This is a genomic window from Desulfosalsimonas propionicica (assembly GCF_013761005.1).
GTDB classification, from domain to species: domain Bacteria; phylum Desulfobacterota; class Desulfobacteria; order Desulfobacterales; family Desulfosalsimonadaceae; genus Desulfosalsimonas; species Desulfosalsimonas propionicica.
Window position 1 is genome coordinate 460,121 of sequence record NZ_JACDUS010000003.1, and the last position, 42,083, is coordinate 502,203.

Here is a 42,083-nt window from a genome sequence, read left to right on the forward strand (position 1 = left end):
TGCCAACACGGACACCAACAAGGCCGCTACCCCGGGTCAGGCGGCCATCGGCATTACGGGTGGACAGGCCGGGAGTGTGGACGGGGTTGATATCATTATAAACGGCACCGGGCTTGTTGATGGAGACTTTGATTTTTCCTCAGTCGGAGCCGGTTGGGGAGACGTAACAGACGCGGATGAGCTTGCCACTGTGTTAAATACCGCGTCCAATCTTTCAGCTTCCTATGATAATGTTACAGAGACGCTCACCCTGACCACCGAAGCCGGTGACACCCTGGATACCGGATCCGGTTTCCTGGAAGACGGGGGCACGGCAGTTGGAAATCTGATAAGCCACTATGACGGCGACGGGTGGGATATCAACAACCCCGTGGCCTCATCGGACTTTGCCACCACATCGGAGGTATATGATACTCTGGGCAATACCCATCTGATTACCACCTATTTCAGCAAAACCGATCTCAATCAATGGGAGTATAATCAGGTGGTGGCCGGGTCAGAACTGGACATGGCCGCGGGCATTTTCACCGCTGAGGACATCTCCCTGGATTCAGAAGGCGAAATTGATCAGGTCCGGGTTGGCACCGGCAATGTTGGTTTTGATGATTCCGGTCTTCTCAATACCATTAACGGCCAGACGCAGCAGGATATGGGAAGCGCGTGGCCGGAAGTCAGCATAGCAGAAGACAAGCTGGTGTGGGACAACGGTTCCAGCCAGGGAGATCCCCTGGGCTACAGCATGAACTTAACCCAGTTTGCCACTGAATCCCGGGTGGTCACCCAGCAGTCAGACGGCTACAGCTCCGGGTATCTCAATGATATCAGCGTGGACAACGAAGGGATTATCACGGGCACTTACTCCAATGGCGAATCCCGCTCCCTGGCCCGGCTGGCCCTGGGCAAGTTTGCCAATGAAAACGGCCTGGAAAAGCTGGGCAACAACCTCTACTCCCCCACACGGGATTCCGGGCCTGCGGATATCGGAACCCCGGGAGCGGGTTTCGGCCGGATTTTTTCCAACTCTCTGGAGCAGTCCACCGTGGACATTGCCGAGGAATTTACCCGGATGATCACCACCCAGCGCTCGTTTCAGGCCAACTCAAAGACCATTACCACAACGGATGAGATGTTAAGTGAAGTGATCAATATCAAGCGGTAGAGGTCAAGTCAAAAATTTGTCTTTTTCGCAGGGCCGGTCTGTCAGGACCGGCCCTTTTTATTTTATTGTCCGGCGCGCCGACACCTTTTGGAAAAACAAAAAAATTCCGTAAAATCACTCAAAGCCTGAAGACATCCCTCTTGTTTGCCATTGGTGCCTTTCTGTCCGTCCTGTTTTTCTTGGTTTGGTATGAAGCTTGCAAGCCAAAGAGGCGAAAAGGAGATCTTGTTTATGGATTTTTCAACGCTTCTGGGTATTGTGGCTGCTTTCGGACTGATGCTTATGGCGATCATGAGCGGCAGCGGCATTATGGTTTTTGTCGAACCCCAGTCCATCATGATCGTTGCCGGGGGCACCCTTGGCGCCCTTCTGGTGCACTATCCTTTTGGCGAGGTGCGCCGGGCTTTTTCCGTGGCGCAGAAGACCTTTTTTTACAAGGAAGTCCCGCCTCTGCAGCTCATTGAGCAGTTAACCGAGTTTGCCGGCAAGGCCAGAAAAGAAGGGCTTCTTTCGCTGCAGGCCATGGCCAAGCAGGTGGAGGACCCGTTTCTGGTCAAGGGCCTGCAGATGGCTGCTGACGGCCATGAGCCCGAAGCCCTGGAGCATATGATGGTCCGGGAAATCGACTATATCCGTGAACGTCATGAAAGCGGGGCCGAGATTTTCGCTGCTCTGGGCACTTATGCTCCGGCTATCGGTATGGTGGGCACCCTGATCGGACTGGTGCAGATGCTCCAGAGCATGGATGATCCCTCCACCATTGGCCCGGCCATGGCCATAGCGCTGCTGACCACATTTTACGGCTCTGTTGCGGCCAATGTGATTTTTCTGCCCATGTCCGGGAAACTCAAGACCCGGTCCCAGCACGAGCTGCTCAAAAAGGAGCTGATCGTGGAAGGCATGAACTCGATTCTGGCCGGGGAAAACCCCCGGGTCATGGAACAGAAGCTTCACGCCTACCTCCAGCCCAAGGACCGGCAGAGCGTGTTTCAGAAAAAAAAGAAAAAATAGCCATTTTGCGGGGACATTGTCATGGCCGTCCAAAGAAAGAAAAAAAACAAAGAAAGCAACGGGCCGTCAGCCCCGGCCTGGATGGTGACTTACAGCGACATGGTCACTTTGCTGCTGACCTTTTTTGTGCTCATGCTTTCCATGGCGGAAATGGACAAGGTCAAGTTCCAGCGCGCTGTGGTCTCCCTGCAGGGGGCATTCGGCATCATGGAAAACAAGCCCCCGGAAGAAACCCAGACCGATGTCATTGTCCCGGAAATCGAGCCCATTCCCCTGGAAATGCTCCAGAGCGTATACCGGAAAATGCTGCTGGACCTGCAAAAGCTTGAACTGGATGAAGACATTGAGCTGGTCAAGGATCGCGGTGCCATTGTGCTCAGGATCAAGGAAAAGGTGCTCTTTGACCTGGGCTCCACCCGGCTGAAAAAAGAAGCCGAGCCTGTGCTGGGAAAAGTGGCCCGCCTGGTCAAGCCCCTGCCGTTTCAGGTCCGCATCGAAGGCCATGCCGACAGCCAGCCCTTTGGTGCACGGGATCAGACCAATTGGGATTTGTCCGCCCAGCGGGCAATCGGGGTGGTGAAATTCATTGCCCAAAATGAACTGCTCTCCCTGGATCGTTTGTCTGCGGTGGGATACGGGGACCAAAAACCCCTGGTGCCCAATGATACTCCGGAAAACCGGGCTCTGAACCGGCGGGTGGAGTTCATTTTGGAAACCGGCGGTGATTACCGGCAGGAGCTGCCTTTTCTGGTGGATTCCAGCGATCAGCTGCCCTTTTAAACAAATTCCCGGATGCCGGGTGTTGCGATTCATCATTGTTGAAAGATTGCCTTAATCATTGAACCAAGGAGTGGCCGTCATGGCAAAGGAAAAGGAAAAACAAGCACCGGAGAAAACCGCCAGTCCAGTCAAGCGGCTGCTTTTCATCGGGGTGCCGGTTTTGTTGATTTTACTTGTTGCAGCGGGTACGGGATTTTATCTGCTGGGCGCATTGAACACAACAGGTTCAGCCGAAGCCCGGCAGTCTGATACCGGCAGGGATAAAACCGAGCTGGGCCCCCTGGTGGAGATGGATGATTTTGTGGTCAATATCGTTCATCGGGACAGCACCCGTTTTCTGAAAGTGGGCATCACCCTGGAGGTCCGGGACAAGACCAGCAGCGAATCCGTTAAAAAACGCATACCCCAGATCACCGATTCCGTGCTGCTGCTTTTGGGCAACAGGAAATACGATGATGTCAAGGACCTTCAGGGCAAAATGCAGCTCAAGGCTGATCTTCTGGCCAAGATCCGGTCTCTTGCCGGCAAGGGTGAGGTTACCAATCTTTATTTTACTGATTTTGTCGTTCAATAACAAAAAAAGAGGCGTCCAGTGGAACGGATTTTAACACAGGAAGAAATTGACGAGCTGCTTTTGGCTTTTGATGACGGGCAAATCGAGCCCGCTTCCGGAGGCCCTGCCGACGGCATGTCTTCGGCTGCCGCATCCAGGGCGGAGAAGCGGGTTTCCAGCATTGACCTGATCCGGGGCCAGAATTACAGCAAGTGGCGGATCGCCAACCTGGACATCGTGTTTAATTCCTTTGCCCGTTATTATTCCATTGCTCTTTCCAACAGCCTTCAGCAGGGCGTGACCGTATCCAGGGCGGAAATTTTGTCCCGGTTTTTTGAAGATTTTCTTGTCAGCCAGGAAAAAGCCGGGCTGCTTGGGGTGATGTCTTTGGAACCGCTGAAGGGCAACGCGCTGATTGTCTATGACAAGGCACTTTGCTTCGGCATGGTGGAAGTGATGTTCGGCATGCCCGGCGGTGTCGAGTTTATGACATTTGACCGGGATGTCAGCGCCATTGAGGCCAATATCATCAAGGGCCTGATGGCCGAAGGCTGCCGGGTTTTCAACCGGGCGTTCGAGCCCCTTGAACAGCTTGCTACCCGGATCACCCGGGTGGAGACCAACTGGAAGATGTTAAACATCCTGGCCCCGGAAACCGAGGTCATCCAGGTCAGCTTTTTCGTAAAGGTGGGAGACCTGGAGGGAAAAATCCAGCTCGTGATTCCTTATTTCTCCCTGGAGCCATTCAAGGAGCGGCTGCGCAACGAAGGCCTGCAGCTTGCCGAGGACAAAAAGGAAGCCTCATGGAGTCGGTTTTTGACAAAGGAGGCAGAGAAAATGGAAATTTCGGTTTCCGCCGTGTGGGGGGATTTGATTCTCACAATCGGGGAAATTTTAAGCCTGGATAAGGGAGATATTATCGGCCTGGATTATGATGAACAGTGTCCGGTCACTGTTATGGCCGGCGCGCAGCCCAAATTTGGCGCCCAACCCGGGGTAAAGGACGGCAAAAAGGTCGTCCGCCTCGTCAAACAGGAAGTCGCAGGAGAGTAAATCATGGCGGATAGCAAGAAACAAGATGCAGCAGACCCTGCACAGGACTCGCAGGATTCCCGGACAGATGCATCCCGGCGGCGGCTGGAATCAGCGGCAGGAAATGGGGGAAACGGTGACAATCAGGCCAAAGGGATTGATTTTCTACTCGATGTTCCCTTGCAGGTTTCCGTGGAAGTGGGACGGGCACGGATGCTGATCAAGGATTTTCTGCAGATGAAAGAAGGCGGAGTCATTGAGCTGGACAAACTGGCGGACGAACCCCTGGACCTGTATGTCAATTCCCGGCTTATTGCCAGGGGCGAGGCTGTGGTGGTCAATGAGAAATTCGGCCTGCGTTTAATTGACGTGGTCAGTCCGTCTGAACGCATCGAGAAGCTGAGGTAGCGTCCATGGCCAGGCTGTTGTTTTTCTTTTTATTGATTGTGCCCGCAGATCTTTGCGCGGCAGAGACCGAGCCGTTAAGCCTGTTTCGATCCGGGATAAAGCTGGCCGTGGCCATGGCCATTGTCATCGGGATCATGCTGCTTTTCCATGCATTGAGCCGAAAAGGTTTCCGGCTGCTGGAAAAACGTCAGGGCGGGCGTATCCGGGTTATGGAATCGCGTCCCATGGGCGGGAGAAAAGCGCTGTGCCTGGTGGAGGTTGACGGCCAGCGCCTGCTTCTGGGATTGGGCAACGACCGGATGGAACTGCTGCACCATTTTGATGCAGCGGCCAATACGACCGGGCAGTTTGAAAAACACCTCCGCAGCCATGATGAGGTCCAATCATGAAGGGTGCGCACTGGGTCCGTATCGGCCTGGCCGTTGCGGCCATATGGCTCTGTGCCGCAGGCAATGCCGCAGCACAGGAACCTGCGGCCCTGACGCTTCAGATGGACGGCGGCGGGGGAACGGGACAGATTTCAACAGTGATTCAGATCATGGTGCTGCTCACAGTGCTGAGCATGGCCCCGGCCATTTTGCTGATGACCACCTCGTTTATCCGCATTGTCGTTGTGCTCTCCTTTCTGCGTCAGGCAATGGGCACCCAGCAGATGCCGCCCAACCAGATTATCATCGGTCTGGCCATGTTTTTGACGCTTTTCATTATGGCCCCGGTTTTTACCCAGATCAATGAAGAGGCGCTCCAGCCTTATCTCCAGGAGGAGATTGAAGGCCGCCGGGCCCTGGAGACAGCCGCCATTCCCATGCGCGAGTTCATGTTCGGTCAGGTCCGGGAGGCGGATCTGGTGCTGATGAGACAGATTTCCGGAAACGAGCAGGTCCCGGAAACCAGGGAGGATATTTCAATTATTACTCTGATTCCGGCGTTTATGCTTTCCGAGCTCAAGCGTGCCTTTCAGATCGGATTCATGATTTTTGTGCCCTTTCTGGTTATCGATATGATCACCGCCTCGGTGCTCATGACCATGGGCATGCTCATGCTGCCGCCCATTATCATCTCCCTGCCTTTTAAAGTGCTGTTGTTTGTGCTCGTTGACGGATGGAATCTGGTGGTGGGTTCTTTGGTGCAGGGATTCTATTGAGGGTAAGGTTAAACGCCCAATATCTGCGTTGCGCTGCATCCTTCGTCATTTCACGTACAAAAGTATGCTGCATGCCTCAGAATTTGCGCGCCTTGATCTTGGACGTTTGACCTTACCCTCTGAGATTTTTTACGGAAATGAAAAATGCAATCCGGAGCAATTCGGGGAAAAGGGATTTTCATATGACTGAAGAAATGGTTGTGGAACTCATACGGCGGGCGGTGACCGCCGTGCTGCTGGCGGCCTCGCCCATGATGATCGCCGGGCTTGTGGTGGGGCTGGTGGTGAGCATATTTCAGGCCGCCACCCAGATCAACGAGCAGACCATGACCTTTGCCCCCAAGATCGTGGCGGTCCTGGTGGCCCTGGTCATTGCCGTGCCCTGGATTTTGAATATCGTGCTGGGCCTGGCCCATGAAATTTTCGGAAACATGATCATTGGCAGTTGAACTTTTTGAAATCGAGACCTGGTATGTGTTTCTGGTGATTTTATCCCGCATGGCGGCGATTATGGGATCGCTTCCCATTTTTACCGCCTCTCAGGCGGCCATGCGCCTTCGGCTCGGGGTGGCCGCAGGCCTGGCGGTGCTGCTGTTTCCTGTGCTGGATATCTCCCTTGCGGTCATTGACCAAACCCCGGCCGGATTGATCTTCCTGATGGCCCAGGAAGCCATGCTTGGGTTTCTGCTGGGTTTTGTAATCCAGCTGATTTTTTTTGCCGTCCAGTTCGGGGGAACCATCGTGGGCTACCAGATGGGCTTTGCAGCCGCCAATATCCTCGACCCCCAGCATCAGCAGCAGATTCCGCTGCTTTCCCAGTTCCAGAACGTCTTTGCCATTCTTCTTTTTCTGGCCTTGGATATTCACCACCTGGTCATCCGTGTCATGGCCCGTTCCTATGAGGTGATGCCCCCGGGAAATCTGGACATGGAGGGCGGAGCGGTTCTGTTTTTAATGGATTTGACCGGCCAGATGTTTGTTTTGGGACTGCAGCTGGTGGCGCCGGTGATGGCGGTGCTTATGGTTTCCATGTTTATCCTGGGCATCATGTCCCGGGTTTTTTCCCAGCTTCAGGTGTTTCTTTTGTCTTTTCCCATCAACATTTCCCTGGCCCTGATTTTCTTGGGTCTGGGCGCGGAACTGGCCTTTGTGCTCCTGGAGCGGGAGTTTTCCCAACTGCCGGACAAGCTCATGCGCATTTTGCAAATGGGTTAAAGGGGATTTGAAATGGCCGAGGAACAGCAGCAGGAAAAAACCGAGGACCCGACTGAAAAGCGGCGCCGGGAGTTTCGGGAGAAAGGGCAGGTGGCCCAGAGCCGCGAGGTCAACACCGCCATGCTCTTAACCGGCCTGCTGGTGCTCTGGTCTTTTTATGCTCCGGTTTTCTGGTCGGATTTGCAGGCCTTTCTGGCCTTTTTCTGGCGCACCTGCAGCGAGCTGCCGGTATCGGTGGGTTCCATGCGTCCCATGATGGTTTTTATCATTTCCGGATGTGCGGCCATTGTCTGGCCCCTGCTGCTCACGGGCCTGGTGCTGGGGGTGCTTGCCGGATATCTGCAGGTGGGGGTGTTGTTTACGGCAAAGCCCCTTCAGCCGGATCTGAGCAAGCTCGATCCCATCAAGGGCCTGGGCCGGATGATATCCAAGCGCTCTGCCTTTGAGGCCCTGAAATCCTTCGGTAAAATTATTCTTGTGGGTGTGCTGGCATACTGGACCCTGATTGGCCGGTTTGATGAATTCATGGGCCTTGCCGGTGTTGCGCTTCCCGGGGTTGTTTCCTTTATGGCGGACGTGGTGTTTGTGATTCTGGTCAAGTGCTGTCTGCTGCTGGCCTTTATTGGCCTGGTCGACTACATCTTTTCCAAATGGGAGATGGAAAAAAAGATGAAAATGACCAAACAGGAGGTCAAGGAGGAAAACAAGGAAACCGAGGGGGACCCACAGCTTAAGCAGAAGGTTCGCGCCATTCAGCGGGATATGGCCAGGCGGCGGATGATGGAGGATGTGCCCAAAGCGGATGTGATCATCACCAATCCCACCCATTACGCGGTGGCCCTTTCCTACAGGCGTCAGGAAATGGATGCCCCCGAGGTACTGGCAAAGGGTTCGGACCACATGGCCCGGCGCATCCGGGAAATCGCGTCTGAACACAATGTGCCGGTTGTGGAAAATCCGCCTGTGGCACGGTCTTTGTATGAAGTGGAAATCGGGGCCCGGATTCCGGAGCACATGTTTAAGGCAGTGGCTGAAATTCTGGCTTACGTATACAGCCTGAAAAACGGGGAAAAGAAATGATTCGTGAAATAATGGCGCAGCGGTGGGACCGGATTTTTTTCCGAAGCGATGTATTTGTGTCCCTGGGACTGGTGATGATTCTGCTGGTAATGATCATTCCCATGCCCCCGATGCTGCTGGACTTGTTTCTGGCCCTGAATATCACCGTGGCCCTGATGATTCTCATCATCACCCTGTATGTGCAACGATCCCTGGAATTTTCCATTTTTCCCACGGTGCTGCTGGTCACCACCCTGTTTCGCCTTTCCCTGAACGTGGCCTCCACCCGTCTGATCCTGCTTCAGGGCCATACCGGCGAATTTGCCGCGGGCAAGGTCATCCAGTCATTCGGACAGTTTGTTGTTGGCGGCAATTACGTGGTGGGCATTGTGGTGTTTCTGATCCTGGTGGTGATTAATTTTATCGTGATCACCAAGGGCGCGGGCCGGGTGGCTGAAGTGTCGGCGCGGTTTACCCTTGATGCCATGCCCGGCAAGCAGATGGCCATTGACGCGGATTTAAACGCTGGTCTTATCAATGAAGAACAGGCCCGCACCCGGCGCGAGAATATCACCAATGAAGCCGACTTTTTCGGGGCCATGGACGGGGCCAGCAAGTTTGTGCGCGGCGATGCCATTGCCGGCATTGTTATTACCATGATCAATGTTTGCGCCGGGTTTATTATCGGCGTGCTTCAGCAGAACATGCCGCTTGGCGAGGCCGCCCAGAACTATACCACCCTCACCATCGGAGACGGTCTGGTCAGCCAGATTCCTGCGTTGGTGATCTCCACCGGGGCGGGCATTCTGGTTTCCCGAAGCGGCGGGCTGGGCGATTTCGGAAGCCAGTTGAAAAATCAGTTCAGCGTTCATGTCCGGGCCATCTGGGTTGTGGGCGGGATTTTGCTCGGTTTTGCCCTGATTCCCGGACTGCCTTTCCTGCCGTTTCTTGTGCTTTCCCTGCTTTTGTTAACCATGGCCCATTTTGTTGGCAAGCAGCAGAAAGCTGATCAGGCCGAAGCCGAAGTCCAGCCGGAAAAACCCGAAACCGAGGCGGAAGAGGATTACGAACAATTGCTGAGCGTGGATCTGCTGGAACTGGAGGTGGGCTACGGCCTGATCCGGTTTGTGGACGCCTCCCAGGACGGCGAGCTGCTCGGCCGCATTCGGTCGATCCGCAAGCAGTTTGCGCTTTCCATGGGTTTTATTATGCCGCCGGTGCATATCAAGGACAATCTGCAGTTAAAGCCCAATGAATACCGGCTGCTGCTAAAGGGGGTTTCCATTGCATCCGCAGAGATGACCCCGGGTCATTTCCTGGCCATGGACTCGGGCGGGGCAACCGAGAAAATCAAGGGCGTTTCTGCAGTGGAACCCGCTTTCGGCCTGCCTGCGGTGTGGATTTCCGAAGACAAGAAGGAAAGGGCCCAGATGGCCGGTTATACAGTGGTGGACTGCAACACGGTGATGGCCACGCATATCAGTGAAGTGGTCAAACGGCACGCCCACGAGTTGCTCGGCAGACAAGAGGCACAGAACTTGCTTGATAATATTTCCAAGAGTTACCCCAAGCTGATCGATGAACTGATACCCAATCTCATGAGCCTTGGAGGCGTGTTGAAAGTGCTGCAGAATCTGTTACGGGAAAATGTATCCATCCGGGATCTGAGAACCATTCTTGAGACCCTGGCCGACTGGGCGCCTGCTGTCCAGGACCCGGATCAACTCACCGAATACGTCCGACAGGCCCTGGCGCGTCAGATTACGGCATCAGTGGCGGGTGAAGGCGATACCCTTGCGCTAATCACCCTGGATCACGACGTGGAAGAAACCGTTGCCGGTTCGGTTCAAAGAGGCGGACAGGGGGGCGCGCTGGCCCTTGAGCCCAAAAAGGTCCGATCCCTTCTGGAAGGCATCGGCCGGCAAATGGAGAAATTCACCGGCGGCGCCAGCCCGGTATTGCTCTGTCCGCCGGCAATCCGACTCCATGTCAAAAAATTGACCGAACGATATTTTCCCAACCTGACGGTTATTTCCCATAACGAGGTGGCCCCGCAGGTCAAAATTCAATCCCTGGGCACGGTGAGGTTCAATGCAGGTTAAAGTCTTTGAAGCAGCGGATATGCGTTCGGCCATCGAAAAAGTCAAAAAAGCCCTGGGGCCGGATGCGCTGATTTTATCCACCCGAAGCCTGGCAGACAGCAAGCAGGGGCGGGTCAACCGCTCCGGCATTGAAGTGACTGCAGCTGTGGATGCGGATTTGTCCCCGGCCTCTTCGGATACGGCCGGAACCGGTTTCCAGCAGGTTCTGGAAAAAACCCGGAAACCGGCCGCATCCTCGCCGGATCCGGACAGCGGAAATCCGCCGGAAGATAGCGGGCTGATGGCGGAATTTCGGCAAATGAAGCGCTCTTTTGAAAATCTATCCAAAAAGGTGGCCAGATGGGAAGGCCGGATGGAAAGGGGGTTGCCGGCCGGACCAGCGCAGGGCGGAAGGCTGCCGGGCCTGTCCGGGCTGGGCATCAGCGATTCAGTGCTGGAGTTGCTTGCAGAGTCGGCATGTCGACATGAAGACGAATTTTTGGCCGGTCAGGATCCGGACCCCAGGGATTTACTCATTCGCGGCATCCGTGATCATATCCGGATTGAAAATCCCTTGTCCGCGGGTCTGCACGGTCAGCGGCGCCTTGTTTTCATGGGGCCCACGGGCGTCGGCAAAACCACAACCATTGCCAAGGTGGCGGCCTGCGCCATGCTTCATTACGGAAAGAAAATCGTCCTTGCCACAATTGACAATTACCGGATTGCCGCAGCCGAACAATTAAAGATTTACGGGCAGATCATGGATGTTTCCGTTGAACTGGCCCGCTCGCCGGATCAGCTGGCCGATATCTTTCAAAGGCACGCAGACAAGGACCTGATTTTGGTGGACACAGCCGGCAGAAGCCCGAGAGATGACATGCGCCGCAATGAACTGGCCGCATATCTGGATCCGGCCCTGAAAACGGAAAATCACCTGGTGTTGTCGGCCACCACCGGCCAGCAGGACCTGGAAATGGCCATTGACCGGTTTTCCTCCCTGGATCCGGCCGGCCTGGTGCTCACCAAGCTCGATGAATGCGAGATGATGGGACAAATCCTTAATGCAGCTGTCTGCGCCGGACGGCCGCTTTCTTTTTTCACCAATGGTCAGCAGGTCCCGGAGGACTTGTTGTTTCCCGAGCCGGACAACATGGCGGAAATGATTCTTAACCCTGAAGAGGTGGTGGCACAATGGAATACCCCGGATACCCGGATCAGGCCGGAACACTGCGTCAACTGAGCCGGGATTTTGAAATGGAGACGTTTATGGACAAAACAAGTCCCAGGACCGCCCGGGTGATGTCTGTGACCAGCGGCAAGGGCGGAGTGGGCAAGACGGTCTGCGTGGCCAACCTGGCGGTGAGCATGGCCCGGCAGGGATATCGGGTGCTGATTATTGATGCGGATTTGGGGTTGGCCAATATTGATTTGTATTTCGGTGTGAGCCCCAGGTTTAATCTGAATCATTTCTTCTCCGGCCAGAAAACCCTTGAGCAAATCCTGGTTCCGGCAGCAGAGCAGATCACCATCCTGCCCGCCGGCTCAGGGGTACAGCGATACACCCGCCTGGAACCCGATCAGAAGCTTTCTTTGATGGAGGGCCTTGATTCCCTGCACGGAAAGTTTGATGTGGTGCTCATTGACACCGAAGCGGGTATTTCCGAAAACGTCACCTATTTTAATGTGGCCGCCCAGGAGATCCTGGTGGTCACCACCCCGGAGCCCACGGCCATATCCGATGTATACGCCCTGATGAAGCTGCTTTCCACCCGGTACTATGAAAAAACATTCAAGCTGATTGTCAATTGCGTGACATCGGAGAACGAGGCGCTGGATGTTTATCACAAGCTCACCCTGGTCAGCAGCCGTTTTATTGACATCTCGATTGATTTTTTGGGCGCTATACCACTGGACTCCCGCTTCACAGATTCGGTGCGCCGGCAAAAAACCCTTGCAGAGCTGTATCCCGATTCCCGGCCGAGTCTGGCTTTTGCCGAACTGGTGGACACAATGGAATTGGAGTCTGAAACCCTGGCACCCAAGGGCACGCAGCAGTTTTTCTGGAAACAGCTGCTGGCCTGCAGCGAAGCCCGGTAGAAAAGAGGAAGGCACAATGATGTATCAGGCAAATGTATATGATCAAAGAGATGAGCTGATCCGGTCCCACCTGGATTTTGTGGATTTTGTCGTATGCCGGATGCGGCCCCAGATTCCGGTATTCGTTTCCATGGACGAGCTGCGTAGCGCTGCAATGCACGGTCTCATGGAAGCTGCTGCCCGGTTTGATCCGTGTCGGGGTGTGATGTTTAAAACCTATGCGGAAACCCGTATCCGGGGAGCGATTCGCGATGAACTCAGGAAAATGGACTGGTTTTCACGGTCCATGCGCGAAAAGCACAACCGGGTCCTCCGGGAGATCAAACAACTGGAGCAGGATCTGGGCCGGACGCCCACGGAAGAAGAGATCGCCGGGGCCATGGACATGGAATTGGGCCAGTATCACAAGATGTTAAACGAAATCGGCCACCTGGGAATTGTCAGCCTCCATGAGGTGCTAGACGGCGATTCCGGCGGCGATACGTTTATGGATCAGCTCGAGGATCCCCGCACCCGGAGCCCGGAGGACTCCCTGGGCAAAAAGGAGTTGGTGGGTATGCTGGCCGGCGCCATTGACAGCCTGACGGAAAAAGAGCGCCTTGTGGTGACGCTGTTTTATTACGAGGAATTTACCCAGAAGGAAATTGCCGGCATCCTGGAACTTTCCGAGGGCCGGATTTCACAGCTTCACAGCCAGGCGCTGGTCAAGCTAAAGGCAACGCTGCCCCAATAGCCTGAAGCGGTTTTCAAGGATTGTGCAAATGGACTCCCTAACGACTCTAGTGATCTTTATGTTTTGTCTGGCGGGCATTGCCTGCGCCGTTGTCCTGGCCGCTGCCATCTGGTGCCGCCGGGTGATTTTGTCCATAAACAGCCGGATCAATGAACTCAACGGCCGGCTTCGGGAAATGGAAGACCGGGCCGGAAGCGTTTGCGAGAACACGGACACCCAGGCCCGGAGCCTGACTTCAGATCAGCTAAGCGCCCGGTTTGAGCAAGCTGATAAAATGCCGGCACATGATGTTTCCGCCAAATACCGGCATGTGGCCCGTCTGGCACGTTCCGGGCTGGGCGCAGCCGAGCTTTCGGAAATTATGGATGTTTCGCTTATGGAAGCAGATCAGATGCTTTTGCTGGCCAGGATGACAGGCAAAACCGCATAACCCCGGTCAGGGATGTTTTTTCGGGCGGTTTGTCCCTAAACCATATCCGCAAGCCGCCGATAAGCATTCTGTAAAGGATTTAAAATCACGGCCGGTTTTTCGGGTTTTAACCAAACAAGGGTGAAAATGCATGGGATCAGGAATTTACAGCGCCCTTTCGGGCGGTATTGCCAGGATGCAGAAAATGGAAACATCGATCAACAATCTGGCCAACGCGGGCAATATCGGCTACAAGGCCAGCCAGTTGTCCTTTGAATCCCTGATCAATGATCAGCTCCAGAACGGTTCGGGCAAGGGCATGAATTATTGCCGCACCGCATCCCGGTATATTGATTTTTCCCAGGGCCCGCTGGTGGAAACCAGCCGCAGTCTGGACCTGGCCATTGAGGGAGAAGGATTTTTCAAAGTGGCCGGGGAAGACGGATTTTTTTATACGCGTCAGGGCAACTTTCGTTTAGACGGAGAGGGCAATCTGGTAACCGCCACGGGCGGGTTGCAGCTGGTTGGCGGCAACGGCCCGGTGAACCTGCCGCACAATGACGTAAACATTGACGAAAAGGGGCAGATCACCGCAGACGGCGTGCAGATCGGGCAGGTGGACATCTATGGGATATCCGATATTCAGTCCCTGAATCAGCGGCCGGACGGTCTTTTTGCCCTTGACGGGGACGCACAGGAGCAGCCGGCAGCAGACGGCGCCCGGCTCCACCAGGGCAGCCTTGAGCACTCCAATGTCAGCGTCATGCGCATGACCACGCAGCTCATTGAAACCCAGCGGGCCTACAGCGCCTATCTCAATACCATGAAACTTTACAGCGATCTTGGCGAAAAGGCCCGCGAAATCGGGCGGATCGGATAGCGTCAACCAACCAAAGAATGACAAGGATAACCTCATGATTACAGCTCTATATTCTGCAGCAACCGGTATGGAGGCCCAGGAGACCAATATCAATGTGGTTGCCAATAACCTGGCCAATGTCAATACCACCGGGTTTAAAAGAAGCCGGGCCAATTTTCAGGACCTGCTTTATCAAAACGCACGGGCCGTGGGCAGCGCGGCCACGGCCGACACCCAGGTGCCCACCGGCATTCAGGTGGGGCTGGGCACCCGCACAGCCTCTGTGGAAAAGGTGCATACGGTCGGGGATCTGCAGAGAACCGGAAATGACCTGGACATGGCCATTGAAGGAAACGGGTTTTTCCAGGTGGAGCAGCCCGATGGTGAAACCGCCTATACCCGGGACGGAAGCTTTAAAAAAGACAGTGAGGGCCGACTGGTGACAGCCGACGGAAATCCCGTGATTCCGGAGATCGTGATTCCGGAAAACGCCACCAAGATCGCTGTTGGCCAGGACGGGACGGTCACGGCATTTCTTGACTCCGAGGCCGCCGGCAATGAGATCGGAACCATAGAACTGGCCCGTTTCGGCAACCCGGCCGGACTCATCAGCCTGGGCAACAACCTGCTTCAGCAATCCGACGCATCCGGGGACCCGATACTCGGAGAGGCGGCCAATGATGGTTTCGGCGGCATTGCCCAGGGGTTTCTGGAAGGGTCCAACGTCAGCATCATGCAGGAAATGATCGACCTGATTTCTGGCCAGCGCGCCTATGAAGTCAATTCCAAGGCCGTGAAGGCCGCGGATGAAATCCTGCAGCAAACCACCCAGCTTTTGGCGTAATCTTATGCGTGCTTTCCTTTGTTGCCTGTTGTTGATTATTGCGGCGCCCTTTTCGGCTTCCGGCCTGGAAGTCGCATTTAAAGCCGATGTGGTGGCCCGCTCGGATATGCTTACCATCGGGGATGTGGCGGAGTTGACTGCTGACTTCGAAACCCGGGAGTTGGCGGATACAGCGCTTTTTGCCGCCCCGGATCCGGGAGAAACCCGGTGTTATAAAAGCCGAACGCTTGTGGCCTATGTGCGGCAGGCTGTTTCCGGAGACCGGAAAATCAAGCGGGGCGGGGCGGAACAGGTATGCGTGCGCCATGACGGGGCCAGGCTTTCTCAGGGAAAGATCCAGACCGTGGTCAACGAGCACCTGCAGTCAGCCCTTTCGCATCTCGGGGCCAAAAAGGTGGCCTTTGAAATGCGCAACCCCCCGGAAAGCCTTAGTCTTCCAAAAGGTCAGGCTGAATATGAAATTCTGTTTGCCGGAAACCGAATACTGGATGCCCGAAAAGTTACGGTGATTGTCCGGGTGGAGGGAAACGTGGTGGAAAACCTCAGTATTGCCGGCCGGATCCGGGCCTATCTGCCCGTGGTGACAGCCGCCCGGAAACTGGGGCGCAACAATGTGGTCACTGAAAATGATTTGGTCATGCGGGAAAAAAATATTGCCGACCTGCGCCGACCCTGCCTTGATCCGGAATCAGCTGTGGGAAAGCGCGTCAGGCGGGCTGTGTCCATGGGGCAGGTGCTGGAGAAAAACGATCTGGATGCGCCGGTTCTGGTCAAACGCCGGGAGGTGGTGACAATGATTCTGGATCAGGGACCCATGCGCATCCGGGCCCGGGGCATGGCAACGGTAAACGGCAAAAAGGGCGAAGTGATCCCTGTGCAGAACATGAGTTCCAAAAGAGAAGTCATCTGCGAGGTGACCGGAAGAAAACAGGTGCGGGTGGAGTTTTAAAATGAAATCAAAATTATTCATCCTGTTGATGGCCGCCCTGGTACTGGGGGCATGCGCGGGCCAGCAAAAACCCGGGCCCGGAGAGCAATCCAGGCTTATTGAAAAACCAGCGCAGCAGGACCGGCAAACCGGGCAGCAGCAGAAAACCCCGGTTCGGGCCCAAACCGGATCGCTTTGGCAAAACAGCAGCAGTTCATTGTTTGCTGCCAATATCGCCACCGGGGTGGGCGATATCGTCACTGTCACCATATCCGAGCAGGCCAGCGCGGCAAAGGAGGCAGAAACCTCCACCGGACGATCATCTTCGGCCTCTGTGGGTATTCCCAAATTATTTGGGTACGAAACTGCCCTGGCCAACAAGAACCCCAACCTCGATCCGTCGAGTCTGATTTCTGCAAGCACGGACAATTCCTTTGAAGGCTCGGGCAGCACTTCCCGGGAGGAGCGGCTGTCGGCCACCCTGACCACACGGGTCGTGGAAGAAGTGGAGGGCGGAAATCTGAGAATTAAGGGTTCCAAGACTGTGCGGGTTAACAATGAGGACCAGATTATACGGCTGACAGGGATTGTCCGTCCCTATGACATCACAGCTTATAATACCATTGATTCCAAATACATCCTCGATGCCCGCATCGAGTATACCGGCGATGGGATTATATCCGAAAAACAGCGTCCGGGCTGGCTGGCCCGGCTCATTGACATTGCCTGGCCTTTCTGATGAAAGGAAGAGGGATATGAAAAAATTGACAATTTCCATGGTCCTGTGTCTGATGCTGGCCTGGTCTGCTTCCGGTTTCAGTGCGCGGATCAAGGATCTGACCGAACTGCAGGGCGTGCGCGACAATCAGCTTTTGGGATACGGCCTGGTGGTGGGGTTAAACGATACCGGAGACAGCGATAAGAACGGGATCACAATGCAGACCGTGGCCAACATGATGGAGCACATGGGCATGACCCTGGACCGCAGTGAAATCGATGTGGAAAACGTGGCTGCTGTCATGGTCACCGCCAATTTGCCGCCCTTTGCCCGGGCCGGCACCAAAATCGACATCGTGGTTTCGTCTTTGGGCGATGCCGAAAGCCTGTCCGGGGGAATGCTTCTGCGCACGCCGCTTATGGGAGCAGACAATGAGGTCTATGCCGTAGCCCAGGGATCGGTGGTCGTTGGCGGAATTTCCCTTTCCGGGCAGGCGGCCTCTGTTGAAAAAAATCATCCCACGGTGGGCCGGATCCCCGACGGGGCCCTGGTGGAACGGGAAGTGGGGTTTTCTTTGCCGGGCAACGGCCCGTATGTGTTTCATCTCAAGGAAGCTGATTTTACCACCATTTCCCGGATGGTGACAGCGGTGAATTCCGGATTTGAGGAAAATATCGCCCGGGCGGTGGACAGCAAGAGCATGGCCGTGGACTTGCCCGCTGATTTTTCCGCCAGCCCGGTGCAGTTTCTCTCCCGCCTGGAGAATCTGGAGGTCCAGCCGGATGCAAAGGCCAGAATCGTGGTCAATGAAAGAACCGGCACCATCGTCATGGGCGCAAATGTCCGCCTTTCCACCGTGGCGGTCGCCCATGGCAACATCAAGCTGACCATACGGGAAAGACCCGGTGTTTCCCAGCCCGCCCCGTTTAGCCGGGGAGGGCAGACCGTTGTGGTGCCTGATACCGAACTGGAAGTGGAAGAAGAGAAGGCCCGTTTCATGGTCATGGAGCGCGGTGTCAATGTGGGTGATGTGGCAGCGGCTTTAAATGCCATCGGTGTTACGCCCCGGGACGTGATCGCCATTTTTCAGGCCGTAAAAGCGGCAGGCGCCCTTCAGGCCGAGCTGGTTGTGATGTAATGCATGCAAAGGAAATAAAATCCCATGAAACTGGCACTTGATCCCGCCGTCAGCCTGCCGCAGGCCGGCGCGGGCAAAACCGATGATCCGGCAAACCGCAATGATCCCGAAGCGCTCCGGGCGATTTGCCAGGACTTTGAGTCCATTTTGATCCAATCCATGTTTAAGGAAATGCGAAAAACCATTCCGGAATCAGAGCTTTTGGATACGGGCATGGCCTCTGATCTTTTCGACGAGATGATGGATATGGAAGTGGCCCGGGACATGGCCCGAAAGGGGGGTTTTGGTTTGGCAGACCAGCTTTACAGGCAGCTGCAGGGCACCGGGGAAGGATCGGACTGAAAAATATTTTAAAGTTTTTTTGCAGTCTTGCCGATAAGTAATATCAGAAACAGGTAAAACGTATCAAAAACGGGCCTGAAAATGAAAATCCGGTGCATTTCGCCCGGATTCGGATTTCAGGCCGGCAGGGATGCAATCAAGGGACATAAGGCCATGAAGATAGATCCGGCGCATGTGGTAAAGCAGTTTGAGGCCATACACAAGAAGCAGTCTGTGAATGCTGCCGAAAAGACAGCCAAAGCCAGGGAAGGCGACAAGGTGGTTTTTTCAGAAGAACTCCGTGAAATGCAGGGTGTTAACAACGATATGTCCGCGGACGCACAGCGGCAGGCAAGGCTTGATTCGGTCAAGGAGCAGATTGCAAACGGCTCCTACTCCCCGGATTCGGTCAAGGTGGCCGAGAGCCTGCTGCAGTATATCGCGGGAACCCAAAGCCATGAATAGAGCCGAACTGCCGGCATATCTGCGGGAGCTTCAGGACCTGATCGCCCGGGAGCGCAAGGCCGCAAGCGGATTGCAAGTCGATGAAATGATGGCTTTGACCGGCCGCAAGGAGTCGCTGCTGCAGGAATTGCTTCCGGTGGTGGATTCCCTTGGAGAATTGACCGAGCAGGAACGGCAGATGGCCGATGCCGTGTACTCGGAAAACCTTAGAAATGCTTATTTTTTCTGGTCCGCCCTGAAATGGGTCCGTCAGTCTGTTTGTTTTATCAACGACCAGATATCTCCGGCATCCTACAAGGGCAACGGATGCGTGGCCCGGGCCCGTCACAGTGGGGCGCTGCTTTCCGGGAGGGCTTAGGCCATGAGTTTAAATATCGCATTGCACGCCGGGTTAAGCGGGGTTTTGACCCACCAGAAGCAGGTGGAAGTCACGGGCAACAATATCGCCAATGTCAATACTCCGGGCTATTCCCGGCAGACCCTGAGTGTTTCGCCCGGCAAGGCGATAGACATGAACGGCCTGCTTCTGGGTCAGGGCGTGGATGCGGAAACCGTTAACCGGGAATATGACAAGTTTGTTTCCGGCCAGCTCGTGGAGCAGGGCGATGTGCTGGGCCGCGAGGAGGCCAAAAGCAGTCCTTTAGCTGAAATCGAGCGGATCATGGGCATTGGCGAAGATTCCCTGGCCTCGGAAATCGAGGGTTTTTTCGGGGCGTGGCATGATCTTTCCGCCAATCCGGGCGGCTCGGTGGAGCGCGATCAGGTTATCTACAAGGGAGAAAATCTGCTGGACTCTTTTTCCCAGCTGGAATCCGGGCTTGTGGATGTGCGCCGGAATATCAATGACAGCCTGAATGCCGAGGTCAACGGCATTAATCTAAAACTCCAGAAAGTCGCCGAGCTAAACGCCAGTATCAAGGACAAGCAGTCGTTGGGCCATGTGGCCAACACCGATCTGGACGAAAGGGATGTGGTGGTCAAGGAGCTTTCGGAACTCCTTGGCGTGCAGACTTTTGAAACCGGACAGGGCCAGGTCGGCCTACAGCTGCCCGGCGGGGTTCCTTTGGTGCAGGGAAACCGGGCCATGGGGTTTGAAGGCTATTACGAGGGCGGAAACCTGCAAATACAGATCCGGTCCGGTGATGTTGTCCTGGAAACCGACAGAACCAATTTCGGCGGTAAATTCCGCGGGCTGATGGAATTGCGCGACCAGTTCATCCCTGAACTGGAGCAGGATCTCGATGATTTGCGCCACGGCATTGTCACCAATGTCAACGCCCAGCATGAAGCCGGCTATGACCTGGACGGCAATACGGGGCGGTCCTTTTTCACCCGGCCGGCATCGGTTCAGAGTGAAACCGGATTTGCGGATCCCGCAGCCCTTACTCTGGATACCGGAGAGATCGAGATCAACGATAGCACCATCACCATTGATGCACAAAACAATTCCCTTTACGGCATCCGGGATGCCATCAACGACTCCGATGCAGGCGTGATTGCTTCGGTGGTGCATGACGGGACCGATTATCATCTGGACCTGACCCCGAAAACCCGGGGAGCGGATGTGGAATCCGATTTCAGCCAGCTCTCCGATTTTATAGATGAAGACACTGACGGGAATTTTTTTGACGCTGCCGGCTCCGAGCAAATCTCGGTGGCTGTCGATTCCACCGACCAGGTGGCTGCAGCCGGGTTTCCTGAAGGCGCCCCCGGTGACAATGTCAATGCGATGGCGATCCATGAATTAAACAGCTCAAAGCTTATCAACGGCGATCAAACATTTGTGGACGCATACGGGCGGATCGCAGCCACAGTGGGAACTGAAACCCGGAGAAACACCATGGCCCGGCAGGGTGCGGCCGACACCATGGATCAGCTGGAAAATCTGCGCGAATCCATGGTGGGGGTTTCGCTGGAGCAGGAAATGATCAACCTGACCTTGTTTCAGAGGGGGTTTGAAGCCTCCTCGCGGTTTGTGCAGACCATTGATGAAATGATGGGCACGCTTATCGGGTTAAAGAGGTAATCGCATATGAAATCCACCCTGGCCATGAATTACCGCATGCTTTCATCCAATCTGGAGCGGGCCTCGAACCGGCTCTATGATTTACGCCAGCAGGCCGCCACTGGCAAGCAGATGAACCGCCCGTCGGACAATCCCGCGGGCATCCGGCCCGTACTTGATTACCGGGTCAAGACCCAGGCCGCCGAGCGCAGCCTGAACCAAATGTCCATGGCTCAGGGGGAGATGCAGGTGCTTGACTCCAGTCTGGACCAGGTGGAAAACATCCTGGTGGCGGCCAAGGAAACCGGAATTGCCGCCATCAGCGGGGCGGCCAATGAAGCTGACCGCCAGACCTATGCCGATAAGATCGGCCAGCTGCGCGATGAACTGCTCCAGGCGGCCAATACCCAGAACGGGGGCAAATACATGTACGCCGGATATTCGGAAAGCACGGTGCCTTTTCGGGTGGAGATTCCCGATCCGGCCAATCCGGATGATTGGCATGTGGAGTATGACGGTGATGGTCACGCAAAGACCGTGGACATCGGTACCGGCAAACAGGTTCAGGTGGCTTTGCCCGGAAATGAGTTGTTTTTGGGCGATTATGACAATGACGGCACCACAGACGCGGACGGTGAAAATCTTTTTGCCGCTTTAAAGGATTTTGAAGCCGCCATAAAGAACAATGACGAGGCAGCCATGAACAATGGCCTGGAAACGCTCGAGGAGAGTGCCGACCAGGTCCGGCGTCTGCGGGGGCGGATGGGCAACAATGCATGGCGCATCGAGCGGGCCAGCGAGCAGTTAAGCGGTGCGGCCATTGAGTTTGAAAAGATCCTGTCAAGCTACGAGGATGCCGACGCACTGGAAGTGTTCTCCAAATTGGTGCAGCAGGAGACCGCATTTGAAGCGGCATTAAATGTCACCACCCGTATTTCCAAGCTCTCCATTCTGGATTTTATGCGGTAAAAATTTTTTTAAATAAGAAATGATTGATGGGCCTGTAAAAGGTTTTTTTTACAGGCAGTGTTAAGTTTTAAGTGTTTAAGTGTTAAGTAAAATCAAGATGTTATTTATTGTTGGCGATTATATCAGTTCTGGAACTTTTACGGGAGCATTAAATGATTATCAGATCAGAGAAAGGAGTAATTTGTGAAGAAAGTATTTTGGCTGATGGCGATGGTTGTTTTTTGTGGTTTTGGTTTTATCAATTCTGCCATTGCCGAGCAAAAAGCGACAGTGGAAGAAGTTTATGAAATGTGTATCAAAGCGGCAGATGTTCTTGAAGTATTAGGAGATGATGCGCTTTCAGAGTTTAACAACCCAGAGGGTGAATTCGTCTGGAAAGATAGTTATGTATTCGTAGCAGACTGTAGTGTTCCCACGGCAGTGGCGCATCCTTTCATCCCGGAATTGATCGGTCCTGATCAGTCCGAGTTGCAAGGTACAAGAGGAACATATTTTGTTTCTGAGCTTTGCAGTGTTGCCCAAGAGCCGGATGGCGGTTGGTTTGACTACTACTGGCCCCGCCCTGGCCACGAAGGAGATTTTCGAAAGATTTCATTTGCCATAAATGTCCCGGGACAGGACTATACTGTCTCTGCCGGCATCTACGACGAAGAAACGTCTTTGGAAAAATTGAACCGGGAAATGCGTTGATTTAGCTATAAAAGTATAACTTGGGTTTCGCCCTCCCATTGTATCTGCCGGCAGTCTCTGTGTTTATCGTTGACATGACAGGCCGTTCATGTGAAATTTTTATAAGATAGGCATGTCTCATGAACGGCCTGGTTTCGGCCGGGCTTGCCCGGAAAAATCAATCCATGTCCGATGCAGCGCCAGGGAGGGCGGCAGATGCTTGTATTGACCCGCAGAGCCGGTGAGGGAATCATCATCGGCGATGATGTGAAAGTCACGATCCTGGAAAGCCAGGACGGCAAGATCCGAATCGGGATTGAAGCCCCGCGGGATCGGAAAATTTATCGTCAAGAGGTGTATGACCGCATATGCAGGGAGAACCGGGAAGCCAGTCAGTGGGATGCGGAAAAACGCGATATTCTGGAAGCCGTGCTTATGAAAAAAGGGGGAGGCAATTGAGTTCCCAGGAAACTGACCGGAGAAAAACTCTTCAGACACCTTTTGGGGAGGTATTGTATGATCCTGAAAAAGTGGTCCGGTTTCCCGAGGGGCTTGTGGGGTTTGAAGGGCTGCGCGATTTCGTTGTGCTTCCCAACAGGGGCAAAGACGACCCCCTGTTTTGTTTCCAAAGCGTTGATGAACCGCATCTGAGCTTTCTTCTGATCAACCCGGCTTTGTTTTTCCCGGATTACCAGATCGCCCCGGGCTCCGAGGAACTGGAAAAGCTTGCCATAAGTGACTCGGATCCCTACTTTGTGCTCACCACCATTACCTTTCACGATGATCAAAGCATTACGCTTAATCTTCTGGCCCCGGTGATCTACACCCCGAAAACCGACCGGGCGCTGCAGGTGATTTTAGACGGGTTCGGATACAAGGCAAAGACGCCGTTGCCTGAAAACCAATAAAGAGCCACGACCTGGTATGCCGGCAAACATACTACCACGATGGTTCAAGCACCTGCTGTAAGATTTTTTCCGCTTCCTTGTTCCCGCCTGCAAACCCGGCTTTCAGATCCACATATACCTGTACCGGTGACACGCCGGCAATGGGCACCCGGATATCTTTTTCAATATCAGCCACAGTTTTCTCTGAAGGCCGGCAGTACTGCAGGCGCGATGCGGCCTGAACAGGATGCCCCCCGTAAAAAACCCCTGGATCTGCGCTGTGTACCACAGCCACATTGGCATCTTTTGCTCCGGTTTTTTCAAATCCCAGTTCATCTGCTTCCAGCTCCGCACTCCCGTAAATCCTTGCCTGAATTTGGCGGTAATAGTTAATGCCCGAGGCCATGTGCACGGCCGCAGACAATCCTGTAAAGGCCAACTGAAGCCCTTTTTTGCGGCAGTTTGCCGCTATTGTGTTTTCCGCCTGGAGAAAATCCGCGGATGCGTAAAAAAAGGAAACCGGTTCACGGGAGCTGTCAGCCGATGCCATGTGCTCCAGGATTTTTCGGGGGCGGGCCAATATGATCTGCTGCCGCCTGTTGTCGATCCATTCCCGGTCCTTTAGAATCTGCTTTACATTGGAAACCAGCCCCAGACTTACCCCTGCCTCTGCGGCCAGATCCCTGGCTTTCCAGTGCCGGCGTGGATGACAGAGCAGCACCCGCAGAATCCGTGCGGCTTTGGGGCGATTGAGGGATTTCAGGCGTCTTTTGTTGGTATAGGGGTTGGGCCGCCCCCGGGTGTGGAGAAACAGGCCGTCTATGGCGATTTTGCAGTTTCCGGCAAGATCCATGTATCCTACCTGGTGATTTTGGCAGATTTCAGCAGCCTGTTGGGATATGTATGGGGCGGTAAACACCGGAAATGCATGGGACCAGTTGTTTTTCTGGACCAGCAGGTGATTGACCGCCTCCCTTGCCAGTCTGGGCTCCCCGCTGGCGCGGGTATTGACCAGCAGCACACGGGTGCCGGTTTGTCCGAAAACTTCCATGACAAAATCCGGGCCATCGTTGTCGCGGATTTGCCTTTGGACAATTGTGCTGTCCACCATTCCGGTTTCATCCAAAAGCGCTTCAAGTTTTTCCTGCACGGTTTTCTGCAGTTCATCTGCGGACAAGGGCTTGCCTGTCATTTTTTTGCATCACCTGTGAGGGCCTTGATATGGGTATTTTTTAATAAAAAAACATCATAATTTTGTTTATAATCATATTTTTAACGCATGTTGAAATATAATTATAAATGAACAAAATTAAAAATCAAATAATTTTTATTAATAATATAGTGTTCAACATAAGTTGAACATTCAAAATAGATGAAATAGGCCATGAAACCGCTTCGGAGCAGACAAAACGGTTTCCTTCCTCCAAGCCGCCATCTTCACCGCAGGAGGCGTGACAGCGACAGCATGGCCGTAACCAGGGCACAATCCGCTTGTGCCTGTTTTCGCATGGGGCCGGTCGGGTGAAGTTTGTTTGTCTGCGGCGTGCTTTCGGCGATCGGACCGGAACTTTGGCTAGAATTTTAAAAACTCGGGCGGATCGCCCTCAGACAGTTTAAAATTCCGGACGCCAAAACCCCGGTCCGATCTTATGCCGAAACCGCGCCAATGCAGCCAAACAAACCACCCCCGCCCGGCCCCATGGCCAAAGCACTGGCAATATTCGGCAGCAACTGGTTTTTTCACCAAGAGTTCTTTTGAATCTGGATACCCAAAGAGTTGATCAGTCTAAAAGGGGGTCTTTAATGTGTTTTACTGAGTTCTCGAATTTGGAATAGGACTCCCAAGGAAGGCCGAAGGGCGGGGGGCGGGTTTTAGAAGCGACATTGAGAATTTTTGCGGGAAAATTCAGCCGGTGCCGGAGCCGGAAAATTTCAAACTGTCTGAGGCCGTAAGGCCGAGTTTTTGAAATTTCGGCGAAGGCATCGGCTGAATCCGCAAAAAGGCTCAGGAGCGAAAAAAACCGCCCCCGGCCGCAGGGCTTCCTTCCTCCAAGCCACCATGGCTTTCAAGCCAGAAGGAGTCACAAGCGCAACATCGGCATAACCAAGGTATAAGTAGCTTTTGTCGGTTTTCGCATGTGCCGGGTCGGGTGCGGTTTGTTTGTCTGCGGCGTGCTTTCGGCGATTGGACCGGGGCTTTGGCTGGAATTTTAAAAACTCGGGCGGATCGCCCTCAGACAGTTTAAAATTCCGGACGCCAAAACCCCGGTCCGATCTTATGCCGAAACCGCGCCAATGCAGCCAAACAAACCACCCCGCCCCGCCCCATGGCCGATGCTCTGGAAAGATGTTTCAGCAACTGGTTTTTACCAAGAGTTCCTCTGGGTTTGGATACCCAAATAGTTGGTCAGGCCGAAAGGGGGTTTCCAGTATGTTTTACAGAGTTGTCGAATTCGGGCGTGGGGCTCCAAGGAAGCCCGAAGGGCGGTGGGCGGGTTTTCCATGACGGGGGTTTGCAAGGTTTTGGAGTTGCTTGAAGAAATGTATGAGTAAGAGCAGGGCGCCAAACCGATGTTTTTTTGGCGTCATGCCTAAACAATCCCAGGTTTTGTCCGATAAGTCCTATTCAACGGTTACGGCGCAAAATTATACAGATCTGAGGGTGTTGGGGAGTTGAAAATGAGCGGCGCCTCCTACAGGCAAAAAAGTGAAGCATCCCGAAACGAACTGCAGCCGGAGGGAAATTATTTTCCCGTGTCCCCGGATACGCTCAATCCCAATGCACTGACCGATTTCCAGGTATATTTTAAACGGGGCAGCCGATACGTGCTCTACACCCGGGAACGCCAGTATTTTTCCCATGAGCTCAAGCAGCGTCTGGTGGAAAACGGCATTGATACGGTTTATATTCCGTATGATCAGCAGCCGTCCTATGAAACCTATATGCTCGACAACCTGGAGTGGATTTTAAATGATCCGGAAATTTCCGTGGATGTCCGATCGCGGGTGTTTTTGGACATTACCGCCGGGCAGGTCCAAAAAATCTTTGAAGACCGAATGCCGGCACTGGACGAAAATACCCTTGAAGGTGTGAGCCATGTCGTGAAATCAAGCCTTTCGTTTTTGTCCACCCCCGAGGCCATGGAAAATATCGGCCGGTTTGTTTCTCATGATTATCAGACTTTTTCTCACGGCGTGCATGTGTTTACCTATACCATGATGCTCATGAATTGCCTGGCCGAAGAATGGGAGGAGCAGACCCTGGTGGACGTGGGCGTGGGGGCTTTGCTTCATGATATCGGCAAAACCCACGTACCGCTCAGGATTTTAAACAAGCCGGGGCCGTTAAACGAACAGGAATGGAAACAGATCAGACTTCATCCTGTGCACGGCATGCGCATGTGCACCAATGTGGACCTGCCGCAGATGAGTTTGAATTGTATTGTGTTTCATCATGAGAAATTCGACGGCACCGGATATCCCACCGGCATGCAGCAGGAGGAGATTCCCGTGCCGGTGCGCGTGCTGACCTGTTGTGACGTCTATGACGCCATTACCTCAAAGCGGTCCTATGCCCAGGCCAAAACACCGTTTGAAGCATTAAAGATCATGGGCGATGAAATGCAGGGCGCATTGGATCCCAGGATTTTCAAAATGTTTATCAAGGTCCTGGGCAAAAAACAATAGCCCGGCATCCCAAAGTCCGGGATTTTTATGATTTTTTGCGGTTTTTCGGGGAGCCGGCCCCGGTAAAGCGGTATTTCCGGATACCCTCCAGAATACCACCGGAGCTCGGGGCTTTTGCGAAATAGATCTTGTTGACCCCTCTTAATTCTTCAAGTTCCGGGCTGTAGTTGCCCACAACCACGCCCATTTGCTCGCCGCGCAGCATTTCCGCGTCATTGCCTGAATCCCCGCTGACCAGAAAATGCGACAGGGGAATTTCCCATTTATAGCTTAAATATCGAATGGCCTTGCCCTTGGATGCCCGATAGGGAATGATATCAAGATATTTTTCATGGGAATAGACCAGGGTGTAGCGGATCTTGTTTTTTGTCAGGGCGTCATGGATTTTGGCAATCCGGTCTTTTCCGGGATTCAAGTCGTAGCTGATCTTGTATTTGCGCTGGGCCGCCTGGTCCTGGAACTTGAGAAAGCTGAATTGTTTCAGTGTGTTTTTGATTTTTTCCGGCTCCCAGCGGTGGGCGATATGCGTATCCCATCCCGGATCATACTGCAGATCCCGGCCATAGTAGATTTCCGTGCCCACGTCCGAGATCACCACATCCGGCCGGGGCAGACCGTGTTTTTCCAGGATCTCCATGGCCGATTCCGACCGCCGGCCTGTGGCCACGCCAAATCCCACTTTTGCGCGGTTTTCCGTAAGCCACTGGATCAACTCGGCAAGATCGTTGTTGTCCTGGCCGATCAGGGTGTTGTCAATATCGGTGATCAGGAAAAAATTGACTTTTGACAATCGCTTGCCAACGGATTTTTCCCTGGCAGAGGCCCTTTGTTGCCGGCTGGAGCCAAATCTTTCATCCAGAAGCTGGAACACGGCCTCTGTAAAGGTTTGGGCATGGCTGTCCCATGTGTAGTACCGGCGTACGTTCATGATACCGTTTTTGGAGTATTGCTGCCACAATTCCTCATCTGTGAGGATTTTGCGGATGGCATCAGCGATTTCTCCCGGATCATCGGGGTTGATGAGAATGCCGTTTTCGCAGTTGCCGATGATATCTTTGGGGCCGCCGTCGTTTGTGGCCACCAGGGGCAGGCCCGTGGCTGCAGCTTCCAGTAGAGTCAGGCCAAAGGGCTCCGTGAGAGCCGGGTTGACAAACACCCCGCGTTTTTCCGAGGCAATTCGGTAAAGCTCGGGCACCTCGTATTCCACGTCATGTTTTTTGGGAATGGCCATTTTTCCATAGAGGTCATAGCGGTCCATCATCAACAGCATCCGCGTGAGCACATCCTTTTCATTTTCTTCCATTTCGTTGATATCCTTGCGGATGCCGGCAAACACGGCAAGGTTGGCCATGGCCTGCAGTTCGCGGTCCTCACCGAATGCCTGGACCAACCCCGAGATGTTTTTGCGCTTGTCCGGACGGGAAAGGGCCAGGATCAGGGGTTTGTCCGGATACATCAGAAATCTTTCCATCTGGTTGAGCAGACTGGCCTGGGCATATTTGCAAAATTCGGATTTCTCTATTTCCGGCAGCCGATCATGGTAATAGGGATGGAACCGCTCCACGTCGATGCCCGGTGGAATTACTTTGTATTCCGGGGTTTTGGCGTTTTTGTAGAGTCCGTACTGATCCTCGATTTCCTGGTTGGTGCTGGTAACGATCAGGTCGGCTTTTTTCAGGATTTGCTCTTCTGTCTGGATGCGGGTTTCAATATTGTATTTTTTGTTTATTTCCGATTCCCGCATGCCGTCGTTTCGCAATTTCTGTTTTTTGGGAATTCCCAGGGAATGGCCGGTAAAAACAAATGGCAGCCCGTAGAGCTCTGAGAGCCTCATGGCCACATATCCCGCATCCGGGTAATGGCCTTGAAACAGATCCGGGATATCGTCTTGTTTTTTGATGAACTTGATGACCTTGTCCACATATTCGTCAAGGTGCGGCCAGAGCAGTTCTTTACGCATGTATCGCTTGCCCCGGCACTGGATGCGCACAATCCGGCAATTGTCGCTGAACTGTTCCACAGGCCGGCCATAGTCGTCTGAGACCCTCGGGTCGTCGATCAGGCGGGTAAAAAGGTCCACCTGGCGCACATCCGGGCGGCGGCTTAAGTGCTTGGCCAATTCCACCACATAAAGCACCTGGCCGCCGGTGTCTGCATCCCGGCCCAGTTCCGGGTTTTGAAAGCGGACCAGACCGTGGATGCTAAACATCTGGATATAAAGCTGTTTATCCGGTTCCGTCATTGAGCCCTCCTGTGGTGCGTTGAAGCAATGGCAAATAAAAATCCCGGTTTTCCGGGATGGCGCCCTGGATTTGACAAATGCGGGCGGCAAAAGCAGCGGCTTGCTCGAGGATGTGATCCGGTGACCAGTTTTTCAGGTATCCCAGGGCCACCACTGCGGCATAGGCATCACCGGCGCCCACAGTATCGACAACCGGCCCTTTGTCCGGCACCCGGGTTTCATGGCAGAAGCCCGGGGTGTAGAGGCGGCTGCCTTGTTCCCCCATGGTCAGCGAAACCATCTCTATGTCATGGGTTTTCATGAGCCAGTCGATGAAGTCGTCTTCGGATTCGGCATGTCGGCCGGTCATCTCACGGACTTGCTTGAGTTCCTCGTCATTGATTTTAAGGATATCCGCCCGGGCGATGGAGGCCAGCACGGTTTCGCTGCTGTAGCATCCCGGGCGCAGGTTGACGTCACAGAAGCATTTGCTCCAATCCCCGCGATTGTCGAGAAACTGCTGCATACGGGCGGCCATTTTCGGCGTGCGCTGAACCAGGGTGCCAAAATAGATCAGTTTCGGGCTTTGATTTTTTGCATCCTCCGGTGACTCGGGCAGTTGGATGTGGTCATAGGCGGTATTGGTTATGATTTCAAAATTGTGGCTGCCGCCCTGTTGAGGGTGAACCATCACTTTGCCGGTGGGATGCCGGGAATCTGACTGGATGTGGCCGGCATCAAATTTGTTTTGCCAAAGAAAGTCAGAAATTTCTTTGCCGATAGGGTCCTGCCCTATCCGGGAAATAAAGCAGACCGGCAGGCCCATTTGCTGCAGATGATAGGAAAAATTAAAAGGTGCCCCCCCGATGCGCCGGTATTGCGGGAAAATATCCACGAGGATTTCGCCGATAACAAGAATCACAATTGTCCTCAGAGGCTTGTGTTGGAGTCGATTGGCTATTTTGTCAATCAAAATAAAGCGGTTTTGCACAATTGTCAAACAACGGGCGGTGTCACCCCCTTTTGCCGGTCCCGATCCAAAGCCAGTGATGCTCTGCCGGGACCGGACAGATGAAAGACAAGATTGCACTTGACAATCAATCCGTTTCTTATAATATTATTATATATTCATATGATCAATTGATTGAAAAGGTCGGTCGTATTTCGGCCGTCCGGAAAGAAAAGGGGAAATGACAGTGCCGGAAAGTCAAAACATTGCGGAAGTATGTGCAACCAAGGTAATCCATCATGATATCATTGCACAGGTGGATGCGTCCATGCCCGAAGAACGGGGTCTTGCGGATCTGGCCGGGTTTTTTAAAATTTTCGGGGATCAAACCCGCATCCGTATTCTCTGGGCGTTGTCCGCAGCAGAAATGTGTGTCTGCGATCTGTGTTGTCTTCTGGGGATGAAGCAGTCCGCCGTTTCCCAGCAGCTCAGGATATTGAAGCAAACCCGTTTGGTCAAATACCGGCGGGAAGGCAAGGTGATTTATTATTCCCTGGATGATGCGCATATTCGCCGGGTTCTGGAACTGGGCATGGAGCACGTCATGGAAAGCCAGTCATCCTGATTGAAAAAGGAAATTGTCATGTCTGAATCTATAGATAGTCTTAACGGAGCGGCTGCGCACGGGCGTGACCCGCAGTGCTGTGCTTCATGCGGATGCAGTCATTCATCCCCCGCAGGCGGGGACGAGGCCTTTGATGTGCGGCGCGAGGTTATAAAACTTGTTGCGGCGGCAGTCTTGTTTGCCGGTGTGCTGCTTTTGGAATATACGGATGTAATCCGCCTTCCGGTAATTGGGTTTTATGTTTTCATTTCAGCGGCTTATTTGACTGCAGGCGTTGGGATTCTGGCGGCAGCCGGGCGTACGCTGGTGAGGGGCGATTTTTTTGACGAAAATGTGCTCATGGCCATTGCCACCCTGGGGGCCATGGCCATCGGTGCCTTTTCAGAGGCCGTGGGCGTGATGATCTTTTACCGGGCCGGAGAGTTTCTTCAGGGCCTGGCCGTGTCGCGATCCAGGCGCTCCATTGCCGCCTTGCTGGCCCAGCGGCCGGATGTGGTCAATTTGAAAACCGAGGCCGGAATTTCCCGGGTGGCACCGGAGAGTGTGGCCGTGGGCAGCCTGGTTCTGGTCAAGCCCGGGGAGAAAATCCCCCTGGACGGCCGGATCACGGACGGCTCCTCCCAGGTGGATACATCCGCCCTCACAGGGGAATCCGTGCCCAGAGGGGCGGGTGCGGGAGACGAGGTGCTGGCAGGGGGTGTCAACCTTTCAGGCACCCTCACCATTGCGGTCACCCGCCCTTATGATCAGTCCTCCATCGCCCGGATGGTGGAGTTGGTGGAAAATGCAGCCGCCCGCAAATCCGCCACTGAGCAGTTTATCACAGTCTTTGCCCGATATTACACCCCGGCGGTGGTGGCCGCGGCCGCGGCCGTGGCTTTTGTGCCGCCAATGCTAATCGACGGTGCCGGGTTTCAGCAGTGGATTTACCGTGCCCTGGTACTGCTGGTCATCTCCTGCCCGTGTGCGCTGGTGATCAGTATTCCCCTGGGCTATTTCGGCGGCATCGGCCGGGCCTCCAGGCACGGGGTGCTGGTCAAAGGTTCAAATTATCTGGATGTGCTGGCAAAACTGCACACCGTGGTGTTTGACAAAACCGGGACCCTAACTGAGGGCGTGTTTGAGGTCAATGGCGTTGAAAGCGCAAACGGATACAGCGCTGAGCAGGTGCTGGCCTTTGCAGCCAGGGCCGAGCAGTATTCCAACCATCCCATTGCCAGGGCCATTGTCAAAGCGTTTGACAAAAACGGGGAGCCTGTGAGTCCGGAAGGTGTTTCCGGGCACGGGGAAACTTCGGGTTCAGGGGTTGCCGCCCGGGTTGACGGCAGGAACGTCCTCGTGGGCTCGGGGCGGTATCTTCGCGCTCAGGGAATTTTGCCCGGCCGGGACGGGCAGCGCCAGAGCGGCACTGTGGCGCATGTTGCCGTGGACGGAAATTATGCAGGCCATATCATTATCAGCGACCGCATCCGGAAAGAATCGCAAAAAGCGATTTCCCGGCTGCGCCAAAACGGCGTGCGCCGGATTGTGATGCTTACCGGGGATAACGCTGAAACAGCCCGAACAGTGGCGGAAACCCTCGGCCTTGATCATTATTTTGCCGATCTTCTGCCCGGGGACAAGGTGACGGCTTTTGAAAAAATCCAGGCCGATGCCGGCAAGGGGCAAAAGGTCGCATTTGTGGGCGACGGGATCAATGACGCCCCGGTGATCGCCAGGGCCGACGTGGGTGCGGCCATGGGGGCGGCGGGTTCGGACGCCGCCATTGAAACCGCAGACGTGGTGCTCATGACCGGCTCGCCGGAGAAAATGGCAGACGCCGTGACCATGGGCAAACAAACCCGGGGGATTGTGTGGCAGAATATTGTGCTGGCCCTGTCCATCAAGGCGGTGTTTATCGTCCTTGGGGTTGCGGGTCTGGCCACCATGTGGGCGGCTGTGTTTGCGGATGTGGGCACCGCGCTGCTGGCGGTGATCAATTCCACCCGGCCAATTTCAATTGACGCAGCGGCCGCATATATGAAAAAATAAAAGATTCTGGTTTTTTCACGCAATCGCCCTGGCGGAGAGTTTTGCATGCGCTGTGATATCGGATTTGACGAGGCCCTGGGCCTGGCCCTGGAAAATGTTTTTCCAATGGCTTTTGAGACCATTGCCGTTGACCGGGCCGTGGGCCGGGTGGCGTATGGGCCGGTATATGCACGGGTGGATTCGCCTTCGGTCAATGCATCGCTGAAAGATGGATATGCCGTGGTTTCTGCGGACGTGGAAACAGCCTGTCCGGACTCGCCGGTGCGCCTGGGGCTTTCCGGGGTTATGGCCGCAGGGGACCGGCCCGGATATGCCGTGGTTCCGGGAAAGGCAATGCGCATTTTAAGCGGTGCGGCCATCCCCCCGGGCGCGGATGCAGTGGTGGCAGAAGAATTCACGGATAAGGGCCGGCCCCTGGTTGCGGTGCACGCACCGGCCGAGCCGGGGCGCAACATCCTGGAAAAAGGCACTGACGTGCATTGCGGTGAGTGCATTTGCCATGCCGGCAGTCTGCTGACCCCCCAGGTGATCGGACTGATGGTGGCCGCGGGGATTTTTGAGGTGCCGGTCTGCCGCCGGCCGGAAATCGGACTTTTGGCCACGGGCAGCGAAATCCTGCTTCCCGGAAAGCCGTTTGAAGCGGGCAAGCTGTATGCCAGCAATGTGGCCCTGCAGCAGGCGTGGCTGGCTGACGGCGGCTTTGATGTGAAAATGCGGGTCTCCGGAGACAGTCGCCGGCAGATGGCGGAGCAAATTCTGGGACTGGCAGAGCAGACAGACGTGCTGGTCACCTCCGGCGGTGCCTGGAAGGGGGACCGCGATCTGGTGGTCCGGGTTCTGGAGGATCTGGGCTGCAAAATGATTTTTCACCGGGTGCGCATGGGTCCCGGCAAAGCCGTAGGCATGGGCATTCTGGGACAAAAACCCGTGTTCTGCCTTCCAGGGGGTCCTGCCTCGAATGAAACCGCTTTTTTGTTTATGGTCTACCCGGCCGTCCGAAAAATGGCAGGCCTGGATTTCAGCCCGTATCTGCACCTCTATGGCCGCCTGGAGAGCACGGTGCGCGGCCAGGCGGACTGGACCCAGTTTGTGCAGTGCGACATCAGCAGAAACGGTGCCGGTATTGTTTTGCATCCCAAAAAGTTAAAAAGCCGTATGGCGGCCATGGCCAAAACCCCGGCCGTGATCGTGATTGCCGAGGGAGTGGAACAAATCGATCAGGGCAGCAAGCTGTCTTTTACCTGCTTTGATCCGAGCCTGTTCATGCACTGCCCGCAGACCCGGTTACAACCCGACAAGGAACCGTCCGATCATGTCTGACCAAAAAAAGAAGCAGCTCCAAAACCAGCTTGCAGAAGTGGAAAAACAGCTCGCGGATCTCAATGAAAGAATTCCGCCCCATTCCGTCAAACCGGTGTTTATCCGGCAGCTCGATGAACTGGAGCAACAGCGCGATGACATTCAAAAACAGCTCCGGCAGCTGGAAAACCCTGCGGACAGCGCTTTTACAGGCGAAAATCAATGAATCCGGGTTGAATTTCTCCGGCAACGGCGCTATTGTTAGGCAGATTTGAATTATCGTATCAAATTCGCAAATATCGGGAGCAGGCGTGTTCCCGGACCCAATGCAAGCGGAAAAATATTCATGCAGACACGGCAGATCAGCATACTTGAAGATATATTTCAGACCCTGAAGGATTCGGAAAATCCGGAATCCGCGCTGGAACAGATTGTGGCCAAGGTGGCCCGGAGCCTAAACATTGACGTTTGTTCAGTCTATGTGTATGACCCCATGGAAAACCGTCTGGTGTTGAAAGCCACCCACGGGCTTTCCGCCTCATTTGTGGATTATATTGAAATGGACACCAGCGAGGGGCTGACCGGCCTGGCCGTGGAGCAGATGCAGCCGGTTCTGGTGGTCAATCCCGCCATCCATCCCAGATTCAAGTATTATGCCGGAAGTGGCGAAGAACGCTATTCTACTTTTCTGGGACTGCCCCTGATCTATCACCAAAAGGTGCTCGGGGTCCTGGTGGTCCAGACATTGGCGGAAAATGGCATCCGGGAGAAAGACATTCCGCTTTTTTCCAATATTGCCAGCCAGATTTCGGCCACCGTGGCCTATACAGGGCTGCTCGAGGACATGTCTGCGCGCCGGCCGGCGCTGCGCCGGCGCCTGCCGGTTATGGAAATCTCCCGGAGCCTGCCGGACCGTCCGGTACCGGACTATCTCCGGGGTGATCCGGTCTCCGAGCAGGTGGCAGAGGGCTATGCCCATTATCTGCCGGAAAATATTGATTTTGATCAGGTACAATGCAGCTGGTCGGATCTTCCGGAGTCTGAAATGGAACGGCTGAATCATGCTTTCGAACGGGCATCCGGCCAGATTCGGCAGGTGGCCCGCACCGGCGCCGGTCTTTCCGATCAGGAATCGGCCATTCTTGACGCCCATCTGATGTTTCTGCGGGATGCGGGATTGAAACGCAAGATCAAGGCGCAGATTGATTCGGGCAAATGCGCCGAGTATGCCTTAAAACAGGTGATCCTGGAGTATGTGGAAAATTTTCGGAGCATGGATGATGCCTATTTAAGCGAGCGCGCAGCAGACGTGCTCGATATCGGCAGACGGGTGCTGGGCCATCTGGTGGGTGTCTCCGGCGATCCCCACGAGCCCATGACCCGTCCCTCTATCGTGGTGGCCTCAGACATTTCCCCCGTGGATCTGCTGGCCATACGGCAGCCCAACCTAAAGGCCATTGTCACCGCCCGGGGAGGTCGTACGTCCCATACGGTGATCCTGGCCCGATCCCTGGAAATTCCCATTGTCATCGGGGTTGAGGGTTTGTTTGAAAATGTCCGGGAAAAGGACTACCTGATTGTGGACGGATCCTCGGGGTTTGTGTTTGTCAATCCGGATGAAAACATCTGTACGGAATATGAGCGCAGGCAGGCGGAAAATCAGCAGATCCGGCTGCGCCTGTCTGCGCTTCGTGACCTGCCGGCCGTCACGCTTGACGGGGCGCACGTACGGCTCGGGGCCAATATCGGTCTGCTTTCCGATATACCGCATGTCCGGGAATACGGCGCGGATCACATCGGCCTGTATCGCACCGAGTTTCCGTTTTTGCTCAGAAAAAGCTTTCCCACCGAAGAAGAACAGGTGGAACTCTACACCCGCATGCTGCAGAAGGCAGAAGGCAGAACCGTCACCATCCGGACATTTGACGTGGGGGGAGACAAGTTTCTGTCTTATCTGGATTATCCAAAGGAAGACAATCCCTTTCTGGGATGGCGCTCCATCCGGATCAGCCTGGAGCTTGAAGAGGAGTTTCGAAAACAGATCCGGGCCATTTTGCGTGCTTCCGCTCATGGTCCCGTTCATCTGCTGTTTCCCATGATTTCCGGGGTTGAGGAGATCCGAAAGGTGACCGCCCTGGTGGATGCCGAAAAACAGGCCCTGGATGAAAAGGGCATTGAATATGACCGTCAGATTGCCACGGGCATTATGATCGAGGTGCCCGGGGCCGCGGCCATTCTCAGCCGGCTGCTCAAATACGTTGATTTCGTGAGCATTGGCACCAATGACCTGATTCAGTATCTGCTGGCCGTGGACCGCAACAACAAAAAGGTGGGCAATCTTTACAATGCCCTGCATCCTTCCGTGATTGTCACCATTGCCGAGATTGTCAATGTCTGCAGGCAGCATCAAAAGCCCGTGAGCATCTGCGGGGAATCGGCGTCCAAGCAGGAATGCCTGCTGTTATACGTGGGCATGGCCGCAGACCGCATCAGCATGACGCCTTCCTCGATTCCTGCGGCCAAGCAGTTTATCCGGGCCATCCGGTACGAAGATGCCCGCTATGCACTGGATGCGGTCCTGGAAATGGAGGATGTGGAAAGCATCAATGATTTTTTGAGCCATTTTATTCAAAAGCGCTTTCCGGCACAGGCCGGAAACGCAAGCCTGTAAAAAGACACGGAGCTTTCTTTTTTCATGAACAACGGCCAAAGCGCTAAGCCTTACGTTTTTTGTGATTTTGACGGCACCATCACCGCAGAGGAAAGCCTGCAGGCGGTGTTGGAGCATTTTTTGCCCCAGGAATGGCACCGGATGAAAACCAGACTCGAATCCGGGGACATAACCCTGCGCGCCGGGGTGCGGGAAATGCTGGAGTCCATTTGCTCTGATCAGTATCCGGACACACTTGATTTTGTGCGCCAAATTCCCCTGCGGCCGGGTTTTGCCGAACTGCTGGCATTTCTCAGGGCCCGGGCTGTTCCCTTTGTGGTGATTTCCGGGGGCGTGCGGGGCATGGTGGAAGCCGGGCTCGGGGATTTGACGGGTCAGGTGGATGAAATTTTTGCCGTTGACGTGGATGACACGGGCCCTTTTTTAAAGGTTCACTCCGGGTTTGAAGGCGGAGATGAGCTGGTGGCCAAGGCAGTGGTGATGGATCGGTTTGATGCGGATTTCCGGGTGGTTATCGGCGATGGAATGACCGATCACAACATGGCCCGCCACGGGGATCTGGTGTTTGCCCGGGGCCGTCTGGCCCGGTATCTGGAAAAACACAACATCGATCATATCCCCTGGAAGGATTTTCACGATGTCCGCAACGTTCTCGAAAAGCGATTTTCAGGATAACTCAGTGTGTTAAACTCCGGAACAAAGGAAGTCTGCCATGTCCGTACACGAAAAAGCCGGCAAGCGCGCCACAAGTGACCTGCTGATCCATGTGCCCGGGCTGGTTTCAGCCTATTACACCCGGCATCCGGATCCGGGCGACCCCGCCCAGCAGGTGGCTTTCGGCACCTCGGGACACCGGGGCTCATCGCTTCGCAACAGCTTCAACCAAGCCCATATCCTGGCGGTCAGCCGGGCCATCTGCGAGTACCGGAAACGGGAAAACATTTCCGGTCCCCTGTTTATGGGCATGGATACCCATGCCTTGTCCGAGCCGGCCCTGATCACCGCCCTGGAAGTGTTTGCCGCAGCAGAAATTCCCGTGATGATCCAGAAAGGTTTGGGCTATACCCCCACCCCGGTGATCTCCCATGCCATTTTGACCTATAACCATGGGCGCAGCAAGGGTTTGGCAGACGGGGTGGTGATCACTCCTTCCCACAACCCGCCCGAGGACGGGGGCTTTAAATACAATCCCCCCCATGGCGGACCTGCGGGAACCGATGTCACGGGCTTGATCCAGGACCGGGCCAATGAACTGATGGCCAAAGGGGTGGAAAACATTGCCCGCATCCCCTTTGAAAGGGCGAAAAAGGCCCCCACTACCCGGGAATACGATTATATCGAGCCTTACGTGGATGACCTGCAAAATGTTGTGGACATGGACACCATTTCCGGTGCGGGCCTTAAAATCGGGGTGGATCCCATGGGCGGTGCGGCGGTGTATTTCTGGGAGCCCATTGCCCAAAAATACGGCCTGGATCTGGAAGTGGTCAACACCGGGGTTGATCCGGCCTTTGGGTTCATGCACCTGGACAAGGACGGAAAGATCCGCATGGATTGTTCATCTCCCTATGCCATGGCCGGTTTGATTGATTTAAAGGATCGCTTTGACATTGCCTTTGGCAATGACCCGGACGTGGACCGCCACGGCATTGTCACCAAAAGCGCGGGCCTGCTCAATCCCAACCATTATCTGACCGCGGCCATCTGGTATCTTTTCGCAAACCGCCCCCGATGGCCCCGGAACGCGGCCGTGGGCAAAACCCTGGTTTCCACGGCCATGATCGACCGGGTGGCAAAATTTCTCAAACTCCCCCTGCAGGAGGTGCCGGTGGGGTTTAAATGGTTTGTGGAAGGGCTTTTAACCGGTCAATACGGCTTTGCCGGCGAGGAAAGCGCCGGGGCCTCATTTTTGAGAAAAGACGGCACGGTCTGGTCCACGGACAAAGACGGCATTATTTTAAACCTGCTGGCAGCCGAGATCACCGCAGCCACCCAGACTGATCCTGCGGGCATTTACAGCCGGATCGAGGAACAATTGGGCCAGTGCGTTTATGAGCGCATGGACGCCCCGGCAACAGCGGACCAGAAACGGATTTTAAAAAACCTGTCTCCGGAAATGATCGCAGCAGATGAACTGGCGGGAGAGCCCATAGAGCAGGTGCTGACCCGGGCGCCGGCCAATGATGCCCCCATCGGCGGGCTCAAGGTGGTTGCCCCGAACGGCTGGTTTGCGGCCCGGCCCTCGGGCACCGAGGAAATTTACAAGATTTATGCAGAAAGCTTTAAGGGAGCGGATCACTTGCGGCAGATCCAGCAGCAGGCTCAGCAGATTGTAAAAAAAGCATTTGAAAATGGAAATTGATCCCGCGCTTGTCCGGCAGACCAAGGGTTTTCTGGACCCGGAAGAGGGCCGGCGGCTTTATGAACTGGCCCTGGAGGCCGCACCCAAGGGCCCTTGCCTTGAAATCGGCAGCTATTGCGGAAAATCCAGCCTTTATCTGGGGGCGGGCTGCCGGCAAAACAACGGTATCCTGTTTTCCGTGGATCATCATCGCGGCTCAGAGGAACAGCAGCCCGGGGAGGGCTATTTTGACCCGGAAACCTGGGATCCCCGATTCGGCCGCATCGACACCCTACCGCTGTTTCGTACTACACTGGCGCGCGCCGGGCTTGAGCAGACAGTGGTGCCCCTGGCATGTGCGTCCCCGGTTGCCGCCCGCATGTGGGCCACGCCGCTTTGCCTGGTTTTCATCGACGGCGGGCACAGCCATGAGGCGGCATTTGCCGACTACAATGCCTGGGCCACTCATGTGACGGCCGGCGGTTTTCTGGTCATCCATGATATTTTCAAAAACCCGGAAGAAGGCGGTCAGGCCCCGCATCACATCTATCAACTGGCCCTGGCCTCCGGCTTGTTTGAGGCTCTGCCCATGACAAAGACCCTCGGAGTGCTCAGGCGGCTTTCCTGAAATAAAGCACCAGGCTTTTTCCCAGTACAGGATTTAAAAGACGGTCAGCCATGCGGGTGATTTTGGGCTTTTTCATCAGATCCCAGGTCAAAAACCGGTGGTATGCCGCCACCGGTGCCGCGGAATCGTTTTCCGGCCCGGCCATGCACTTGAGCCACCAGTAGGGTGAGTGCAGGCTGTGGGCCCAATGGCGGCTCGTCAGCTCCAGGCCCAGGGACGCAAACAGGCCGGTGATCTGTTTTTTTCGGTATATGCGCACATGGCCGCCATCGGTGTTGGAATAGGTTTGCGAAAGTGCCCAGCAGATCCTTTCCGGGAAATACCGGGGCACGCTGACCGCCAGGCTTCCACCGGGCTTGAGGATCCTGAAAAGTTCTTCTGCGGCCTGCTTGTCATCGGCGATGTGCTCCATGACCTCGGAGCAGATCACATGGTCAAAGCTGTGATCAGCAAAGGGCAGCTTTAGAATGCTTGCGGCGCACAAGGCCCATTTGCCCTGATAGGGCCCGCCGTACTGCTCGTGAATCCGGATGTGCTCATCTGCTTTTGCCAGATCTGCAATGTTGATGTCTGCACCCACCACCGTGACCCCTGGCCGGGCGCAGGCCCCGCATACGTGGCGGCCGGCCCCGCAGCCCATGTCCAAAATTCTGTGGCCGGACCGGATATCTAAGCGGTTATAGTCGATGGTAATCATCAATGGTCCTTTCATAGGCGGCTGCTGTTTTTTCCGCCACCGCGTTCCAGCTCAGATGCCGGCGCACCCGCTCGTATCCGGCTTGTCCGATTTTCCGGGCTTTTTGCCGATGATCCAGCAAGTCCGTGATGGCTGCGGCCAGGGCATTTTCATCGGCCGGCGGCACCAGGATACCGGCATCGCCCACAACTTCGGGAAGGGCTCCGCCTGTGGTGCTGATCACGGGCACGGCGCAGGCCATGGCCTCGCCCGCGGGCAGGCCGAAGCCCTCGTAGACCGACGGCACCACAGCCATGGCGGCCCGGGCGTACTGGCGAACGAATTGCCAGTAGGATATGCGGCCGGTAAAGGTGACAATCCGGCCAAGTCCCAGCTGTCTGACCATTTTTTCCACCATGCCGTTTTTTTTGGGCGTGCCCACCACGATAAGCCGCACATCCCGGGTTTGGGCCACTGCGGCCACTGCCGGCAAAAGATGATGCAGGCCCTTTAAGGGGGTGTCTGCGCTGTTGGTAACAATGATCCGGCCGGGTTCGCGGTCGATTTCGGCAATGGGGTAGAACAGTTCGGTATTGATGCCGTTTGGCACAACAGAAAACCGGTTCTCCGGTATTTTGAACTCCCGGCTGATATGCTGGCGGGTAAAGCGGGAAACCGTTATCAGACCCGGCAGGGTGCGCGCCACCTGCTTTTGCATCCCGATAAAGGAATACCAGCGGATTTGCTGGAGTTTTTTCCAGAACGCGGGCTCGGTTTTCACGGAAACATCCCGATCCACGGTAATGGGATGATGAATGGTGGCAATCACCGGCATTTTCCGTTTGATCGACCAGATGCCGTAGGAAAGGCTCTGGTTGTCATGCACGATATCATAGCCCCGGCTTTTTTCTCTGAAAAACCGGGCCGCCCGCATGCCAAAGCAGAAGGGTTCGGGAAAGCCCATGGTGGAGACCCCGAGCCATTCAAGAAAATTGGCCGTGTCTGCCAGTTCTGTAACCGAAGGCATGCGAAACAGGTTTTCCGGATTGTACAAGTCCAGACCCGGCAGTTTGATCAGGCCCACCCCTTCATCTAACACCGGGTATTCGGGCCCGGACACCACATCCACGTGATGGCCCAGGCGGACCAGGGCGGTGCTGAGATTGCGCACGTATACGCCCTGGCCGCCGCAGTGGGGATTGCTGCGGTAGCTCAGCAGGCAGACGCGCAGGGGTTTTTGGGTGCCGGCTTTCATTTGAATCCTTCAATACAGCCCTGACAGCAGCGGCGTCAAGATGTTTTTCAATTGCCCTGGGCGCAGGGCTTCCTTCCTCCAAGCCGTCACTATTTTTAACCCGGAAGTAGTCACAATCGGGGCATCGGCGTAACCAAGGGGTAGGCAGCTTGTGGCGGTTTTCGCATGTGTCGGGTCGGGTGTGGTTTGTTTGTCTGCGGCGTGCTTTCGGCGATC

General features: G+C 54.8%; 44 protein-coding genes (1 of these 44 cut by a window edge). 38 read left to right on the forward strand and 6 right to left on the reverse strand.

Annotation, left to right across the window (positions count from 1 at the left end):
* The 29 genes from HNR65_RS08015 to HNR65_RS08155 form a co-directional block, all read left to right on the forward strand.
* Positions 1 to 1,159 carry the 3' portion of a flagellar hook protein FlgE gene (locus tag HNR65_RS08015; RefSeq protein WP_181550952.1) on the forward strand. 509 nt of this gene lie to the left of the window's left edge, so 1,159 of the gene's 1,668 nt are visible here — the last part of the coding sequence; its start codon lies off the left edge, out of view; the stop codon is at positions 1,157 to 1,159.
* Positions 1,160 to 1,390: 231 nt separating this feature from the next.
* Entirely contained in the window at positions 1,391 to 2,170 is a 780-nt protein-coding gene (locus tag HNR65_RS08020; RefSeq protein ID WP_181550953.1) for a motility protein A, read from the forward strand.
* 21 nt (positions 2,171 to 2,191) lie between these two features.
* Positions 2,192 to 2,950 (forward strand): OmpA/MotB family protein, encoded by a 759-nt coding sequence (locus HNR65_RS08025; protein WP_181550954.1) that lies wholly within the window; start codon positions 2,192 to 2,194, stop codon positions 2,948 to 2,950.
* Positions 2,951 to 3,029: 79 nt separating this feature from the next.
* Positions 3,030 to 3,524: a flagellar basal body-associated FliL family protein gene (locus HNR65_RS08030; RefSeq protein ID WP_181550955.1), complete on the forward strand. Its 495-nt coding sequence runs from the start codon at positions 3,030 to 3,032 to the stop codon at positions 3,522 to 3,524.
* 18 nt (positions 3,525 to 3,542) lie between these two features.
* Positions 3,543 to 4,556 (forward strand): flagellar motor switch protein FliM, encoded by a 1,014-nt coding sequence (locus HNR65_RS08035; RefSeq protein WP_181550956.1) that lies wholly within the window; start codon positions 3,543 to 3,545, stop codon positions 4,554 to 4,556.
* Between the two features lie 3 nt (positions 4,557 to 4,559).
* Entirely contained in the window at positions 4,560 to 4,943 is a 384-nt protein-coding gene (gene fliN, locus HNR65_RS08040; protein ID WP_181550957.1) for a flagellar motor switch protein FliN, read from the forward strand.
* A 5-nt stretch (positions 4,944 to 4,948) separates the two neighbouring features.
* Positions 4,949 to 5,332 (forward strand): FliO/MopB family protein, encoded by a 384-nt coding sequence (locus HNR65_RS08045; RefSeq protein WP_181550958.1) that lies wholly within the window; start codon positions 4,949 to 4,951, stop codon positions 5,330 to 5,332.
* The gene (gene fliP, locus HNR65_RS08050; RefSeq protein ID WP_181550959.1) at positions 5,329 to 6,087 is read left to right on the forward strand and encodes a flagellar type III secretion system pore protein FliP; all 759 of its coding nucleotides are present in this window, start codon (positions 5,329 to 5,331) and stop codon (positions 6,085 to 6,087) included. Before HNR65_RS08045 ends, fliP begins: the two co-directional genes overlap by 4 nt.
* 182 nt (positions 6,088 to 6,269) lie before the next feature.
* Positions 6,270 to 6,536, forward strand: a complete 267-nt coding sequence (gene fliQ, locus HNR65_RS08055; protein ID WP_181550960.1) for a flagellar biosynthesis protein FliQ — start codon at positions 6,270 to 6,272, stop codon at positions 6,534 to 6,536.
* A complete protein-coding gene (fliR, locus tag HNR65_RS08060; protein WP_181550961.1) occupies positions 6,526 to 7,302 on the forward strand; it encodes a flagellar biosynthetic protein FliR in 777 nt (258 codons plus the stop codon). Before fliQ ends, fliR begins: the two co-directional genes overlap by 11 nt.
* A 12-nt stretch (positions 7,303 to 7,314) precedes the next feature.
* A complete protein-coding gene (gene flhB, locus HNR65_RS08065; protein WP_181550962.1) occupies positions 7,315 to 8,382 on the forward strand; it encodes a flagellar biosynthesis protein FlhB in 1,068 nt (355 codons plus the stop codon).
* Positions 8,379 to 10,463, forward strand: a complete 2,085-nt coding sequence (gene flhA, locus HNR65_RS08070) for a flagellar biosynthesis protein FlhA (protein WP_181550963.1) — start codon at positions 8,379 to 8,381, stop codon at positions 10,461 to 10,463. Before flhB ends, flhA begins: the two co-directional genes overlap by 4 nt.
* Complete coding sequence (gene flhF / locus HNR65_RS08075) at positions 10,453 to 11,682, forward strand: flagellar biosynthesis GTPase FlhF (protein WP_181550964.1); 1,230 nt, start codon at positions 10,453 to 10,455, stop codon at positions 11,680 to 11,682. Before flhA ends, flhF begins: the two co-directional genes overlap by 11 nt.
* On the forward strand, positions 11,634 to 12,539 hold the full coding sequence (locus HNR65_RS08080; RefSeq protein WP_181550965.1) for a MinD/ParA family protein: 906 nt from the start codon (positions 11,634 to 11,636) through the stop codon (positions 12,537 to 12,539). The genes flhF and HNR65_RS08080 overlap by 49 nt, the downstream gene beginning before the upstream one ends.
* A 16-nt stretch (positions 12,540 to 12,555) precedes the next feature.
* A complete protein-coding gene (locus HNR65_RS08085; RefSeq protein ID WP_181550966.1) occupies positions 12,556 to 13,272 on the forward strand; it encodes a FliA/WhiG family RNA polymerase sigma factor in 717 nt (238 codons plus the stop codon).
* 28 nt (positions 13,273 to 13,300) lie between these two features.
* Entirely contained in the window at positions 13,301 to 13,702 is a 402-nt protein-coding gene (locus HNR65_RS08090; protein WP_181550967.1) for a hypothetical protein, read from the forward strand.
* Positions 13,703 to 13,832: 130 nt separating this feature from the next.
* A complete protein-coding gene (flgF, locus tag HNR65_RS08095) occupies positions 13,833 to 14,561 on the forward strand; it encodes a flagellar basal-body rod protein FlgF (protein ID WP_181550968.1) in 729 nt (242 codons plus the stop codon).
* Between the two features lie 34 nt (positions 14,562 to 14,595).
* Positions 14,596 to 15,384, forward strand: coding sequence for a flagellar basal-body rod protein FlgG (flgG, locus tag HNR65_RS08100; protein WP_181550969.1), 789 nt, complete (start codon positions 14,596 to 14,598; stop codon positions 15,382 to 15,384).
* 4 nt (positions 15,385 to 15,388) lie between these two features.
* Positions 15,389 to 16,333 (forward strand): flagellar basal body P-ring formation chaperone FlgA, encoded by a 945-nt coding sequence (flgA, locus tag HNR65_RS08105; protein WP_181550970.1) that lies wholly within the window; start codon positions 15,389 to 15,391, stop codon positions 16,331 to 16,333.
* 1 nt (position 16,334) lies between these two features.
* A complete protein-coding gene (locus HNR65_RS08110; RefSeq protein ID WP_220128317.1) occupies positions 16,335 to 17,051 on the forward strand; it encodes a flagellar basal body L-ring protein FlgH in 717 nt (238 codons plus the stop codon).
* Positions 17,052 to 17,067: 16 nt separating this feature from the next.
* On the forward strand, positions 17,068 to 18,168 hold the full coding sequence (locus HNR65_RS08115; RefSeq protein WP_181550971.1) for a flagellar basal body P-ring protein FlgI: 1,101 nt from the start codon (positions 17,068 to 17,070) through the stop codon (positions 18,166 to 18,168).
* A gap of 24 nt (positions 18,169 to 18,192) precedes the next feature.
* Entirely contained in the window at positions 18,193 to 18,510 is a 318-nt protein-coding gene (locus tag HNR65_RS08120; protein WP_181550972.1) for a rod-binding protein, read from the forward strand.
* Positions 18,511 to 18,663: 153 nt separating this feature from the next.
* The gene (gene flgM, locus HNR65_RS08125) at positions 18,664 to 18,954 is read left to right on the forward strand and encodes a flagellar biosynthesis anti-sigma factor FlgM (RefSeq protein ID WP_181550973.1); all 291 of its coding nucleotides are present in this window, start codon (positions 18,664 to 18,666) and stop codon (positions 18,952 to 18,954) included.
* Complete coding sequence (locus tag HNR65_RS08130) at positions 18,947 to 19,312, forward strand: hypothetical protein (protein ID WP_181550974.1); 366 nt, start codon at positions 18,947 to 18,949, stop codon at positions 19,310 to 19,312. The genes flgM and HNR65_RS08130 overlap by 8 nt, the downstream gene beginning before the upstream one ends.
* 3 nt (positions 19,313 to 19,315) lie before the next feature.
* Positions 19,316 to 20,980 carry a flagellar hook-associated protein FlgK gene (gene flgK, locus HNR65_RS08135; RefSeq protein ID WP_181550975.1) on the forward strand — a complete coding sequence of 555 codons (1,665 nt, stop codon included), beginning with the start codon at positions 19,316 to 19,318 and terminating at the stop codon, positions 20,978 to 20,980.
* Between the two features lie 6 nt (positions 20,981 to 20,986).
* On the forward strand, positions 20,987 to 21,928 hold the full coding sequence (locus HNR65_RS08140; RefSeq protein ID WP_181550976.1) for a flagellin N-terminal helical domain-containing protein: 942 nt from the start codon (positions 20,987 to 20,989) through the stop codon (positions 21,926 to 21,928).
* A gap of 183 nt (positions 21,929 to 22,111) precedes the next feature.
* On the forward strand, positions 22,112 to 22,618 hold the full coding sequence (locus HNR65_RS08145) for a cache domain-containing protein (RefSeq protein ID WP_181550977.1): 507 nt from the start codon (positions 22,112 to 22,114) through the stop codon (positions 22,616 to 22,618).
* A gap of 195 nt (positions 22,619 to 22,813) precedes the next feature.
* Complete coding sequence (csrA, locus tag HNR65_RS08150; protein WP_181550978.1) at positions 22,814 to 23,056, forward strand: carbon storage regulator CsrA; 243 nt, start codon at positions 22,814 to 22,816, stop codon at positions 23,054 to 23,056.
* The gene (locus HNR65_RS08155) at positions 23,053 to 23,505 is read left to right on the forward strand and encodes a flagellar assembly protein FliW (protein WP_232364693.1); all 453 of its coding nucleotides are present in this window, start codon (positions 23,053 to 23,055) and stop codon (positions 23,503 to 23,505) included. The genes csrA and HNR65_RS08155 overlap by 4 nt, the downstream gene beginning before the upstream one ends.
* 31 nt (positions 23,506 to 23,536) lie before the next feature.
* Here HNR65_RS08155 and HNR65_RS08160 read toward each other — a convergent pair whose 3' ends face one another.
* Entirely contained in the window at positions 23,537 to 24,676 is a 1,140-nt protein-coding gene (locus HNR65_RS08160) for a hypothetical protein (RefSeq protein WP_181550980.1), read from the reverse strand.
* A 1,487-nt stretch (positions 24,677 to 26,163) separates the two neighbouring features.
* Between HNR65_RS08160 and HNR65_RS08165 the strand changes: the two genes are divergently transcribed.
* Entirely contained in the window at positions 26,164 to 27,171 is a 1,008-nt protein-coding gene (locus tag HNR65_RS08165) for an HD-GYP domain-containing protein (protein ID WP_181550981.1), read from the forward strand.
* Positions 27,172 to 27,196: 25 nt separating this feature from the next.
* Here the strand turns inward: HNR65_RS08165 and HNR65_RS08170 are convergent, their stop codons facing one another.
* Both HNR65_RS08170 and HNR65_RS08175 read right to left on the reverse strand, forming a co-directional pair.
* Positions 27,197 to 29,413, reverse strand: a complete 2,217-nt coding sequence (locus HNR65_RS08170) for an HAD-IIB family hydrolase (RefSeq protein ID WP_181550982.1) — start codon at positions 29,411 to 29,413, stop codon at positions 27,197 to 27,199.
* Complete coding sequence (locus HNR65_RS08175) at positions 29,397 to 30,314, reverse strand: carbohydrate kinase family protein (protein WP_181550983.1); 918 nt, start codon at positions 30,312 to 30,314, stop codon at positions 29,397 to 29,399. Before HNR65_RS08175 ends, HNR65_RS08170 begins: the two co-directional genes overlap by 17 nt.
* Positions 30,315 to 30,582: 268 nt before the next feature.
* On the opposite strand from HNR65_RS08175, the gene HNR65_RS08180 reads away from it, so the two are divergent.
* The 8 genes from HNR65_RS08180 to HNR65_RS08215 all read left to right on the forward strand — a co-directional run bounded on the left by HNR65_RS08180 (position 30,583) and on the right by HNR65_RS08215 (position 39,936).
* Positions 30,583 to 30,966 carry an ArsR/SmtB family transcription factor gene (locus tag HNR65_RS08180; RefSeq protein ID WP_181550984.1) on the forward strand — a complete coding sequence of 128 codons (384 nt, stop codon included), beginning with the start codon at positions 30,583 to 30,585 and terminating at the stop codon, positions 30,964 to 30,966.
* Positions 30,967 to 30,984: 18 nt separating this feature from the next.
* Positions 30,985 to 32,997 (forward strand): heavy metal translocating P-type ATPase, encoded by a 2,013-nt coding sequence (locus HNR65_RS08185; protein WP_181550985.1) that lies wholly within the window; start codon positions 30,985 to 30,987, stop codon positions 32,995 to 32,997.
* Between the two features lie 45 nt (positions 32,998 to 33,042).
* Positions 33,043 to 34,317, forward strand: a complete 1,275-nt coding sequence (locus HNR65_RS08190) for a molybdopterin molybdotransferase MoeA (RefSeq protein ID WP_181550986.1) — start codon at positions 33,043 to 33,045, stop codon at positions 34,315 to 34,317.
* Complete coding sequence (locus HNR65_RS08195) at positions 34,310 to 34,522, forward strand: hypothetical protein (protein WP_181550987.1); 213 nt, start codon at positions 34,310 to 34,312, stop codon at positions 34,520 to 34,522. The genes HNR65_RS08190 and HNR65_RS08195 overlap by 8 nt, the downstream gene beginning before the upstream one ends.
* Before the next feature lie 120 nt (positions 34,523 to 34,642).
* Positions 34,643 to 36,967, forward strand: coding sequence for a phosphoenolpyruvate--protein phosphotransferase (gene ptsP / locus HNR65_RS08200; RefSeq protein WP_181550988.1), 2,325 nt, complete (start codon positions 34,643 to 34,645; stop codon positions 36,965 to 36,967).
* A 24-nt stretch (positions 36,968 to 36,991) separates the two neighbouring features.
* The gene (locus HNR65_RS08205; protein WP_181550989.1) at positions 36,992 to 37,642 is read left to right on the forward strand and encodes an HAD-IB family phosphatase; all 651 of its coding nucleotides are present in this window, start codon (positions 36,992 to 36,994) and stop codon (positions 37,640 to 37,642) included.
* A 37-nt stretch (positions 37,643 to 37,679) separates the two neighbouring features.
* Entirely contained in the window at positions 37,680 to 39,329 is a 1,650-nt protein-coding gene (gene pgm / locus HNR65_RS08210; RefSeq protein ID WP_181550990.1) for a phosphoglucomutase (alpha-D-glucose-1,6-bisphosphate-dependent), read from the forward strand.
* The gene (locus HNR65_RS08215) at positions 39,319 to 39,936 is read left to right on the forward strand and encodes a class I SAM-dependent methyltransferase (RefSeq protein ID WP_181550991.1); all 618 of its coding nucleotides are present in this window, start codon (positions 39,319 to 39,321) and stop codon (positions 39,934 to 39,936) included. The genes pgm and HNR65_RS08215 overlap by 11 nt, the downstream gene beginning before the upstream one ends.
* Here the strand turns inward: HNR65_RS08215 and HNR65_RS08220 are convergent.
* From HNR65_RS08220 to HNR65_RS17805, 3 genes are all read right to left on the reverse strand, one after another.
* Entirely contained in the window at positions 39,920 to 40,648 is a 729-nt protein-coding gene (locus tag HNR65_RS08220) for a class I SAM-dependent methyltransferase (RefSeq protein WP_232364694.1), read from the reverse strand. The genes HNR65_RS08215 and HNR65_RS08220 overlap by 17 nt on opposite strands.
* Positions 40,614 to 41,867 (reverse strand): glycosyltransferase family 4 protein, encoded by a 1,254-nt coding sequence (locus HNR65_RS08225; RefSeq protein WP_181550992.1) that lies wholly within the window; start codon positions 41,865 to 41,867, stop codon positions 40,614 to 40,616. Before HNR65_RS08225 ends, HNR65_RS08220 begins: the two co-directional genes overlap by 35 nt.
* A gap of 9 nt (positions 41,868 to 41,876) precedes the next feature.
* On the reverse strand, positions 41,877 to 42,083 hold a 207-nt coding region (locus tag HNR65_RS17805), incomplete at its 5' end, for a hypothetical protein (RefSeq protein ID WP_220128318.1).

Bases quoted from the DNA above. Each gene is read 5' to 3' on its own strand.
- HNR65_RS08020 (WP_181550953.1), top strand. From the start codon at position 1,391: ATGGATTTTTCAACGCTTCTGGGTATTGTGGCTGCTTTCGGACTGATG.
- HNR65_RS08025 (WP_181550954.1), top strand. From the start codon at position 2,192: ATGGCCGTCCAAAGAAAGAAAAAAAACAAAGAAAGCAACGGGCCGTCA.
- HNR65_RS08030 (WP_181550955.1), top strand. From the start codon at position 3,030: ATGGCAAAGGAAAAGGAAAAACAAGCACCGGAGAAAACCGCCAGTCCA.
- fliN (WP_181550957.1), top strand. From the start codon at position 4,560: ATGGCGGATAGCAAGAAACAAGATGCAGCAGACCCTGCACAGGACTCG.
- HNR65_RS08045 (WP_181550958.1), top strand. From the start codon at position 4,949: ATGGCCAGGCTGTTGTTTTTCTTTTTATTGATTGTGCCCGCAGATCTT.
- fliP (WP_181550959.1), top strand. From the start codon at position 5,329: ATGAAGGGTGCGCACTGGGTCCGTATCGGCCTGGCCGTTGCGGCCATA.
- fliQ (WP_181550960.1), top strand. From the start codon at position 6,270: ATGACTGAAGAAATGGTTGTGGAACTCATACGGCGGGCGGTGACCGCC.
- flhB (WP_181550962.1), top strand. From the start codon at position 7,315: ATGGCCGAGGAACAGCAGCAGGAAAAAACCGAGGACCCGACTGAAAAG.
- flhA (WP_181550963.1), top strand. From the start codon at position 8,379: ATGATTCGTGAAATAATGGCGCAGCGGTGGGACCGGATTTTTTTCCGA.
- flhF (WP_181550964.1), top strand. From the start codon at position 10,453: ATGCAGGTTAAAGTCTTTGAAGCAGCGGATATGCGTTCGGCCATCGAA.
- HNR65_RS08080 (WP_181550965.1), top strand. From the start codon at position 11,634: ATGGAATACCCCGGATACCCGGATCAGGCCGGAACACTGCGTCAACTG.
- HNR65_RS08085 (WP_181550966.1), top strand. From the start codon at position 12,556: ATGATGTATCAGGCAAATGTATATGATCAAAGAGATGAGCTGATCCGG.
- HNR65_RS08090 (WP_181550967.1), top strand. From the start codon at position 13,301: ATGGACTCCCTAACGACTCTAGTGATCTTTATGTTTTGTCTGGCGGGC.
- flgF (WP_181550968.1), top strand. From the start codon at position 13,833: ATGGGATCAGGAATTTACAGCGCCCTTTCGGGCGGTATTGCCAGGATG.
- flgG (WP_181550969.1), top strand. From the start codon at position 14,596: ATGATTACAGCTCTATATTCTGCAGCAACCGGTATGGAGGCCCAGGAG.
- flgA (WP_181550970.1), top strand. From the start codon at position 15,389: ATGCGTGCTTTCCTTTGTTGCCTGTTGTTGATTATTGCGGCGCCCTTT.
- HNR65_RS08110 (WP_220128317.1), top strand. From the start codon at position 16,335: ATGAAATCAAAATTATTCATCCTGTTGATGGCCGCCCTGGTACTGGGG.
- HNR65_RS08115 (WP_181550971.1), top strand. From the start codon at position 17,068: ATGAAAAAATTGACAATTTCCATGGTCCTGTGTCTGATGCTGGCCTGG.
- HNR65_RS08120 (WP_181550972.1), top strand. From the start codon at position 18,193: ATGAAACTGGCACTTGATCCCGCCGTCAGCCTGCCGCAGGCCGGCGCG.
- flgM (WP_181550973.1), top strand. From the start codon at position 18,664: ATGAAGATAGATCCGGCGCATGTGGTAAAGCAGTTTGAGGCCATACAC.
- HNR65_RS08130 (WP_181550974.1), top strand. From the start codon at position 18,947: ATGAATAGAGCCGAACTGCCGGCATATCTGCGGGAGCTTCAGGACCTG.
- flgK (WP_181550975.1), top strand. From the start codon at position 19,316: ATGAGTTTAAATATCGCATTGCACGCCGGGTTAAGCGGGGTTTTGACC.
- HNR65_RS08140 (WP_181550976.1), top strand. From the start codon at position 20,987: ATGAAATCCACCCTGGCCATGAATTACCGCATGCTTTCATCCAATCTG.
- csrA (WP_181550978.1), top strand. From the start codon at position 22,814: ATGCTTGTATTGACCCGCAGAGCCGGTGAGGGAATCATCATCGGCGAT.
- HNR65_RS08160 (WP_181550980.1), bottom strand. From the start codon at position 24,676: ATGACAGGCAAGCCCTTGTCCGCAGATGAACTGCAGAAAACCGTGCAG.
- HNR65_RS08165 (WP_181550981.1), top strand. From the start codon at position 26,164: ATGAGCGGCGCCTCCTACAGGCAAAAAAGTGAAGCATCCCGAAACGAA.
- HNR65_RS08170 (WP_181550982.1), bottom strand. From the start codon at position 29,413: ATGACGGAACCGGATAAACAGCTTTATATCCAGATGTTTAGCATCCAC.
- HNR65_RS08180 (WP_181550984.1), top strand. From the start codon at position 30,583: ATGACAGTGCCGGAAAGTCAAAACATTGCGGAAGTATGTGCAACCAAG.
- HNR65_RS08185 (WP_181550985.1), top strand. From the start codon at position 30,985: ATGTCTGAATCTATAGATAGTCTTAACGGAGCGGCTGCGCACGGGCGT.
- HNR65_RS08190 (WP_181550986.1), top strand. From the start codon at position 33,043: ATGCGCTGTGATATCGGATTTGACGAGGCCCTGGGCCTGGCCCTGGAA.
- HNR65_RS08195 (WP_181550987.1), top strand. From the start codon at position 34,310: ATGTCTGACCAAAAAAAGAAGCAGCTCCAAAACCAGCTTGCAGAAGTG.
- ptsP (WP_181550988.1), top strand. From the start codon at position 34,643: ATGCAGACACGGCAGATCAGCATACTTGAAGATATATTTCAGACCCTG.
- HNR65_RS08205 (WP_181550989.1), top strand. From the start codon at position 36,992: ATGAACAACGGCCAAAGCGCTAAGCCTTACGTTTTTTGTGATTTTGAC.
- pgm (WP_181550990.1), top strand. From the start codon at position 37,680: ATGTCCGTACACGAAAAAGCCGGCAAGCGCGCCACAAGTGACCTGCTG.
- HNR65_RS08215 (WP_181550991.1), top strand. From the start codon at position 39,319: ATGGAAATTGATCCCGCGCTTGTCCGGCAGACCAAGGGTTTTCTGGAC.
- HNR65_RS08220 (WP_232364694.1), bottom strand. From the start codon at position 40,648: ATGAAAGGACCATTGATGATTACCATCGACTATAACCGCTTAGATATC.
- HNR65_RS08225 (WP_181550992.1), bottom strand. From the start codon at position 41,867: ATGAAAGCCGGCACCCAAAAACCCCTGCGCGTCTGCCTGCTGAGCTAC.